Origin of the sequence: Photobacterium iliopiscarium (genome assembly GCF_003026395.1) — a bacterium.
In the GTDB taxonomy this organism is placed as follows: domain Bacteria; phylum Pseudomonadota; class Gammaproteobacteria; order Enterobacterales; family Vibrionaceae; genus Photobacterium; species Photobacterium iliopiscarium.
This window is the reverse complement of the sequence record NZ_PYOO01000021.1, coordinates 1-50,998: the sequence shown is the minus strand read 5'-3', so window position 1 is coordinate 50,998 and position 50,998 is coordinate 1. Positions and strand designations below refer to the sequence as shown.

Below are 50,998 nucleotides of genomic sequence, written 5' to 3'. Positions count from 1 at the left end.
GTTCAAATCCGGCCCCCGCAACCAATCCTCTTTTTTTAAAGAGATGTGATGCGACACTAGCTCAGCTGGTAGAGCGCAACCTTGCCAAGGTTGAGGTCACGAGTTCGAGCCTCGTGTGTCGCTCCAATTTGATAGTTTATTGCTGCTTAGGCGATAAATGGTAGGTGAAAGACCTAGCTCTGCGACACTAGCTCAGCTGGTAGAGCGCAACCTTGCCAAGGTTGAGGTCACGAGTTCGAACCTCGTGTGTCGCTCCAATTTGATAGTTTATTGCTGTTTAAGCGATAAATGGTAGGTGAAAGACCTAGCTCTGCGACACTAGCTCAGCTGGTAGAGCGCAACCTTGCCAAGGTTGAGGTCACGAGTTCGAGCCTCGTGTGTCGCTCCAAATTTAAATCTTAGCAATGTACACTAGTTCAGCTGGTTGTACGCAATATTGCCAAGGTTGAGGTCACGCCTAGTTCCTTGAAGATCGGGAGCCTCGTGTGTCGCTCAAAATTATTGTTTATGGCTTAGGCGGTAAACAAAATAGTTGTCACCAAACTTTAATGGTGAAGAAAATCGGACGCGGGGTGGAGCAGCTTGGTAGCTCGTCGGGCTCATAACCCGAAGGTCGTTGGTTCAAATCCGGCCCCCGCAACCAATCCTCTTTTTTTAAAGAGATGTGATGCGACACTAGCTCAGCTGGTAGAGCGCAACCTTGCCAAGGTTGAGGTCACGAGTTCGAGCCTCGTGTGTCGCTCCAATTTAGTTATCATCGAACTTATCGGTGAACTACTACTGTGAAGTATTAGTCTTAATGTGGTATTCCTGAGGTATTCGATTACCGATATCATCAGTGTACTGCTTCAAGTGTTTCTAGTTTGACTACGAAGCCCACTTAGAAGCAATCAGCTTCGATTACATCATCTGCTATTGATTATGCAACCTAACGGTTGTTTTTTTCATCTTAGCTATTTGTAAAGATGTTCGTAATATCAATATTGCCATATAGCAAACGCTCTTTTCCCAGCATTGATAAATAGTATTTACTGCATAATAACATTGTGGATTATTTGGTATTTTCTTATAAATAACAGATGATAAGTTACTATTGTAGTCAGTGTTTTAAATTTATTGCACCGTTAGATCACAGTTACATTAACAGAGTTATCCACATAAAAAAATCTGTGGGTAAGTTGGTTGATTAGATGTGATAGCGAGGTGTGAATAACTTTAGGATGAGTAACAGCGATGAAATTATTCGCCTTGTTAAACAAGATTAATTAACAGGATAACTGTTTGTTTTTTATGTTTAATTTTTCATTTATCTACAATTTGTACACAGTTCATTTAATCCTTTCTTTATCGGGATAACCATCTTGATTATGTTATCCACTCCCTGTGTTTAATCTTTAATTTCCCTACTTTTTTTTGCTTAATTTGAAAAGTTTTCCACATATACCCAGAGTGTTACGCATCTCGAGGTAGACCCTTCTCAATGATCCGTACTAAGCGTTTAGTCGCGTTAGGTAGGACATCAAGCACCATCTGTTGACGTTTTTGATGTTGCTGTTCTAAAGCCCATTCAATATGTATATCCACTAATGGATGTTCGCCTTGGCGAGTAGCTAATGCCGCCACGATGTCAGTTTGATATGGCGCATTACCTAGCGCGATGGTGATATTTCGTAACCATTGAACATGACCAATACGGCGAATGGCTGAACCTTCGGTATTTTTTAAAAATGTGGCTTCATTCCATTGATAAAGTGTCACCAGATCTTGCTGAAATAATGTATCACGACAATGGTAGTCTATTTCAGTTGTGATTTCGCCATGGCGGTTAAATGGACACACTAATTGGCAATCATCACAGCCATAAATTCGATTGCCGATAGCTGCGCGATATTGTTCTGGAATGATACCGTCAAATTCAATAGTGAGATAAGAGATACAACGCCGAGCATCAACGACTCCTGCTTCGATAATGGCACCCGTTGGGCAACTGGTCATGCAAGCGACACACTTACCACATTGATTATTCATTGGTTCATCAACAGGTAATGGTAGATCAATTAAGAGTTCTCCTAAAAAGAACCATGATCCTGATTGGTCGTTAAGAATTAAAGAATGTTTCCCCGTCCACCCTAACCCTGCTTTTTCAGCTAATGGACGTTCAAGTACTGGTGCTGAATCCACAAAAGGTCGGCAACCAAACTCGCCGATAACGGTTTCAATACGCTGTCCTAGTTGCTTTAAGCGGTTACGGATCAGTTTATGATAATCACGCCCAAGAGAATAACGGCTAATATAGGCTTTTGTTGGTTGTTTTAGTGTTTGAGCAAACCCTGCTTGTGGCGGTAAGTAATTCATACGAACACTGATGACACGTATGGTTCCTGGGAGTAATTCCTGTGGACGAGCTCGCATCATTCCGTGGCGCGCCATCCAGTCCATATCCCCATGGTAATCAGCATCAAGCCAGCGTTGTAGTTGTGCTTCATGTTGTGACAAATCGATATCACTAATCCCTACCGCTTGAAAGCCGAGTTCTTGTCCCCAGGTTTTAATTTGTAGAGCGAGTTGTTGATAATCGATAGTCATAGCAGTCGTCTTATTACGGGTAAAAATTAGGGAACGGATTCTAGCACATTCTTATTTTAGAATAGTAATTAGTGGTCATTATGACGTTTATAATGAAATTATAGTTATCGTTGGTTTAGCCAAGAAGGATGATTTCACAAGCTGACATGCTGTTGTCAATGGTTGTAACAATAGCTGAGATAATAATGATCCTGTATAAAGCTGCACCAGTGCTGAATATGTGAATGACACAAATTGAATGGTATTGCTTTATTACTGTAAAATTATCATAGTCATTTTCGAGTGAGATCATTATCACAGGCACTATATCTTTAGATATAACGAGATTTTGATGTATCGTAAAGAGCAGATTTATGTGCGCAAAGCGGCGAGCGTGGTATGCTGGCGGCTGATCTTTTTCCGTTTATTCGTCAATTAGTCAATCCAAGATAAAATATAATGCAAACATTTAAAACTTCTCTTGCTGATGAGCAGGCAACGGTAGATTTTGGCCTTAAATTGGCTAAAGCCTGCACGCAACAAACAACAATATATCTCCATGGTGATTTAGGCGCGGGTAAAACGACATTCAGTCGTGGCTTTATCCGTGCAATGGGTCATCAAGGCAATGTGAAAAGTCCGACTTATACTTTAGTTGAGCCGTATGATCTTGCTCCTTGGCAGGTTTATCATTTTGATTTATACCGTCTTGCAGATCCAGAAGAATTAGAATTTATGGGGATCCGTGATTATTTTACTAACGACGCTATTTGTTTAGTGGAGTGGCCAGAAAAAGGGATTGGTATGTTACCCGATGCTGATCTTGAGTTGGAATTACGCTATCACGGCGAACAAAGAACAGTATTAGTGACGTCGAATACGGATTATGGTTCAACGTTGATCAACCACTTACAATTAGGTTAATTAGAATGGCGTTACGGACGTATGCAAATCTTCTAATTTTGGGCGTGGGATTAGTTAGTTCTACCGCTTTTGCAAATGAACTAAAGGGAGTCCGAGTGTGGCCGGCTCCAGATGAAACACGTGTTGTATTAGATATGCAAAGTAAAGCGGATTACTCGCAGTTTATGCTATCTAATCCATCACGATTAGTGATTGATTTAAATAAAACGTCACTAAAAGTTAAGTTGCCAATGACGGTTGCTAAGAGTGAAATATTAGCTACAGTTCGCAGTAGTAATGCCCCAGAAAAAGGCATGACACGGTTGGTATTTGAACTTAAACGTGCTACTAAACCTAAAATTTTCTCATTGTCACCAACCCCTGATGGTAGCTACGGCTATCGCTTAGTAATGGATTTACCTAATGGTTCTGGTGCCGGTGCTGCTGATAAAGAAGAGCAGGCTGAAGAAAAAGCCACTGAAAATAACTTAGCCAAGTTGCCATCAGGAACGGCTGATATTGTCGTCGCCGTTGATGCAGGTCATGGTGGTGATGATCCTGGTTCTATTGGTCCAACGCATAAATACGAAAAAAACGTGACTTTAGCGGTTGCCCGAAAGTTAGCGGCAAAAATTAATGCCACAACGGGTATGCGTGCGGTAATGACTCGTCGCGGTGACTATTATGTAGGATTAAGTAAACGTTCAGAGATAGCACGTAAAAATAAAGCGCTATTATTGGTTTCTATTCACGCAGATGGCTTTAGTTCACCTAAACCTCGTGGTGCATCGGTATGGGTATTGAACACCCGTCGTGCTAATACTGAGATCGGTCGTTGGTTAGAGCAAAGTGAGAAACAATCAGAGCTGCTGGGTGGTGGCGATGTGTTATCCAGTAATCCTAAAGATAAATATTTAGGTCGTGCGGTACTTGATCTGCAATTTAGTTATTCGCAAAAAGAAGGCTACGATGTTGCTAAGCGTGTATTGTCGAATTTACGTCATATTGCACGTTTACATAAAACCGTACCGCAATATGCAAGTTTAGCCGTATTAAAATCACCGGATATTCCATCATTATTAGTTGAAACGGGTTTTATTACAAATCCAGTTGAAGAGCGTCAATTAACGTCAAATGCTCATCAAAACCAACTAGCAAATGCGGTTTATAAAGGTATTTTACAATACTTCACCGCTCATCCACCTGAAGGTACCTTATTTGCTTCGCGTTTAAATGCCGGAGGCATGAAGCATAAAGTGACATCAGGACAAACATTGAGTGGTATTGCGGCTAAATATGGTTCATCGATGGCAGCCATTAGATCGGCGAATCATCTGAAATCAAATTCAGTGAATATTGGTCAAATGTTGTTGATTCCAGGTAGTGGCATTAAGACAGCACCCGCAGGAAACACAACGGCACCAAAAGTCGTGATTAAAAAAACACAATCGACACGTACGGTATGGCATACAGTGACTCGTGGTGAGTATCTTGGTCAGATTGCAGCTAAATATGGGGTAACCATGAGCAGCATTCGTCAAACGAGCCATTTGAAATCTGATAACGTCATGGTAGGGCAGAAATTAAAAATAGTCGTTGCTGCGACGAAAACGGAACGTCATAAAGTACGCCGTGGTGAATTTTTAAGTAAGATTGCGGCAAAATATGGGGTATCAGTAGCAACTATTCGTGATGCGAATAAGCTACGTTCTGATAAACTAGCTGTAGGACAGACGCTAATCATTCCAAGAAGTTAATTATGCCGATTCAGATTTTACCCGCTCGGCTGGCTAACCAGATTGCAGCGGGTGAAGTTGTTGAACGCCCCGCATCGGTAGTCAAAGAGCTTGTTGAAAATAGTATAGATGCCGGAGCCACTCGAATTGATATTGATATCGAAAAAGGTGGCAGCCGGTTAATTCGTATTCGTGATAATGGTAAAGGGATTGCTAAGGATGAACTTGGCTTGGCCTTAAGCCGTCATGCAACCTCAAAAATAGCTTCACTTGATGATCTTGAAGCCATTGTAAGCTTAGGATTTCGTGGTGAAGCCCTCGCCAGTATCAGTTCCGTTTCTAGATTAACCCTAACATCGCGCACCGAAGATCAAACTGAAGCGTGGTCTGCTTATGCTGAAGGTCGTGATATGGAGGTGCAGTTAAAGCCGGCTGCTCATCCTGTTGGTACGACATTGGAAGTATTGGATTTATTTTTTAATACGCCAGCCCGCCGTAAGTTTTTACGGACTGAAAAAACAGAATTCACCCATATTGACGAATTGATTAAGCGGATTGCTTTAAGTCGCTTTGATGTTGCGATTACACTGCGTCATAACGGGAAGTTAGTTCGTCAATATCGTATTGCCGATAATACATTACAGCAAGAACGTCGATTAGCTGCGGCTTGTGGTCCTGCATTTTTACAACATGCATTAGTGGTTGAATTAGCACACGGTGATTTGAAATTATCTGGTTGGATTTGTAGCCCGCAAGGGGCGCGTAGCCAAAATGATATTCAATATTGCTACGTTAACGGTCGAATGATGAAAGATAAGTTAATCAATCATGCGATTCGACAGGCGTATGAATCGAGCTTACGATCCGAGCAGTATGCTGCTTATGTATTGTATATTGAGGTTGATCCGCATCAGGTGGACGTTAATGTTCACCCCGCTAAACATGAAGTTCGCTTTCATCAGGCGCGCTTAGTGCATGATTTTATTTATCAAACCTTACAAAGTGCATTACAACAAGCTGATGTTGATGATGCTCATCAATATCAAGCGCCAGTAAGGGCAAGCGCTCATGCCCATACTGAAGTCACCGCAGTCCCGATTGATCGCGCTTCCCAAACCATTGCAGGGATGCCTGATTATCCGAATAAAGCGGATCCTGACAGTTGGTTGACGGCTCAACCTTCAACGACTGAGCCATTAGGAACAATGTTCGATCTTGATGGTAATGTGGCACCTATTTCTACGCCTGAAAAAACTTTATTAGTAAATTCAGTTAGTAAAGATACTCAACAAAGCTATAGTCAAAAGAGCAGTTCAACTTTATCACCATCATCAGCGACAGCTAAGCGCCAACAAGGTTCGGCTGGCCGTCATTATGGTGATACGGGTCCAACAACCGCAGAGGTTAAAGTTTATCAGCAGCTGATAACACCTGATAATTCAGACTCTACATCGTTAATATCGACGCGTGAAGTGTCGAGCCAGATAGCTGAACCTCGGCGTGAGTGGACGGCATCGAGTCAACCAATGCCAATAAAGCCAAGTAAACGTCTTCATGTTAATGATGTCGGTTTGGGGAAGCCATTGGTTATTGTTGAGCAGCAGTTTTTATTGTTGAGTCAGCAACATGAGGTGGCGCTATTACATTTACCCTCGGCTGAAAATTTACGTTATGTTGGGCAGTTACAATTAGCAAAAACGGATGGCTTAAAGCCTCAGCCATTATTAATTCCACTGGCGGTGCCGATTGAGGCGGAATTACTTCAATGCGCCGAGCAACACGGACAATTATTAAAGCAATTAGGGATCCAACTAAAAGCAAAAGGCCGTAATAGCATTATCATTTTGGCGGTTTGTATGCCATTAAGACAACAAAATTTACAACAGTTAATCCCAAATTTGTTAACCTATCTTCATACCGTGAGTGATGACCCTGATGCTCAAGGATGGGATAACCTTTTATTCTGGCTCGCTAAACAATGCCATATGCCAATAACAAGCTATACCTTGGCACAAGCGATTCAGTTAATTACCGAATTAGAGCAGCTATGGGGGGAACAAGTGATGACGTTTAAAGCGCAACTTGTTCGTCCTGTTGATATGCAAGCAGCGATAGAAGCATTTAAGTAATTTATGACTAAGCCACAAGTTATGACAAAGCCACAACCACAAGCTATTTTTTTAATGGGCCCGACAGCATCAGGTAAAACCGATTTAGCCATTCGGTTACGGGAACAGTTGCCGGTTGAGTTGATAAGTGTCGATTCTGCCCTTATTTATAAAGGAATGGATATCGGTACAGCGAAACCAGATGCGCATGAATTGGCACTAGCACCGCACCGTTTAATTGATATTCGTGATCCAGCGCAAAGTTATTCTGCTGCAGACTTTCGTTCGGATGCACTAAAAGAAATGGCTGATATAGTAGCTGCGGGGCGGATTCCTTTGTTGGTCGGTGGTACTATGTTGTACTACAAGGCATTATTGGAAGGTTTGTCACCATTACCTGCGGCAGATAATGCTGTTCGCGCAGGTATAGAACGAGATGCTGAGGCACGAGGTTGGCAAGCACTGCATGATGAATTAGTGCAAATTGATCCTGTTGCAGGTGCAAGGATCCATCCAAATGATCCACAACGATTATCTCGTGCATTGGAAGTTTTTCGAATTTCAGGTAAAACATTAACTGAGTTGACTAAAACTCAAGGTGAATCGTTACCTTATAAGGTTCACCAGTTTGCAATTACGCCCACGGATAGGGCTGTACTGCATCATCGAATTGAGCTTAGGTTCAAAAAAATGATCGAAGCAGGGTTTGAACAAGAAGTACGGGCATTATACGACCGTGGTGATCTTCACCTTGAACTTCCTTCTATTCGCTGTGTCGGTTATCGACAGATGTGGGAATATTTGGACGGGAAACATGACATAGATGAAGCGGTCTTCCGTGGTATCTGTGCTACTCGTCAATTGGCAAAGCGTCAAATCACTTGGCTTCGTGGCTGGAAAGATTTGACTTGGTTGGATAGTAGTGATGTTGATAGCGCGTTACAAACCGTCACAAACTCAGTTAGATGTGATGTTTAATTAACGTGTATACTCTGAACTGCTTTGCGTATTTTTAGTTTTTGTTCGTTGCTAATACAACTACAAACAAATAAGGAAAAGAAATAATGGCTAAGGGGCAATCTCTGCAAGACCCGTTTTTGAATGCGCTGCGTCGTGAAAGAATCCCGGTCTCTATTTACCTGGTAAACGGTATCAAACTACAAGGCCAAATTGAGTCATTTGACCAATTTGTCATTCTACTTAAAAACACCGTCAACCAGATGGTTTATAAGCATGCTATTTCAACTGTTGTACCCGCTCGTCCGGTGAATCATCATCAGGCGGGTGATCGTCCAGCAGGAAGTGATCGTCCAGAAAAAACAGAAGAGTAAGATTATTTTCAAATAAGGAGCTAATTACTTGTTTGACCGTTATGAAGCTGGTGAGCAGGCCATTCTTGTTCATATAAACTTCACTCAAGATGAGGAATGGGAAGATCTTAGCGAATTTGAAATGCTAGTATCTTCCGCCGGAGTTAACGCGCTGCACGTGGTTACGGGTAGTCGTAAAACACCGCTTCCTAAATATTATGTGGGTGAAGGAAAAGCACAAGAAATTGCGGATGCTGTAAGCGCTGTTGATGCAGATATTATTATTTTCAATCACGCATTGTCACCTGCACAAGAACGAAACTTAGAGCAGCTTTGTCAGTGTCGTGTAATTGATCGTACCGGGTTAATTCTCGATATTTTTGCTCAACGAGCACGTACCCATGAGGGTAAGTTGCAAGTTGAATTAGCACAATTACGTCATCTATCAACCAGATTAATTCGTGGTTGGACTCACCTTGAGCGACAAAAAGGTGGTATTGGTCTCCGTGGGCCAGGTGAAACTCAGTTAGAAACCGATCGACGTTTATTACGTGAGCGTATTAAAACGATTTTGCGGCGTTTAGATAAAGTAGCTAAACAACGTGATCAAGGACGTCGAGCGCGAAACCGAGCAGAAATCCCAACGGTGTCATTAGTTGGGTATACCAATGCGGGTAAATCAACATTATTTAATTGTATTACTGATGCTGGGGTATATGCAGCGGATCAGCTGTTTGCTACCTTAGATCCAACATTGCGTAAGATTGAAGTTGCAGATGTTGGTATTGCGATACTTGCAGATACTGTTGGTTTTATTCGACATTTACCCCACGATTTAGTGGCTGCGTTTAAAGCAACATTAAAAGAAACACAAGAAGCAGATCTATTGCTTCATGTGGTTGATGCCAGTGATGATCGCTTTCGTGAGAACATTGAAGCGGTAGATACCGTACTTGATGAAATCGATGCCGGTGATGTCCCTGTTTTACTTGTTATGAATAAAATTGATAACTTGGATAATGCACAACCACGAATTGAGCGTGACGAAGAGGGTTTACCTCGACGAGTTTGGGTATCAGCCATGGAAGGGCAAGGCATTGACTTGTTATTCCAAGCCTTAACAGAACGTCTTGCAGGAACGATGATAAAGCACCGCTTGCGTTTACCGCCTGAAATGATTGGACGGTTACGCAGTAAGTTTTATCAGATGGGATGTATTTTGCGAGAAGAATATGAATCAGATGGCTGTTTAATGATTGATATTCGCTTACCGATGGCAGAATGGTCGCGGTTACAAAAAAGAGAAAGTACTTCGTTAGATGACTACATCGTTGCTTAATGGATTGCTGAGTAATAAAAACTGTCGTCATATCACATTGATGGAGTTCTATAATGGCGTGGAATGAGCCTGGTAACAACGGCGGCCGTGATGATAAAGACCCTTGGGGTAATAAAAATCATGGTGGACGTGAACAAGGACCACCCGATCTGGATGAGGTTTTCTCAAAACTAAGTCGTAAGGTTGGTGGTGTGTTTGGTAGTAAAAAAGGACCAACAGGCAGCGGTAGCGCTGTAGGTTTGGGTGCTGTTGCAGTTTTAGCTGTAGCGGTGTGGGGATTTTCAGGCTTTTATACTGTAAGTGAAGCAGAACAAGGTGTTGTGCTGCGCTTCGGTAAGTTTGATCAAATCGTCAAGCCGGGTTTGAACTGGAAGCCGACTTTTATTGATGAAGTCATCCCTGTTAACGTACAAGCAATTCGTTCGCTACGAGCTTCTGGCTTAATGCTAACCAAAGACGAAAACGTGCTGAAAGTTGAGATGGATGTTCAATACCGTGTTGATAACGCTGAAAAATATTTATTTAGTGTTACCAATGCTGATGATAGTTTGCGTCAAGCAACTGATTCTGCACTACGTGCGGTTATCGGTGATTCAACTATGGATCAAGCGTTAACAACCGGTCGTCAAACTATTCGTGCGAATACTCAAGCTGCAATTGATAAAATTATCGCAAAATACAACATGGGTATCCGTGTTGTGGACGTTAACTTCCAGAGTGCGCGTCCACCTGAAGCGGTAAAAGATGCCTTTGATGATGCTATTGCAGCACGTGAAGATGAAGAACGTTATGTTCGTGAAGCAGAAGCTTACAGTAATGACATTTTGCCAAAAGCAACCGGTCGAGCTGAGCGTCTGAAAAATGAAGCAGAAGGTTATTCTGAGCGTGTTATTAATGGTGCGTTAGGTGATGTAGCACAGTTTGATAAGCTGTTGCCACAATATGAAGCGGCTAAGAAAGTAACCCGTGACCGTTTGTATCTTGATACGATGGAACGTGTATACAGCAATACCAGCAAGGTGTTAATTGATACTAAGTCTGGTGGTAATAACGTAATGTATTTACCGCTTGAAAAGCTAATGGATCAATCAAATAACCAAGCGAAAAAGCCAGTGGATTCTGGCCGATTAAGTGGTATTGAATTGGAAAAAGTGGAAACACCAACGCCAGTTGCTCCAACACCACGTGCTGATACTGGCCGTCAAGGGAGATATTAATTATGCGTAAGTTAATCATCCCAGTAGTTGTGATTTTTATCGCACTATTATTGATGTCTATGTTTGTTGTGAAAGAGGGCGAGCGTGGTATCGTCGTGCGTTTCGGTCGTATTCTAAAAGATAACAATACCGAAGTTGCACGTATTTACGAGCCAGGTTTACACTTTAAAGTCCCTGTATTTGACCGTGTGCATGATCTTGATGCGCGTATTCAAACGATGGACGACCAAGCTGATCGTTTCCTAACGGCTGAGAAAAAAGACGTTATCATTGATACCTATGTTAAATGGCGTATTAAAGATTACGGCAAATATTACTTAGCGACTGGCGGTGGTAACACATCAACAGCGGAATCATTGTTAAAGCGTAAAGTTGTTGATAGCTTACGTGCTGAAATTGGCGCGAAAGAAATCAAACAAATTGTATCTGGAGAAGACAGCACTTCAGCGCCTGCTGCACCATCTGATATTGCACAAACTAAGGCTGCGAAAGCTGCTCTAGCGGTAATTGAAGATGTTGTACCTGTGAAGAAAGTTGAAGGCCAACGTGATCAAATCATGGCTGATGTACTTGAAGAAACGCGTGAAAGTGCGAAAGACTTAGGTATTGAAGTAGTTGATTTCCGTATTAAGAAAATCAACTTGCCTGATGAAATCAGCGAGTCTATCTACCGTCGTATGCGTGCTGAACGTGAGTCAGTGGCGCGTAGCTACCGTTCTCAAGGCCGTCAACGTGCTGAAGAGCTTCGTGCTCGTTCAGAACTTGAAGTGGCAACAGTTTTGGCTGACGCAAAGCGTAAAGCACAAGTTGTACGTGGTGATGCAGATGCGAAAGCGGCTGAGATTTATGCGAAAGCGTACAATCAAGATCCTGAGTTTTACAGTTTCTGGCGTTCTTTGAAGGCGTATGAAAATAGCTTTAGTTCGAAAAATGACATTCTTGTTGTTGATCCGAATAATGAGTTCTTTAAATACATGAACCATTCAGAGTTACCAGCAAAGTAAATTCGCTTTACTAATAGCGCTATCGTTATAATAAAGACAAGGCTTCGGCCTTGTCTTTTTTTTTGGATGAAATATATGATGAATACCATTTTGTTAGCCATTGGTTTAGTGTTAATTGTTGAAGGGTTAGGACCATTATTCGCGCCACAAGGGTGGCGAAATATGGTTAGCCAATTAAGTCAACAAGATGATAATACGCTACGTCGTATTGGTGGATGTTTGGTCGTGGCTGGCAGTGTTATTGCGTATATGATGTATTTGAGAATGTAGAAAAACAGCCATAAAAAACAGATGAAACGCATCAAATATGAAATGTATTAAGCCAAAAATGACTGCAAGCGGGCGGTTAAGGTGCTAGAATCCTTTTTTAACTACGATAGATGAAGAAAGATGGCAAATAATGTAGTCGTTCTTGGCACCCAATGGGGTGACGAAGGTAAAGGTAAGATTGTTGACCTGCTGACCGAAGATGCAAAATATGTAGTTCGCTACCAAGGCGGACACAACGCCGGTCACACCCTAGTTATTGACGGTGAGAAAACTGTTCTTCACCTGATCCCATCAGGTATCCTACGTGACAATGTTAAATGCATCATCGGTAATGGTGTTGTACTTTCTCCTGATGCACTAATGAATGAGATGGGTCCACTAGAAGCACGTGGTATTCCTGTTCGTGAGCGTCTGTTCCTATCAGAAGCTTGTCCACTAATTCTTCCTTACCATATTGCTCTTGACCAAGCACGCGAAGCGGCTCGTGGTAAAAAAGCAATTGGTACTACAGGTCGTGGTATCGGTCCTGCTTATGAAGATAAAGTTGCTCGTCGCGGTCTTCGCGTTGGTGATTTATTCGATAAAGCCGCATTTGCTGAAAAGCTTAAAGATGTTATGGCTTACCATAACTTCCAGATTGAGCATTACTACCATGCTGAACCTGTAAGCTATGAAGAAGTACTAGAAAAAGTACTTTCTCAAGCAGACCTATTAACATCAATGGTTATCGACGTAACGAAAGAACTTGATGATGCGCGTCTACGTGGCGACAAGATCATGTTTGAAGGTGCGCAAGGTACATTGCTTGATATTGACCACGGTACTTACCCATACGTAACGTCGTCAACTACTACTGCTGGTGGTGTTGCTGCTGGTTCTGGTTTTGGTCCTCGTTACTTAGGTTACATCCTAGGTATCGCGAAGGCATACTGTACGCGTGTGGGTGCAGGTCCTTTCCCGACTGAACTTTATGACGGTCTAGAAAAGCAAGATCCTATCGGTAAGCATTTAGGTACTGTTGGTAACGAGTTTGGCGCAACGACAGGTCGTTTACGCCGTACTGGTTGGTTCGATGCGGTTGCTATGCGTCGTGCGGTACAAATCAACTCTATCTCTGGTTTCTGTCTAACTAAATTAGACGTACTAGATGGTCTTAAAGAGCTGAAGATCTGTACTGGTTACAAAACTAAGTCTGGTGAGATTCTAGAAGTTTCTCCAATGGCGGCTGATGCGTACGAAGATCTAGAGCTAATCTACGAAACAATGCCTGGCTGGAGCGAAACAACATTTGGTGCTAAAACACTGGATGCGCTACCACAAGCAGCACTTGATTACATTGCCCGTATTGAAGAGCTAACAGGTGTGCCTATTGATATTATCTCTACTGGTCCTGACCGTAACGAGACAATCATCAAAGTTCACCCATACGGTGAGTAATCACTCGCGGTTGTTCTAAGTGAAAAAAACCAGCTTTCGAGCTGGTTTTTTTATAGCTCAATATTACGGTTAGACTGCCATCTGTCATGATTAAAGTTTCGTTGTACATTGCCGATAGATAACTATTCGATGTTTGAGGAATGTAAATGAAGCGCTTACTGATGACCGCTGCTATTTGGTTGGCAACCCCTGCATATGCTATTGCTGTAGTTGGTGATGCGGTGCCTATTTACACTGAGGATCAGCTTAGCGTGTGGTTTACGACCAACCAGCATTTACGCCAAGTAAAAGCAGATGACTGTCAATTAGTACAAGATATTCAAGCTCGCGCTCAACAAACAGAATCACCGACCTATCAATTTCTTTACGGCGATATGTTAGCGTGGGGCGTGTGTGTGCCAAAAGATGTTGAACAAGGCGTGTATTATATGCGTGCAGCTGCTCAACAAGGCGTACCTGTTGCGTTAGAACAATTAGGGCGTTATTACGCTCAAGGTGTTATTTTGCAGCAAGATAAACAGCGCGCTATTCCTTATTTACGTGAAGCTGCTGCACTTGGAAATATTCGTGCCCGGATTCAATTAGCCCAATTACTGATTGCTGATAATGGCAGTCCGTTAGATTTTGAAGATGCGTACCGATGGCTATATCAAACTGTGACCACCGATAAATATCAGCATCAACAATTACGCCGATTACGGCACCAACTAGAACAAAAGATGCCGGCTAATATTATTGCGCGCGCTAAACGACGTTCATCTTTTTGGTAGTCATGGGTATAGATTTCAATAAAAACAGCACCTTATTAGGTGCTGTTTTTAATTGAGGCGCTGTAATTATGCGGACGATAATTAAAAATATTACAGTACTTTATGCGGCCCAAAACATTCATAGTGAATGCGATCGCTAGTTACACCCAGTTCAATTAACTGTTTAGCGATAAATTGCATAAAGCCAACTGGACCACAGCAATAAAAATGCATTTCAGGATCTGAAATTTGAGTAGCAATTTTATCAAGCTCGATCAAGCCTTGGTAATCATAATCTTCTGCTTGACGATCGCCACTCGTTGGCGCGTTGTACCATGTTAATGCTGAAATGTGCGAATGTTGATTTGCCAGTGTTTTTACATGATCTTTATAAGCGTGTTGCTGACCATTTTCTGTTGCGTGTAACCAATTCACTGGCGCTTGATGTTGGGTCAGTGTTTCAAGCATGGCGAGCATTGGCGTTAAACCTACACCCGCTGAAATTAACGTTACGGGGGTTTGTGGATTAACATCCAAGAAAAAATCACCAGCAGGAGCTACCAGTTTGATCTTATCGCCAACATTAATTTTATCGTGAAGGTAGTTTGATACCGTACCTTGGGTTTCGCGTTTTACAGAAATACGATAATGATTGTTATTAGGCGCTGACGATAAACTGTATTGGCGGATTTCTTGGTTCGCGAGTTCATCGGCATTAATATAAATACCTAAGTACTGGCCAGGTTTGTAGGTCGCTACTTGACCGCCATCTGTTGGTGTAAAAGTAAAGCTGGTGATTAATTCACTGTTAGGCTGCTTACTTGTTACCATAAATTCACGTGTGCCACGCCAACCGCCAATTTTATCATCACTTTCTTGGTAGATTTCTTGTTCACGGTTAATAAAGATATTCGCCAATATGCCGTAAGCTTCTCCCCACGCGTCTAATACCTCTTGTCCTGGCGCTAATAATTCATCAATAGTCGCTAAAAGGTGATGGCCTACGATCTGATATTGATCTGCCGTAATTAAAAAACTGGTGTGTTTTTGAGCAATTTTTTCGACGGCAGGTAATAGTACTGCTAAGTTATCAATATTATTAGCGTAAGCACAGATAGCGTTAAATAATGCTTGCTGTTGGCTTGATGGAGTGTTTTTATCTGGGCCTTGTTGATGGCTCATATTAAAAACATCTTTAAGTTCAGGGTTATGTTGAAACATTCGTTGATAAAAATGTTGAGTGACGACAGGGCCTGCTGCGGCAATCACAGGTGCGGTCGCTTTTACGATATCAATGGTTTTTTGAGTGAGCATGACTTTCTCTATTTGTAAGTTGTATTTATAATGTATGTTATAAGTTGTATCTGATCTGTATCTTTTAGTCAAGAACAAGATTAAAATAGCAACAGGAGGAGTGAATGTGCAGTTAACCAGTTTTACCGATTATGGCCTACGAGCCTTGATATATCTTGCTAGCTTACCTGAAGGCGAGTTAACAAGTATCACAAAAGTAACCGACACTTATGGCGTGTCGCGCAACCACATGGTCAAAATTATTAATAAATTAGGCCAATTAGGTTATGTAGAAACCATACGCGGAAAAAATGGTGGTATTCGGTTAGGAATGCCTGCGGGAAATATTGTATTAGGGCATGTAGTAAGGGCGATTGAACCGTTACAAATCATTAATTGTGCGCCTGATTTTTGTAATATTACTCCTGCATGTCAGCTAAAGGGGATCCTTGCTGATGCGCGTAATGCTTTTTTAAATGAGCTAGATAAGTACACCTTATTGACTTTGGTAGATAATAATCCACCATTGCGTGTCTTATTAGGGTTGCCTGCAGAACACTAAGATCATTCAAAGATAATGATCTAGCATCACACTACTCCCTATTATTTAAGTGGAATAGGTATTTATTGCCTGTTCCCATCTGTTCACCTAAGAGCTGAGTATACTTAATATATGGTTGGCCAACAGGAACTGTTTATGTCTAAAGGTACTACCGATTTACCGGTTGATCCTTTTCGCGAACGCGAAGCATCTAATTACGAAAATCCTATTCCAAGCCGTGAACTACTATTAGAAGTAATTCGAGGTTTTAGTACACCCGTTAGTCGCGACCAGTTATTTGCTGCGTTAGAGCTAAAAGGTGATGATCAATATGAAGGTTTGCGTCGTCGCTTACGTGCGATGGAACGTGATGGTCAATTAATTTTTACTCGTCGCCAATGTTACGCATTGCCTGAGCGTTTAGATTTAATTAAAGGTTACGTTATTGGCCACCGTGATGGTTTTGGCTTCTTACGCCCTGAAGGTACTTACACTAAAGAAACTGATTTATTGTTACCTGCCCATCAAATGCGGAGTGTGATCCACGGTGATTACATTTTAGCGCAAGCTGATGGCGAAGATAAACGCGGCCGTCGTGAAGGCCGTGTTGTGCGTGTGTTAACTGAATCACCGAATCAAATTGTGGGCCGTTTCTTCCTTGAAGATGGAATGGGTTACGTGGTACCAGATGATTCTCGTATTGCACAAGATATCATTATTCCACAAGACGTCCGTCAAGGTGCCCGTATGGGTAATGTGGTTGTGGTTGAGATCAATCAACGTGCAACACGTCAGCATAATGCGGTGGGTCGTGTGGTTGAAGTACTGGGTGAGAATATGGCACCGGGTATGGAAATTGAAATCGCTTTGCGCACCCATGATATTCCTCATGTGTGGCCATCAGAAGTCGACAATCAAATAAAGCATCTTACTGAAGAAGTGCCAGAAGACGCTAAATTGGGTCGTGTTGATTTACGTCAATTGCCATTGGTAACCATTGATGGTGAAGATGCTCGTGACTTTGATGATGCTGTGCACTGTCAGCGTAATCCTGATGGTGGCTGGCGTTTATGGGTGGCAATTGCCGATGTAAGTTATTACGTGCGTTCTAAATCAGCATTGGATAACGAAGCCCTAAAACGTGGTAACTCGGTTTACTTCCCAGCTCAAGTTATTCCAATGCTGCCAGAAGTGCTTTCAAATGGTTTATGTTCACTTAACCCACAAGTCGATCGCTTGTGTATGGTGTGTGAGATGACCGTTTCTGAGAGCGGTAAGCTTACAGGTTATAAGCATTATGAAGCGGTGATGAACTCACATGCGCGGTTAACTTACACTAAAGTAAGTAACATGCTTGATGGTGATGAAGAACTTCGTCAACGTTATCAGCCATTAGTGCCGCATCTTGAAGAACTTTACAGCATGTTTAAAGCGCTGAAAGTTGCTCGTGAAGCGCGTGGTGCAATTGAATTTGAAACCATTGAAACTAAGTTTGTTTTCAATGCTGATCGTAAGATCGAGAACATCGTACCGTTAGTACGTAATGAAGCGCATAAAATCATCGAAGAATGTATGATTTTAGCCAATATCGCTTCAGCACAATTTGTTGAAAGTGCCAAAGAGCCAGCGCTATACCGTGTTCACGACACCCCTGGTGAAGAACGTTTACAAGGTTTCCGTGATTTCTTGGGCGAGCTAAGTCTAGAGTTGGGTGGCGGTTTAGAGCCAAGTCCAAAAGATTACGCAGCGTTAGCGAATTTAATTCAAGATCGTAACGATCGTGAATTAATTCAAACCATGCTATTACGCTCTATGAAACAAGCGATCTATCAAGCGGATAATATCGGTCACTTTGGTTTAGCACTGAGCCAGTATGCTCACTTTACCTCGCCAATCCGTCGTTACCCTGATTTAACCTTGCACCGCGCCATTAAATTTTTAATTGCTAAGCAAGCAGGTAACACGAAAAACGATACATTAACTGGCGGTCATCATTATTCATTTGAAGAAATTGATGCTATTGGCGAGCAGTGTTCAACCACTGAGCGTCGTGCTGATGATGCAACTCGTGATGTGTCTGATTGGCTTAAATGTGAGTACATGCAAGATCACCTTGGCGATGAGTTTGAAGGTGTAATTGCGAATGTTACTGGCTTTGGTTTCTTTGTGCGTCTCAATGAGCTTAACATTGACGGCTTAGTGCATATTTCAAACCTTGCCAATGATTACTACCAATTTGATCCTGTGGGTCAACGCTTGGTGGGTGAGAGTTCTGGTGTTATTTATCGTTTAGGCGATACCGTTCACGTTAAAGTCGCGGCTATTAACTTAAATGATCGTCAATTAGATTTTGATATCGTTGGCGCAGAGCGTAAACAACGCGGTGCAGGTAAAACGGCTAAAGGTCGTGAGAAAAAACAACGCATGCGTAAAGCTGATGGCTTAAAACGTCAAGGCATGCCTGTGTTTAAAGTTGAAGACGGTGAAGCGAAGGTTGAATCACGTAATAAAAGTAAACGTGAGCGTTCTTCTGTACGTAAGAAGTTAAAAGAAGACGCAGTTCCAGAAGCTGACGCTAAAAAGAAAAAGCCAAGAAATAAAAAACCACGTAAGTTAACGGATGAAAAGCCGCTGACTGATCCTAAAAAGAAACCCAAAGTTCGCAAGAAGAAAAAGCAACGTGCGGGTAAATCAGAACGCGCAGCAAAGAAGAGTTAATCCATGAGTAATGATATGATTTTTGGCATCCATGCCGTTAAAGCTGTACTCGCATCTGATCCGGTGCGCTTTATTGAAGTATTCGTACTGAAAGGGCGTGAAGATGATCGTTTGCTGCCGCTAATTACTGAGTTGAAAGACTTAGGCATCACGATTCAAGAAGCGGGCCGTAAAGCATTAGATGACAAAGTTGATGGTGCTTCTCATCAGGGTATTATTGCGCGTGTGCGTCCAGGCAAGCAATACAATGAAAACAACCTTGATGATTTGTTAGCAACCACAGAAAATCCATTATTGTTGATTTTAGATGGCGTGACTGATCCGCATAACCTTGGTGCGTGTTTACGTAATGCCGATGCCGCTGGTGCTGTGGCTGTGATTGTTCCAAAAGATCGCTCAGCACAGTTGAATGCGACCGCAAGTAAAGTGGCATGTGGTGCGGCTGAAATTATGCCGTTAGTACGTGTAACCAATCTGGCTCGTACCATGCGTGCGTTACAAGATAAAGGCGTATGGATTGTGGGTACTGCTGGTGAAGCAACTCATGATATTTACCACAGTAAACTAACGGGGCCATTGGCGATTGTTATGGGCGCTGAAGGTGAAGGTATGCGTCGCTTAACGCGTGAAACCTGTGATGATTTGATCAAAATCCCAATGGCGGGTTCTGTCTCAAGTTTGAACGTGTCTGTTGCGACAGGTATTTGTTTATTTGAAGCGGTACGTCAACGCGGATAATGCGTGATTAAGCATAAATAACTGCATAATTATTTAAACCCACTCAGTGATTACTGAGTGGGTTTTTTATTATGGTCTGGTATGAAAAATGAGCATTGAGACGGGTTGTCACTGAGCGGTAGACACTATCTGCTGAGGTTAATGTTCATTTCGTTGAAAAACAGCGGTTGGCGATAAAATAAGCTTGCCTAGATTGATCATTCTCTGTACTATCCGTCATCCAAATTCTCGGTTCTTTTTTTTAGTTCCTTGCTTCCCCAGGATAACCGAGCCGACAAGGGAAGCTGAATAATCCGTAAGGAGCAACCTATGCGTCATTACGAAATCGTATTCATGGTGCACCCTGATCAAAGCGAGCAAGTTGCTGGCATGATCGAGCGTTACACTGCTGCTATCAAAGATTCTGGTGGTCAAATTCACCGTCTAGAAGATTGGGGCCGCCGTCAAATGGCTTACCCAATTAACAAATTGCACAAAGCTCACTATGTTCTTATGAACGTAGAAGCTAAGCAAGATGTTGTTGACGAGCTTGAGTCAAACTTCCGCTTCAACGACGCAGTGATCCGTAACATGATCATGCGTACTAAACACGCTGTTACTGAGCCATCTCCTATGATGAAGGCTAAAGAAGAGCGTTTTACTAAGCGTGAAGATCGTGCTGAAGCACAATCTGAAGGCGAAGCAGCTGCTGAGTAATTTGTATTAATGACTAATCGTCTGGTGTTGACTGGCACTATTGCCAAGCATCCCAAACGAAGCCAATCCCCGGCAGGCATACCTCATTGTCACTTTGTGCTTGAGCATCGTTCTGTGCAGCGGGAAGCTGACTTACCACGTCAAATATATTGTTATATTAACGTGGTAATCAGTGGTAAAGGTCAACAAGTACTCACTCAAGATTTAGTTGTCGGAAGCACAATTAAGGTGGAGGGATTTATCTCTTACCAAACCGGCCGTAATGGTATCGGGAAATTAGTTTTGCATGCCGATCACATTGACTTAATTTAGATCAGGAGATAGCCCATGGCTCGTTTCTTCCGTCGTCGTAAATTCTGCCGTTTTACAGCAGAAGGCGTACTAGAGATTGACTACAAAGACGTAGCAACTCTGAAAAACTACATCACTGAAGCTGGTAAGATTGTACCTAGCCGTATCACTGGTACTCGCGCTAAATACCAGCGTCAGCTAGCTCGCGCTATCAAGCGTTCTCGTTACCTAGCACTTCTACCGTACACAGATAAGCATCTGTAAGCGATAGTCGTTTTTAGAACTTTATAGAGGACAAGATAATGCAAGTTATTCTACTTGATAAAATCGCTAACCTAGGTGGCCTTGGCGACCAGGTTAACGTTAAAGCGGGCTATGCTCGTAACTTCCTTATCCCACAGGCTAAGGCAGTTATGGCGACTAAAGCGAACGTTGAAATGTTCGACGCACGTCGTGCAGAGCTAGAAGCTAAAGTTGCTGAGCAACATGCTGCTGCTCAAGCACGTGCTGAAGCACTTAACGTACTTGAAGGTGTAGTTATTGCATCTAAATCTGGTGACGAAGGTAAATTATTCGGCTCAATCGGTACTCGTGACATCGCTGATGCAGTTTCTGCAGCTGGCGTTGCACTTGTTAAGAGTGAAGTACGTCTACCTGAAGGTGCACTACGTACGACTGGCGAATTTGAAGTTAGCGTTCAGCTAAGCTCAGACGTATTCGCAACTGTTAAACTAAACGTTGTTGCTGCTCAGTAATCGCTTTTAGCTTTAATAGTAAAAAACCAGCCTTAGGGCTGGTTTTTTTATGTCTGAAATTTAGGGAATCGTGATTTATAAAGTGTAAATCAGTGAGATTGTGGTGGTGCTGTCGGAATTTTGCATGCCTTCAGGTACCCAAGAATAAGCGGTTTGAGTGTAACCTACGTTTAAAGCAATATTGTCAGTGATCGCATTAGTCGCATTGAAGGTGCTTTCTAAGGTGGTGTTACTTTGCCCTGAAATGACGTTAAATTTAGCACTGAGGGTCAGGTTTTTTAAGGGCTTCCATTGAATATCGATTGTACTTTGTAGCACCATTTCATTAACGACTTCTTGTTTAACAATACTGTCGCTTTTTATCTCATCGAGATTAGGATCTTGGTGGCGAAAGCCAGGGCCAATATCCACTAATGTTTGAAATGTCTCATAGCTAAATAAACGGTAACCGATACCGGTTGAGACGATTGAATCTGCGTAATAAGGCCCATAGCGGTCATCAATATAGCTGCCATTACCATAAAAATAATAACCATCACGGATCATCCGTTTAGACTTTAAGCTGACTGACATTTTACGTTTGTCTTCTTCGCCATCTTTTTTTGCCATGATGAACTTAGCATCACCGTTAGTTTGATAGCGGCCTTTAGTATAGGTTAGTGCAACATTACCATTTAAGGTTTGGGAGTCAGAGTTACCCGATAGTGCTTGATAACCCAAGCCGATAGTACTGGTTAATGGCGAAGGTTCAGTCGGTGCTTCAGGTGTCGATTCTTCACTAGCATGAGCTGCGGTAGTGGCAAGCAAAAGTAATGTGAGTATATATCTTGCCAAAAGTCCTCCGCTGGCAGGGTCGTATAAATCTAGAAATATTGATGCCACATTCTAACGTAAATTTGTCAACGTTTGGTTAGAAATCGTGGGCATACTATTCGTGAAACTAAAAAGGAGGATAATTGTTACCATGGGAAGTGATCAATCGTAATCGTTTATAGCTACGCAGAAGCAGGGGATCGGTTATACTATCGAGCTTCGTTCTTGGTTTTGGTAAATGCACAATTGTTATGACAGATAATCGTAAATCGAAACAATTAAAAGATAATCAAATGGACGCCATTAAGATGCCACCACATTCACTTGAGGCTGAGCAATCAGTACTTGGTGGTTTAATGTTGGATAATGAGCGTTGGGATACTGTTGCTGAGAAAGTGGTTGCGAAAGACTTTTACAGCCGTCCTCATCGGATTATCTTTGAGGCAACCGCAGCCTTATTGGAAGGTGGACAGCCACTTGATTTGATCACTTTGTCTGAACATCTTGAGCGCTCGGATAAACTTGATGGTGTCGGTGGTTTTGCTTACCTTGCTGAATTGGCAAAAAACACCCCGTCTGCGGCGAATATTTTAGCGTATGCTGATATTGTTCGTGAGCGTGCATTGATCCGTGACATGATTGGCGTGGCAAATGAAATAGCCGATGCCGGTTATGATCCACAAGGGCGTACCAGTGAAGATTTGCTGGATATGGCCGAAAGTAAAGTTTTTGCGATTGCTGAACAACGTACCAACGATAAAGAAGGTCCGCAAAACGTCGATACTATTTTAGAGCGTACGCTTGAACGTATCGAGTTGCTTTATCAGTCACCACAAGATGGTGTAACGGGTGTATCAACAGGCTTTACTGATTTAAATAAGAAGACTGCTGGTTTGCAGGGCTCTGATTTGATTATTGTTGCTGCGCGTCCATCGATGGGTAAAACCACCTTTGCGATGAACTTATGTGAAAATGCAGCCATGGATCAAGAAAAACCGGTGCTGATTTTCTCATTAGAGATGCCCGCAGAACAGATCATGATGCGTATGTTGGCGTCATTATCGCGTGTTGACCAAACCAAAATTCGTACCGGACAATTGGACGATGAAGATTGGGCGCGAATATCATCAACCATGGGTATTCTGATGCAAAAGAAGAATATGTTCATTGATGATAGTTCAGGCTTAACACCGACAGAAGTACGTTCTCGTGCACGTCGTATTGCACGTGATAATGGTGGTCTTAGTATGATCATGATCGACTATCTTCAGTTGATGCGTGTGCCAGGACTACAAGAAAACCGTACTCTAGAGATTGCTGAAATCTCACGTTCGCTTAAAGCATTAGCGAAAGAATTAAATGTGCCTGTTGTTGCCCTCTCTCAGCTTAACCGTTCGTTAGAGCAACGGGCAGATAAGCGTCCTGTAAACTCCGATTTGCGTGAATCTGGCGCTATCGAGCAGGATGCTGACTTAATCATGTTTATATACCGTGATGAGGTTTATCACGAAGACAGTGCCCTTAAAGGGATCGCTGAAATCATCTTAGGTAAACAACGTAATGGTCCAATTGGTACTGTGCGTTTAACGTTCCAAGGCCAGTTCTCTCGCTTTGATAACTATGCTGGTCCAGCCTTTGATGAAGAGTAAGCCTTAAAAATTATTTAGGATATTGGATGAAAGCTGCAACTGCACATATTGATACCCAAGCTTTGGCACATAATCTGAGTCAAATCCGCCTGCAGGCACCAAAGAGTAAAATTTTAGCGGTTGTTAAAGCCAATGCATATGGACATGGGTTATTAGATGTGGCGAAAAGCCTTATCGATGTTGATGCTTATGGTGTGGCGCGTATAGAAGAAGCCTTAATATTACGCGCTGGTGGCGTAGTAAAACCGATTCTATTATTAGAAGGTTTTTATGCGCCAACCGATCTTCCTGTCTTGGTGATTAATAATATTCATACCGTGGTGCATTCGATAGAACAACTCGAAGCGTTAGAACAGGCTGAGCTGGATGCACCTGTACGTGTATGGGTAAAAATAGACACGGGTATGCACCGACTTGGATTACGTCCAGAACAAGTACCTGAGTTTATGCAACGCTTAAATGACTGTGATAATGTTGCTAAACCATTACGATTTATTAGTCATTTTGGTAATGCTGATAATCTAGAGAGTGATATTACCGTAAGCCAAATTGAATGTTTCTCAACTTTAATTAAGCCTTATCAAGGTGAGCGTTCGTTAGCGGCGTCGGCAGGTATTTTAGCGTGGCCAGCTAGTCACTTTGAATGGATCCGTCCTGGCATTATTATGTATGGCGTGTCACCATTTGATGAATTAGAACGTTCAGCATCAAACTATAATCTACAACCGGTTATGACGTTAACATCGAGCTTAATTGCTGTTCGTGACGTTAAAAAAGGTGAACAAGTTGGTTATGGTGGCATTTGGACCTGTGAGCAAGATACTAAAATGGGTGTTATTGCTATTGGTTATGGTGATGGTTATCCACGTTGTGCGCCTAATGGTACACCAGTGATGGTTAATGGTCGGATTGTGCCAACGGCTGGGCGTGTTTCAATGGATATGTTGACAGTAGATTTAGGACCGAATGCGACCGATAAAGTAGGTGATGAAGCTATTTTATGGGGTAAAGGTTTACCTGCTGAAGTGGTAGCACAATATACAGGTGTTATTGCTTATGAATTAATGACTAAGTTGACGCCTCGAGTGGCAATGACTTATTCATAAAAAGATTAGCCGTGGTTTAGTCTGCGGCTTTTTTTTAGTTAAAATTTATGCGTCCCCCAATATTCATAACGATTTGTTGTATATCTTCGTCATTTGAAAATGATTTAACCTACGCTAAAATAATGATTCAATTGGCTGATATCTGCTGAAAATAATAATATACGATACCATTTGTTAGTGATTGAATTATAATTGAATTTTACTTTATCTGGGGTGGTATGAGGTGAAAATCACATGCTCTCGGGGTAAAATGAATCATTTTGTGATACCACATCGCTATTTATCTATCGATGAGACCTTTTAGTTTAATTAGTGATTACCATTATCATCTTGCTGATAAATACAGGTATGATGCATCATATTTTCGTGACCTGACGCAATGACGATAATACGATGTTAACGTCATAATTGGTTGTAACAGATAGTATTATTAGAAACCTAGTCATCTAGGGTCAATAGCATAGATCGAGGATCTTTTGAAGGCGGTATGCTTCGAGGGATGAACATAACAAAATCAGGAACATTATTATGTTAAACAACATCAATCCAACGCAAACTAAAGCGTGGCAAGCACTGACTGCCCATTTTGAACAAGCTAAAGATTTTGAATTAAGCGATTTATTTGCTAATGATAGCGAGCGTTTTGCCAAATTTTCTGCTCAGTTTGGTTCTGATATTTTATTAGATTACTCTAAGAACCTGATCACTGAAGAAACGTTGACTAAGCTGTTTGCATTAGCAAAAGAAACTGAGCTTGATGCTGCCATTGCGGATATGTTCAACGGTGTGAAAATTAACCGTACTGAAGATCGTGCTGTACTCCATGTTGCGTTACGTAACCGTAGTAATACGCCAATCATTGTTGATGGCGAAGATGTTATGCCTGCCGTTAATGCCGTATTAGCGAAGATGGAAAGTTTTACTAACCGTATTGTAAGTGGTGAGTGGAAAGGCTACACCGGCAAAGAAATCACTGATGTCGTTAATATCGGTATTGGTGGTTCAGATCTTGGCCCTTACATGGTTTCAGAAGCATTAGCTGCGTACAAAACACGCCTAAACATGCACTTTGTTTCTAACGTTGATGCGACACACATTGTTGAAACGCTAAAAGATTTAAACCCTGAAACAACGTTGTTCCTTATTGCATCTAAAACCTTTACTACTCAAGAAACCATGACTAACGCATTGTCTGCGCGTGATTGGTTCTTAGCAATGGCGGAAGATAAAGCACACGTTGCAAAACACTTTGCTGCACTTTCTACTAATGCAGAATCTGTGGCTGAATTTGGTATCGATACTGATAACATGTTTGAGTTCTGGGATTGGGTGGGTGGTCGTTACTCACTATGGTCTGCAATTGGTCTTTCTATTAGCTTAGCGGTAGGTTTTGATAACTTTGTTAAGTTATTGGAAGGTGGTCATGCAATGGATAACCATTTTGCAACTGCGCCACTAGAGCAAAAATTACCTGTAATTCTAGCGTTAATTGGTATTTGGTATAACAACTTCCACGGCGCAGAAACTGAAGCAATTCTACCTTACGATCAATATATGCACCGTTTCCCTGCTTACTTCCAACAAGGTAACATGGAATCAAACGGTAAATATGTCGACCGTGGTGGCAAGCCAGTAGATTACCAAACAGGTCCTATCATTTGGGGTGAGCCAGGAACGAATGGTCAACATGCGTTCTATCAACTTATTCACCAAGGCACGAAGTTGATTCCATGTGACTTTATTGCACCTGCTATTAGCCACAATCCATTAGGTGATCATCACCCTAAACTAATGGCGAACTTCTTCGCGCAAACTGAAGCATTAGCATTTGGTAAGAGCCGCGAGACAGTAGAAGCTGAATTTGTGGCTGCCGGTAAATCACAAGCAGAAATCGATGAACTAGCTGAATTTAAAGTGTTTGAAGGTAATCGTCCAACAAACTCAATTCTGCTTAAAGAAATTACGCCATACACATTAGGTGCATTAATTGCATTGTATGAGCACAAAATCTTTACCCAAGGTGTTATTTGGAACATCTTCAGTTTTGACCAGTGGGGCGTAGAACTTGGTAAGCAATTGGCTAATCAAATTTTACCTGAGCTAAATAGTAATGAAGGTGTTGTAAGCCACGATAGTTCAACTAATGGTTTGATTAACGCATTCAAACAATGGCGTGCATAATGCCTATTATTGGTTAATGTAATTGACCGATAAAATAAAACGCCGCAATCGTGATGATTGCGGCGTTTTTTTGTTTTTGGCGTTAGCGCAGTTATAGCGTGATAACGTCGCTAGCTTGCGGGCCTTTCTGACCATCAGTTACGATAAATTCAACATTTTGGCCTTCACGTAAAGTTTTACGTCCTTGTGCTTGAATAGCACTGAAGTGAACAAATACATCTTTACCATCGGCAGCAGAAATAAAACCAAAGCCTTTATCATCGTTGAACCACTTTACGGTTCCAGTCAGTTTACTCATGTACGTCTTTCCCTTATAGACTAATAGTAGTAGTCATAGCTTATAGGTAACTAGGTGCTTATGACGAATTCAGTCTAGATCGAATTTATGACAATGAGTAGTGTTTTATTGTGCTTTTATGTCTTAGTTAACGATAATTTATTTTAAAGAGAAAGGCGCTGCAAGGAAGGGAGAGAAAAGATCAGAAGGTGCCATCACTGATAGTGACAGCACTATTGGATAATCATGCGTTTTTAGTTTGCTGACATTTATGACAAATGCCATGGCTTTCAACCACGTGGTGCTTGATCATGAAACCATATTGTTCTGATTTTTGGCGTAAAAGTTTTGCCAGTTCATCATCATGGATTTCTTCAACAAACCCACATTCATCACAAATTAATAATTGTGAGCAATGATCGGCATGGCCAAGAACACAACAAGCGATATAGCTATTGGTTGATTCTACTTTGTGAACAAAACCTTGTACTAGCAGAAAATCTAACGCGCGATAAACCGTCGGGGGTTTCGCTTGTGGTTCTGATGCTTTGAGTAAATCAAGTAACTCATAAGCACTAATAGAACTATGATGATTAATGATCAGTGCCAGTACTTTTAATCGCTGCGGGGTCATTCTAACCCCTCGTTGCTCACAGAGCTGTTGTGCTTTGGCTAGCAGTTGAGTTTGAACCGTCATAGAGCCTCAAAAAAACGTCATTAAGGTTTTATTTTATCACAGCTGTCTACAAACATACTCACACTTAGCAATCAACCGTCATGAAGGCCAAGATTCCGTGTAAATGATCACATTATAAGAGGGTAGACAAAAGCAGATGTCGCAAAAAAGAGGCTTTGAGTTTTAATGATTATAAATTTTCATTATAAAGTTTAGTAAACCACATTGAATTTCAATAGATTTGTTATAAGGACGTAGGGATGTATTATTCGCATAATTAATGCTGTTCTATAAATATTATTTAGATTAAACGTCAGGTTTTTATACGTTTAAGCGTCAGAATAGTTACTGTAAAACAGCGTGATTGTGCTAGAACGTACTGAACATTGGGTTGTTACGTATCTTAAAAACACGATTATTAAAGCATTACAAAAACTAATGCCAAGGTTGCATTTTTTTTCATTTCTCAAGTTGTTTAAAATACCTATAATGACGCCCATCGTAACGTGACCGACGCCTTAAGTACTTAGTGATTAGGCAATGGTTATATATAAATGCTTAATCTTTTAAGGTAAAAAAAATGTCTGTTATCATTACTAAAATCGTTGCTCTTTACACGCCTGTATTCTCTACAATGTACAAAAGCGGTAATATGACTAAGTAACATTTTGCAGTAGGGTCAATCATCGACCAGCAGCGAAAAGAATTTAGAGAAAGGCCTTGAACACTGTTCAAGGCCTTTTTTGTTATATGGATTTTATAATTAAATATTTTGTTATGAGTTTCAGATAGGATTTGAGTTATTGGGTAATCATGGAGGAGGTTGTTATTTTAGGGTAGAATCCGCGCCTAAAAAGATATTTTAGGGACGGTTATGTCCCCTAAATTGTTCTTTATCCGTCCCTTATCGCTAAAAAGCCAAAATCGGATGAAGTATATTGCAATACCCGTAAGTGGTATTTGCCATAACCACTTAATATGTAAGGAATATTGTAATATGTATCCATCAACTCGTTTCTCAGTCGCACCAATGCTGGATTGGACTGATCGCCATTGTCGTTATTTCCATCGTCTAATGAGTAAAGAAGCTCTGTTGTATACCGAAATGGTAACGACAGGCGCAATTATTCACGGTAAAGGTGATTTCTTAGCATATAACGAAGAAGAGCATCCATTAGCATTACAACTTGGTGGTTCAAATCCGGTTGATCTTGCTCGTTGCGCCAAATTAGCCGCGGATCGTGGTTATGATGAGATCAACTTAAACGTTGGTTGTCCATCAGATCGCGTTCAAAACGGTATGTTTGGTGCTTGTTTAATGGGTGAGGCTGAACTAGTAGCGCAATGTGTAGCAGCAATGCGTGAAGTGGCTGACATTCCTGTAACCGTTAAAACCCGTATCGGTATAGATGAGCAAGATTCTTATGAATTTCTAAGTCATTTTGTTGGAACTGTGTCAGAAAAAGGTGGTTGTGATAATTTTATTATTCATGCACGAAAAGCATGGCTTAAGGGCTTGAGTCCAAAAGAAAACCGCGAAGTTCCACCTTTAGATTACCCGCGCGTATATCAATTAAAGCAAGATTTTCCACAGTTGACCATGGCTATCAATGGTGGCATCAAAACCTTTGAAGAAATGGAACTGCACCTACAACATTTAGATGGTGTTATGGTGGGTCGTGAAGCTTACCAAAGTCCATATTTAATGGCGGAAGTGGATCAACGTTTATTTGGTAGTGAGCGTCCAATAATGAAACGCCGTGAAGTCATTGAAGCGATGTACCCTTACATTGAACGTCAGTTAGCCAATGGTTCATACTTAGGTCATATTACTCGTCATATGCTAGGTTTATTCCAAAGTATGCCTGGTGCTCGTCAATGGCGTCGTCATATTAGTGAAAATGCGCATAAGCCAGGGGCTGGGATTGAAGTGGTACAACAAGCGTTAGCGAAAATTCCTGCTGAGCTAGATGTGTAATTATTCATCCAGAGATAATTATTTCAGTGGTGAGTTTTACTTAGCATTAGGTAAAATTAACCAATAAATAGTAAACGCCAATTCTTTACCGAGTTGGCGTTTTTTATGCGCATGAAAAATAACGTAAAATAATTATTTTAGAGTTGGCGTGAATTGTGCAATATAGTTAAGTAATAATGAATATAACTCTGGGGTTTCATTTTGATACCGCAGAAATAAAAAGGATAGTCTATGTTTGAGTTCCTATTTTTGGTTGCTTTTACATTGGTACTGATATTTACCGGTGTTAGTTTGATTGGTGTTCTCATTGCGGTTGCAGCAGGTTTTGCGGTAATGGCGGTTGTGGGTATGTTGGGGCTTGTCTTTAAATTATTGCCGTGGATCATCGTGATAGCATTAGGTATTTGGTTCTTTCGAGAGCGTAATGCAGATAAGCAACATCAAGATCGGATGTCACGTTACCGTCGTCACTAATGCAATTAATTGCAACTAACTGCTATTGATTGCGATTGATTGCAGAGTTTTTATACCGCTTCTGATATAATTTTGTGCGATTAATTACATAAAATGATAAGAGCGGAGACTCAGCATGAAAAAAGTGGTGCTTTCACTTGCAGCAGCAATGACGCTAGCAGCAGCCCTTCCAGCCCAGGCTGATACCTTACTAGGTGTTAAAGTGGGTGCGGATGCATGGTTTACAAACGCAAAAGTAGATGGTCACAAGAGTGATGATACATCGACATCTTACTATGCATCTTTTGAGCACTTTATCCCTTTAGTGCCAAACGTAATGGTACGTTATAACGATATCAATGCGGGTAATGTGAAATTTGAGCAAAGTGATTTTACTGCTTACTATGAAATTCTAGATAACGATTTAGTTGCGTTAGACTTAGGTGTAACAATGTCTAAATTTGCTGGCGTTAAAATCCAGCAGAATAATAGTTTTAGTGATTGGCAACCAACTATTTATGGTAGTGCTGAACTGGGTATTCCAGCAACACCACTTACTGTATTTGCTCAAGCGAATGCAGGTAAATATGACGGTACACGTTTATTTGATGGTCAAGCGGGTGTGAAATTCACATTAGATTTAATTGCCGCAGATCTTAACCTTCGTGCGGGTTACCGTATGATGGATTATGACTTTAAAAAATCAAACACTGGTGATGTTGACCTCGATGGTTGGTTTGCTGGTGTAGAAGTTGATTTCTAATTAACGTCAGCTTTCATTGTGTGATCTAATTATAAAACCACGATTATTTCGTGGTTTTTTTATTGGCACTAATCCCGTTTATGTACCATTTTTAAAGGTAAGCAAACTGATTATATGTGTGATGCACAATATCAGTATTAGGGAGGAGTAAGTGATGACATTAACTGAATTGAAACACCTATACGCTGACCAAGATCTTGTTGAAGCACTCATCGAACCATCAATTAATAGTGGTTATATCGTTGAATTTCGCCATCGTCGCGGCGGTTTAGTACCATTAACGGATATTAGTGGTAGTGAACAATGCTATGGTGATATTGACAGTGCTACTCAACAAGCATTTGAAGTTGGTTTTCAACAAGTTAGAATTGCTGACGAATACTAAGTCCTGCCTTTATTTCCCCATTCTAAACCCAAATAGTGTTATCGCTATTTGGGTTTTTTGTACGATTAACCTTACAAATGGTTATAAAACATTCTTATCTATTCTTTCTTGTTATTAGTTTAAATGGCTACTCTAACATAACGCAATGAATAGGGATCGTCGTGCTATGTCAATCAACCAACTATCAGCTTTAGCTAGCCCACTTAATGATCAACAAATAGATCAGCTTAAGCTAGCCGCAGCAGAATCATCACCACAACAACTGGCTTGGATCAGTGGCTATTTTTGGGGGTTGAGCCAATCTCAATCATCAACAACGGCATCTGTTCCAGCATCAAATGTACTGACTGCTGCAAAACCTGCGGGTAAACTAACCATTATTTATGCCTCGCAAACAGGCAATGCTAAAGGTGTCGCCCAAGCGTTACAACAGCAAGCTCTCGCGCAAGATATTGCGGTGAATCTTGTCTCTGCGGGGGACTATAAGGGAAAAAATCTTAGTAAAGAAACCCATGTCATTATTATTGCTTCCACACATGGAGAAGGTGAAGCCCCTGATGATGCGATTGAACTGCACCAGTTTTTACAGTCAAAAAAAGCCCCTCAATTATCGAATTTACACTACGGCGTGATTGGGCTCGGTGATTCTAGTTATGAATTTTTCTGCCAAACCGCCAAAGATTTTGATCGCTACTTAGCAAAACTGGGTGCGAAGCCGATGCTTGATCGCCTTGATTGTGATGTTGACTATGAAGCGGCCGCCGCAGAGTGGCGTACACAAGCATTAGCTAAAACCAAACAAACCTTATCAACGGGTGAAGCGGAAGTCGTTCAGTTGCCAGTGGGGAAAAATGTCACATCAGTTGCCACTTACACTAGGCAAAATCCTTATACGGCCAGTTTATTAGTAAGCCAGAAAATCACTGGTCGCCATTCAGATAAAGATGTGCGTCATATTGAAATTGATTTAGAAGGTTCAGGCTTAAGCTATCAAGCGGGGGATGCACTGGGGGTGTGGTTTGACAATGATCCGCAATTGGTTGATGCCATATTAGCGAAACTTGCCTTAGATGCGGCCACTACCGTAGATGTTGATGGCAGTAACTTATCTATTCGTGATGCGTTGATTAGCCATTATGAAATTACCGCATCAAATCCACAGTTTGTGACCCAATATGCCAAACTCTCTGGCAGTAAAAAATTGCAAAAGCTGGTGGATGATCGTGAAAAATTGCGAGAGTATGCGGCTAATAACCAAATCATTGATGTTTTAACGGCTAAGAAGACGGTATTAACTGCCACCCAATTAATCAGTTTATTACGTCGTTTAACGCCCCGCTTATATTCCATTGCTTCCAGCCAACAAGAAGTGGGTGAAGAAGTGCATTTAACGGTTGGTGTGGTTAAATTTTTCCAAGGTGATGAGCAACGCCAAGGTGGCGCATCTAGTTTCTTAGCACAACGTCTACAAGAAGGCGCGGCTGTGAAAGTGTTTGTTGAAACCAATCATAATTTCAAGTTACCTGTTGATGATAATACGCCAGTGATCATGATTGGTCCTGGTACGGGAATTGCGCCTTTCCGTGCCTTTGTGCAAGAGCGTGATAATCGAGAAGCAACAGGTAAAAACTGGCTATTTTTTGGCGATAGAACCTTTACTGAAGATTTTCTTTACCAAGTTGAATGGCAGAAATATCTAAAAGACGGGGTGGTGGATCAAATAGATGTCGCATTTAGTCGAGATCAAGCCGAGAAAATCTATGTTCAACAGCGCATTTTAGAACAAGCACCACAAGTGTGGCAGTGGTTACAAGCAGGATCGCATGTTTATGTGTGTGGTGATGCAACCCACATGGCCAAAGATGTTCATCAAGCCTTGTTAACCGTTATTGAACAGCAAGGAAAGAAAACGCGCGAGCAAGCAGAGCAGTATCTCAATGAACTGCGTAAAGATAAACGCTATCAAAGGGATGTGTACTAATGACAGAGCAAAAATTATCAGACAATGAACGTCTAAAACGTCAAAGCAATTTTCTTCGCGGCACTATAGAGCAAGATCTTGATGATCGCATCACTGGGGGATTTAACGCTGATAACTTTCAATTAATTCGCTTTCATGGCATGTATCAGCAAGATGATCGTGATATTCGCGGCGAGCGCGCTAAACAAAAATTAGAACCGCTCCAAAATGTGATGTTACGGGCGAGAATGCCGGGGGGCGTGATCACGCCTAAACAATGGCTAGCAATTGATAAATTTGCTGATGAGCATACTTCTTATGGCAGTATTCGCTTAACTACCCGTCAAACATTTCAGTTCCATGGGGTGTTAAAACCTGACATTAAACTGATGCATCAAACATTAAATAGTATCGGTATTGATTCCATCGCAACGGCGGGGGATGTAAACCGTAACGTGTTGTGTACCACCAACCCTGTTGAATCTGAGTTGCATCAACAAGCGTATGAATGGGCAAAAAAGATCAGTGAGCATCTACTGCCTAAAACCCGTGCTTATGCTGAAATTTGGTTAGACGGTGAAAAGCTTGAGACAACGGATGAAGAGCCTATTTTAGGCAGTAATTATTTACCGCGTAAGTTTAAAACGACGGTGGTTATTCCGCCGCAGAATGATGTTGATGTCCATGCTAATGACCTGAATTTTATCGCAATTGCAGATAATGGGAAATTGGTAGGTTTTAATGTGTTAGTTGGCGGTGGCTTAGCAATGACTCATGGTGACCACGCTACTTATCCTCGTCGAGCGGATGATTTCGGGTTTGTACCTTTAGATAAAACCCTTGATGTCGCCACTGCTGTAGTTACTACTCAACGTGATTGGGGAAACCGTTCTAACCGTAAAAATGCCAAAACTAAATACACTATTGATCGGGTTGGCGTGGCGGTATTTAAAGCAGAAGTTGAGTCACGAGCCGGGATTACCTTTGAAGCCAGTCGACCGTATGAGTTTACCGATCGTGGTGATCGTATTGGTTGGGTTGCGGGCATTGATGGTAAGCACCATTTGGCGTTATTCATTGAAAATGGTCGCTTATTGGATACACCAAGCAAACCTCTTAAAACGGGTATGGCAGCAATAGCTAAGGTCCATGGCGGTGATTTTAGAATGACGGCCAACCAAAATCTGATTGTTGCGGGCGTGTTAGCAAAAGACAAAGCTAAGATCGAAAAGATCGCGCGTGATCATGGCTTGATGGATGACAGTGTCAGTGAGCAGCGAAAAAATTCGATGGCATGTGTTTCACTACCGACTTGTCCATTAGCGATGGCTGAAGCAGAACGTTTTCTACCTGAGTTTGTGACTGATGTTGAAGGTGTTTTAGAAAAGCATGGCTTAGACGAAGACGAAAATATCATTCTGCGTGTTACTGGCTGCCCCAATGGTTGTGGTCGCGCGATGTTGGCTGAAATAGGCTTAGTCGGTAAAGCGCCTGGGCGGTATAACCTTCATTTAGGGGGTAATCGAAATGGTACTCGAGTACCTAAAATGTACCGTGAGAATATTACCGTCGCTCAGATCATGGATGAAATAGATGATTTAGTCGGTCGTTGGTCGACGGAGCGTCAAGAGAATGAAGGCTTTGGTGATTTCACTATTCGTGCTGGCATTATTGATGAAGTGAAAATATCGATGAGGGATTTTTATGCATAAATGTCAACTGGCTGAGTTACTTGAACTGCCAAAAGTGAGTCAAATTATTCAGCTGGCTGAAATTAATGCCATGCTGGAAACCATGACTGCACAACAGCGAGTGCTATGGGCGCTTGATAATCTTGACGGCGAGTTTGCATTAGCATCTAGTTTTGGGATTCAATCGGCAGTGATGTTGCATTTAGTCACTGACGCTAAAACGGATATTGCGGTGGTGCTTACCGATACGGGCTATTTATTTGCAGAGACTTATCAGTTTATTGATAGTTTAACTAAACAACTTAATTTGAATTTATATATTTATCGCGCTCAACACAGTGCCGCATGGCAAGAAGCACGTTATGGTCAATTATGGCTCCAAGGTGTTGATGGTATTAAACAATATAATCAATTAAATAAAGTAGAGCCGATGCGGCGGGCATTGAATGAGCTTAATGTGGGAACGTGGTTTTCAGGATTACGTCGTGAGCAAGCCGATTCGCGCGCGACGTTACCTGTATTGGCGATTCAAAATGGCCGTTTCAAGTTTTTACCCGTGATAGATTGGACTAATGATGATATTGACGCCTATTTGCAACAACATCAGTTACCTTATCATCCGTTAAAACAACACGATTATTTATCTGTCGGTGATATTCATACTACGGTCAAATGGCAGCCGGGAATGACAGAGCAAGAGACGCGCTTTTTTGGTCTAAAACGTGAATGTGGCTTACATGAAGATAATGACACTGAATCACAAGGTTCAGGCATTTAGTTTCGTTTTATGGTGAGCTTATAAATAAAAACAAGGCAGCGTATCGACGCTGCCTTGTGGGTTATTCAGACAGAGAATAAGATTATTTTGCTGCCGCAGCAGGTGCCCATACTTTATCTAATGCGCCTAAAAGAGCATTACTTGCACCTTGTTGGCCTAAGAATTGGGTAATAACGGGAATAAACTTATTGATCATCGCTGGATCCATACCCAGAACAGAGAACACTTTATCAATGTTAGCTTGGTTGCTAAGTAGCTGACCAAGTCCCATTGGTAATGAGTCCGTTAGTTTTTCAGCACCAGGGATCAATTTAGCCAGTTCACTACCTTGAGGACCTGAAAGTTGACTTGCTGCCATGCCCAGTAATGCGCCAGCACCACCGGCTGCTTGCTCTGGTTTAATACCGAGTTCAGAAATAAGTGTTTTTGTGAGCGGGTTTTGTGCAACTTGGCTAACCACTTGATCCGCACTTTCGCCACCGAAAATATCAGACAGACTAAAAGCGTAACTCATGGTGCTTGATGATAACAATGCAACTGCTGCAAGGGTTGTTACGATACGACGTTTTTTCATTGGGAGACTCCTTAGTAAAGATTAATACCGAAGTCTTTTAAATCAGAAATTGACTCGGGTATGTCAATCCTAGTGAAGATTTGTTTTGTTGCAATGATTTTTTGTTGGTTGCATCGCATATGGGTATAAAAAACGGCGCATATAGCGCCGTTTATTTATTTGTTCAAGCTAGATATCTTATAGAATATCTAATAGCTCTACTTCAAATACTAGTGCTGCATACGGAGGGATTGCAGCACCTGCGCCGCGCTCGCCGTAAGCAAGGTTTTGTGGAATAGACAGTTTCCACTTAGAACCTACAGGCATCATTTGAAGTGCTTCAACCCAACCAGCGATAACGCCAGTTACAGGGAATTCTGCAGGTTGACCACGAGATACAGAGCTGTCAAAAACAGTGCCATCTGTTAGCATACCGTGGTAATGCACACGTACTTGCTTGTCTGAAGTTGGAATTTCGCCATTACCTTCAACAAGAACTTCGTACTGAAGACCAGAATCAGTTACTGTAACTTCTGCACGTTGTGCATTTTCAGCTAGGAATGCTTCGCCATCAGCTGCTGCTAGTTTAGCTTGTTCTTGACGAGCTGCATCTGCTGTTGTGTGAAGTTCACGTAGTGCATTGTTGATGTCATCAACTTCGATTTCAGGCATTTCGCCAGCTAGAGAAGTTGCGATACCTTTAGCAATTGCTGCTACGTTTAGGCCTTCAAGACCGCTTTGTGCTAGTTGTTGGCCCATTTGTAGACCAATACCGTAGCTTGCTTTAGTCTCAATTGTATCTAGTTTAACGTCAGACATTATTGTCATCTCTTAATGTAGAATGAATTAAAGCAGGCAGGATAACAGTTTAGCCCCCATCGGGTAAATGTTTGTAACTAATATTCGCTAATTGCGTGACATATGAAGCTTTGGAGTGCTGTATATGGGAAAGGTAAATCGCCGTTCAAATAAAAAAAACGCTAACCAGCAACCGTCAGTGAAATTAAATCTTGGCGAGATAAAGACAAAGTGCAGTGAGCGTGTATCTGGTGTATGTCAGGTATGGCAGCGTTTCCCTCGCTTTCATCGTTGGGCGTTACTTGTTGTTGTGCCAATATTTATTGGTGCGCTAATGCTGCCGTCAGCAAAAGAATTAGAAGGTCAATCTGATGGTGTACCGATGCGACGTGATATTGCCTTAAATTTAGGTAATAGTGATGTTGCAAGTCAGGTGACGTCGGGCCCTAATGTTCAAGCTGAAAATAATCCAGATGGTAAGCAACGTGCGGTTAAACGTACTGATGTGGTATTAGATAGCGCTGATGTTAAAGAAGATGCGGGAATGAAAGCGGCGGGTGGCATGGAAGATCGTGGTCCAGCCCCTGAGCGTAAACCGATGGCCTCAAAAATCTATCCGATCAATGGTGGTAAGGTTTATACCATAGACACAACTACCCATAAACCTGTCGTAGCATCAAAAGCGGCGACGAAGACAGTACCAGTATCAACGCCAAAGGCGACTCAGCAGCCAGCAGGTGCCGCGAACCAATGGTACAGTTATAAAGTGCCTGCTGGGGATACGTTAGCCAATATTTTTCGTAATAAAGGATTACCACTCGGTGATCTTTATGCTATTGCGAAAGTTGAAGGCGCGGGTAAACCGATTAGCCGTATTCAAGCAGGGCAGACATTACGTTATCGTCAAAACAGCCGTGGTAAAATTAATGGCTTACAAATTTTAGGTAATGGTGTTTCTGCTTCATATACTGTTAATGCGAATGGCCGTTTCTATCGTCAATAAATTTGCAATGGTTATACGTTAAATTAATAAGCCGCCAGTTAAGGCGGCTATTATTTTTAAGTGATAAATGTTTAATCCGCGTTATGGCTTATGTTCTGTGGTGAGCGACGGATTTTAGGCCATGGTGCCATTGGAATAATGATCAATAGAATACCTAACCCCGTGAGCAGATCGGGGATCTCGTCAAACCAAAGATAACCAAATATCGCGACAAAAATAAGCCCTGAATACTCCGCAAGTCCAATCTTATAAGTCTCGCTTTGACGGTAAGCCGCAACACAGCAGCCCTGATAACCTAAAGTGAATAACGCACTTGCCGTAATTAATAACCATTGTTTTGGCTGTAGTGGCTGCCAATATTGGTAGGCTAATAGGCTTGATATGGGTAACGATAAAATACCTGTCCAAAATAGAGTACTGATAATCGGTTGTTGTGGCGGTAGTTTACGTACTAAAACATTGTATAACGCCAATGTTGAGGCGGTGCCTAGTGCGGCAAATGCGGCCCAATGAAATTGATCGGGGCGTAACACAATGACGATGCCAATAAACCCGACAGCAGTTGCTAATACTTTTTCTTTATTTGGCCGCTCACCTAATACCAGCATTGATAATGGCAGCATGAGTAACGGTGCTGCGTAAAATAAGGCATTGGCGGTGGCTAATGGAAGGTAAGTTAAGGCAATCAGCAACATGCCACTACCCGCTAATACAAGATGGGCACGGATTGCATTCACCTTCCAATGCCCAATATCACGCTGAGCGGGGGTTAATCGTAGCCATAATGGCGCAATTAGGATCACGCTCAATAGTTGGCGAATAAACATGTACTGAAATGCCGATACGCTACCGTCTAATAATTTTACCGCCACATCAGACAGTGATGACGATAAATTACCGCAAATTAAAATAGCAATACCGATTGAAACCGCAGACCAGCGCATTAGGTGGGATCTTGTAATAACTGCATATCAACATGGGGAATGCCATCTTCAAGGTACATATCTGACGTTTGGGTAAATCCATGAGACTGATAGAACGCCACTAAATATTGTTGAGCACCTATTTCAATTAGCTGTTGTGGCCAAATTTTCTCGGCATGGGTTAATCCCTGACGTAATAATTGATGCCCTAAACCATGTTTACGCTGACTTGGTGTTACCACTACTCGCCCAATACTGACATTATCATAAGTGACGCCAGGGGCTAATAAACGTAAATATGCGACGAGTTCATTGTTTACGTAACCTAACAGATGGAACACATTTGGAGCGCGGTCGTGATCATCAAGATCGGGATACACACAGTTTTGTTCTACACAAAATATCTCTGAACGTAGTTTTAATAGGTCATAAAGCTGGTGGGTTGTTAATTCGTCAAAGGGTAAACACTGCCATGTTGTCATAGTTAACGTCCTGAATTCGGTATGATGCCGTTAGTGTACCGATTTACGTCAAAAATGAAGTTAACAATGGTTAATTTTTGGGATTAATTTCACCACTTGCGAGCCGTTTTTTGATTCGACTTAAACTAATGGAAGTAATACCTAAATAAGAAGCCAATTGGTAATCGGTTATGCGCCCAACTAACTCGGGGAAATGATCACTAAACAGTTGTAATCGTTGCTTCGGAGTGTGCATGAGCATAAAGCGTTCTTTGTGCTCTTTATGCAGTAATTGACGTTCTAATAAGGTTTGATACAACGGGTGCTGCTGCTGACGCCATTGCTGAAACAGGGTAATGGGTAACATGATTAATTGGCTGGCGGATAATGTTTCTAATAAATAGGCTGAGGGCGCGTCATTAATTAAGCTTTCAAAGCCAATAATAACATCTTGATCCCAATAGAACTCTTTACTGAATTGTTTACCTTGTTCGGTTAAATAACACGCATGGCACAAACCGTTTAATAAAAAGTAGCAATGGGTTGGGGTTTGCCCTTGGTGTAATAAAATATGACGAGTCGGAAGATCCAGTGGTTCAGCAACGGCAATGACATCGTTGATGGTGGCGGTATCTGCACCTAGCTGAGCTAAAAAAGCCGCTAATTCAGAATGGTTATTGAAAGACATAAGCGAGTTAATGAATAAAAAGAATGATAGTGGCAGTGTATCAAAAAAATACCGCAACCAAGGCTGCGGTATATAGATATTTTATTGAGGGGAATTATTTACGCGTTTGAAGATCTAATTGATAAATAGCAAACCCACCCGGCGTGGTGTTGACTTGTTGCATTGGGTATTGGCCTTTATCTTTAATAAATTTCGCTGCTTTATCACTGTTCGCGGTTTCAAATTGAATGTCTAGTTTGTTATCACTTTTCAGTGGTGTGAAGTGCCAGTTATTATCTGCACTTGGAACAACTTGACCTTTCTGTTTGCTCACGCGACTGATGTAATCTGATAATACAGTGCGGTTTTCATCCGGAGAGGCAAAGGCAACGAACGCTTCACCTGTACCTGCAAACTTACCACTGTATGCGCGGTAATTATTGGTCGCGATTAAGAACGTTTGCTCTAAATCAATCGGCTTTCCATTAAAGCTTAAATCTTTAATACGATTCGCGGTTGGATTAATCAGTTTACATTCACCGTCGTATTTTGCTGGTTGTGAAATATCAATGTTGTATTTCACGCCATCAATGACATCAAAATTGTAAGTACGGAAACCATCCCAGTTAATAAGTCCTTGTGGCTTCTCACTGTTAACATCAATTTGATTAAACTGTGCCGCGGAACATTCTAGCCATTCTTGAACATCTTTACCTTTTACCTTCATCGCAACAAGGGTATTGGGGTACAAGTATAAGTCAGCCGCGTTACGGAATGTTAGTTGGCCTGCTTCTACTTCGGTGTAGTTACCTGCGTCATTACCACGACCGCCTGCTTTAAATGGGGCAGCTGCTGACAATACAGGCAAACCATCAAGATCGGGGTCGCCTTGAATAAAGCGTTCAACGTAATCTTTTTGTGCCAAGTTAACAATTTGTACTGTTGGGTCGTCTTGAACCAAGGCTAAATAGCTATACATCACATCACTGGCTTTACCAATCGGCTGGTTAACAAAGTCACGGGTAGCGTTATGATCAATTTTTACTGCCGCGACTAATTTTGGATCTGCCTTGATTAATGATTTTTGGTTGGCTTTATCAAAGATAGGACGCGCTTCAGTTAGGGCTGAGGTCACTTTCCAGCTATTACCTTCTTTGTCTAATACCAAATCCATAATACCCACGTGATCACCCCAACGACCGGGCATTACCGCCGGAATACCATTGATGGTGCCTTTGTTGATATCAACACCGGGTAGACTTGCAAAATCTTTACTTGGGAATACCGCATGTGAGTGACCAAATGCAATCGCATCAATCCCTTCAACTTGAGTTAAGAAGTAAACTGAGTTTTCTGCGCCCATTTTATAAGGGTCAGCTGAAACGCCAGAGTGCGGAATGGCAATAATTATATCAGCGCCTTCTGCCTTCATTTGAGGAATGAATTTCTCAGCGGTTTGCTTAATGTCTTTTGCTTCTACTTTACCTTCAAGGTTGTTTTTATCCCACACCATAATTTGTGGTGGTACAAAGCCAATGTAACCAATTTTCAGTTTTTGGTTATTGCCGTCGTTGTCTTTAAAGGTGTAGTCCTGAATAAGGTAAGGGGTAAATAAGTTTTTGCCCGTTTTTAAATCATAAACATTGGCATTGATGTAAGGGAAGTTTGCCCCTTCAATACTGGTGTTTAGGAAATCAATACCATAGTTAAATTCGTGGTTACCAATATTACCTACCGCATAACCGAGTTGGTTCATCACTTTATAGACAGGGTGCACTTCGCCTTTTTTAATGCCTTTTGCTGCCATGTAGTCACCCATAGGGCTACCTTGCAACAAATCACCGTTATCGACTAATACACTATTAATAACTTCAGCGCGTGCTTTTTCAACCAAGGTCGCAGTACGGACTAACCCCGTTTTATCTGTCGGCTTATCTTTGTAGTAATCGTAATCCATTACATTTGTATGAATATCTGTTGTTTCAAGAATACGTAATTTAATCGTTTCTGCATTTGCGGGGCTAGCCAGTAATAGCAAACCACTTAAAACAGCGATTGATAAAGGCTTAACAGATAGTGTCATGTGTTTCTCCAAAGGGTAGGTAAGGAAAGCGTGCCTAAAATAACAAATCTTATGCGGTTACTATCTGAACCCGTCACATAATTGTGCTTTAACTCTCATTTTTTATATGCATAACCATTATTAAGCGGTGAAAGAATCGCAATATTTGATTCAAAACGAAATGTTGCTGATTCAATTAAGAAAGAAAAGGCATAACTTAGGTTCGAAGTGATATTTGAATATTCTTCATTTTGCTTACTGCTAGCTATTTATATCTGCTTTATATTTATTTGCGGTTGATCATTCTATTCGGTCATTAAATTAGGATTGTTTAATTAGTAACCAAACTTTTTGATATAAAAAATGAAACTTTAGAATTTCAAGTTATATCACGGGCTCTCTATAGTGGTTACAGAGCACCAAGGAGAGTTAACAATGGATTATTTACCAATATTTGCGGATTTAAAGCGTCGACCTTGTTTGGTTGTCGGTGGTGGTAATAGCGCATGGCGCAAAACACGGATGTTATTAAAAGCGGGTGCTGATGTTGGTGTGATTGCAACTAAGCTGAATGCTGATTTTACCACGGCGATTGCTGCTAACCAGATCCGCTTTGTTGGTGACACATTTTCTCCCGCGAATCTTGATGGGATTTTTCTAGCCATTGCAGCAACGCCACATAAAGCGCTGAATGCTCTGGTTTACCAATCAGCCAATCAACGTCAAGTGTTAGTGAATGTTGTTGATGATACTCAACGTTGTAGTTTTATTGTGCCTTCTATTGTTGACCGCTCACCGATCATTGTTGCTATTTCATCATCGGGTAAAGCGCCCGTTTTAGCGCGTTTATTGCGTCAAAAACTAGAAGCAACATTGCCACAGCATTTAGGCAAAATGGCGACTATTGCTGGCGGTTTTCGTGATTATCTTGCCACCCAGCTTTCTACTTTTTCTAGTCGTCGCGCCTTTTGGGAGCAAGCATTTAATGGTCGCTTTGCAGATTTGGTTGCCGTCGGTCGTCATAGTGAAGCCCAACAAGCATTAGAACAACAGTTACAACAGCACACGCCACTTGTCGGGCAAGTTGCGTTAATTGGCGCAGGTCCTGGTGATGCGGGGTTACTAACTTTACGCGGTTTGCAATTAATGCAGCAAGCTGATGTGGTGTTGTATGACTACCTTGTTTCCGATGAAGTCATGGCGTTGGTACGTCGTGATGCAGAACTTGTTTGTGTCGGTAAAAAAGCGGGCTTTCATAGTGTGCCACAAGAACAAACCAACCGATTGATTGTTGAATATGCCCAACAAGGTAAACGCGTTGTAAGGCTTAAAGGGGGGGATCCGTTTGTGTTTGGTCGTGGTGCTGAAGAATTAGAAGTGCTAGCAGAAGCTGGGATTGATTTTCAAGTTGTTCCCGGTATTACGGCCGCAGCCGGTGCCACCGCTTATGCAGGCATTCCATTAACCCACCGTGATTATGCTCAAACAGCGATGTTTATTACTGGGCACTTAAAGCCGGATGGTAAACAACTTGATTGGTCAACGTTGGCGCGTGGTAATCAAACATTAGTTATCTATATGGGGCTAATGAAATCCAGTCATATTCAACAGCAATTATTAGATCATGGCCGCGCCCCTGACACTCCAATCGCCATTATCGAACGTGGCACACAAGCCACTCAGAAAGTATTAACCGGACAATTACATGAACTCGCTGATTTAGCACAACATGCTGCATCACCATCATTAATTGTTGTCGGTGAAGTCGTAAAGTTATCACATAAATTAGCTTGGTTCACAACAAAGGAACAGTTACAGCCGCAACCTGAAGCGGCAGTGAAACTGGCATAACATGGAGAGAGTGATGGACCCGAAACGTTTAACCCACCTCAAACAGCTTGAAGCTGAAAGTATTCATATTTTGCGTGAAGTCGCGGCTGAATTTGATAATCCAGTAATGATGTATTCCATCGGTAAAGATTCGTCGGTGATGTTGCATTTAGCCCGTAAGGCTTTTTATCCTGGCAAAATCCCATTTCCATTATTGCACGTTGATACCACTTGGAAATTTCGAGAAATGATTGAATTTCGAGACCGTGCCGCTAAAAAATACGGTTTTGATTTGTTGGTACATCAAAATCCAGAAGGGGTAGCGATGGGGGTTGGACCTTTTACGCATGGTTCATCAAAGCATACCGATATCATGAAAACCCAAGGCCTAAAACAAGCACTCGATAAATACGGTTTTGATGCTGCGTTTGGTGGTGCTCGGCGTGATGAAGAAAAGTCACGTGCGAAAGAGCGAGTGTATTCATTCCGCGATAAAAACCACAGTTGGGATCCAAAAAACCAACGCCCTGAATTATGGAAAACCTATAACGGTCAAATTAATAAAGGCGAAAGCATTCGTGTGTTCCCGTTATCCAATTGGACTGAGCTCGATATTTGGCAATATATATTCTTAGAGCAAATTGAAATTGTGCCATTGTATTTATCCCAAGTACGCCCCGTTGTTGAGCGAGATGGAATGTTAATCATGGTTGATGATGAGCGACTAGAGTTACAACCGGGCGAAACGATTCAACAAAAAAGTGTCCGTTTTAGAACCTTAGGTTGTTATCCATTAACGGGAGCGGTGGAATCAACGGCTGATACGTTACCGGGGATCATTGAAGAAATGCTGGTGGCGACATCCAGTGAACGTCAAGGACGAGCTATCGATCACGATCAATCTGGCTCAATGGAATTGAAAAAACGCCAAGGTTATTTCTAAGGAGAGAATAATGAACAGTGTCATAGAACAACAGGTGGCAGAGCTTGGAATCGAAGCTTATCTCGATCAACATCATAATAAATCTCTGTTGCGATTTTTAACTTGTGGCTCCGTAGACGACGGTAAAAGTACCTTAATTGGTCGTCTGCTGCATGATTCTCACCAAATTTATGAAGATCAACTAGCCGCAATTCATACTGACAGTCAAAAAGTCGGTACCACGGGTGATAAGCCTGATTTGGCATTATTAGTTGATGGATTGCAAGCTGAGCGTGAACAAGGGATCACCATTGATGTTGCTTACCGTTATTTCTCGACCAAAGCGCGTAAATTTATTATTGCTGATACCCCAGGGCATGAGCAGTACACCCGTAATATGGCAACCGGTGCTTCAACCTGTGATGTGGCGGTTATTTTAATCGATGCTCGTAAAGGGGTATTAGATCAAACCCGTCGTCATTCTTATATCGCCAGTTTACTCGGTATTCGCCAATTTATTGTGGCAATTAATAAGATGGATTTGGTCGATTTTGATCAAGCTCGTTTTGACGATATTAGTCAGCAATACCTCCAGTTTTCAAAAAAACTCAATCCTAATATCAATATTCAATTGTTACCTCTGTCAGCTTTAGAGGGTGATAACGTTGTCAGTCAAAGTACCAAGATGTCGTGGTATCAAGGCGAGCCGTTATTAACGCTATTAGAATACGTTGATTTGTCGACGGATGATGATTCGGCAGACTTACGTTTTCCGGTTCAATATGTAAACCGTCCTAATCTCGATTTTCGCGGCTTTGCTGGCACATTAGCGTCGGGTGAATTACGTGTTGGGCAACGAGTTGCCGCATTACCTTCAGGTAAAACATCGACTGTAGAGCGGATTGTCACTTTTGATGGTGACTTAGCATCAGCAACTAAAGGCCAAGCCATTACTGTTACCTTAGCGGATGAAATTGATATTAGTCGTGGTGATACGTTGATCGCAGCAGAAGATGAAGTGCCGCTAAGTAATAATGTATTGGCAGATATCGTGTGGATGGGGGAAACCGCATTAACGGCTGGACGTCAGTATGATATTAAAGTGGCAGGTAAAAAAACGCTAGGCAGTGTGAGTGCGATACGTCATCAAGTTGATATTAATAGTCTTGATACCTTTGCAACCGAGACGTTACCCCTTAATGGCATTGGTTTATGTGAGTTCAACCTACACGATGCGATTGCCGTTGATAGCTATCAAACCTGTAAAGATACTGGCGGCTTTATCATTATTGATCGATTAACCAATGTCACTGTTGGTGCAGGCTTAATTCGTGAATCATTAGCAATAGATAAAAGCAGTCGTTATTCAGCGTTTGAAGTTGAATTTAATGCACTGGTCCGTAAGCATTTCCCGCATTGGGATGCAAAAGATATCGGTCAATTACTGGAGTAATGTGAATGAGCTGGGAACAAGCTACTGTGCTGGCAATGCTAGTAGTGATTATTCTCTGCTTGCTCACTACGAAGATTAAACCCGCGTATTTATTTGCTGGCAGTGCGTTTATTGGTTTTCAAGCAAACTTAATTGAATTACCTGCCATTGCCGCAAATTTTACTAACTCATCATTATTAACTTTAGTGTTATTAATTTTAGTCTCCATTGCTCTTGAAAAAACCCGCTTAATTAGTTGGGTTGGGCGGCAAATTTCACAAGGTGACCATAGTACCGTTGTGGCTAAGCTGGGAGTATCGACGGCGTTATTATCATCTTTTACCAATAATACCGCGGTGGTTGTGTCGTTAATTGGGGCGATAAAACGTAATCAACGCCATGCCCCCTCTAAATTATTACTGCCTTTGTCGTATACCGCTATTTTAGGGGGCACACTGACCTTAATCGGTACATCGACTAACCTTATTATTAATAGTTTTGTAGAAGATATTGGTTTACCGAGTCTGGGTTTTTTTGCCCCGACTATGATTGGCTTAGCGGTATTAGTCATAGGGTTAATGATTTTAATTCCGCTGAGTTATTTTTTACCGGACAACGATGACGACAGTGAAGAACAGTTACCTTATTTTTTAGAGGCGCGAGTAAAAAGTCATTCACCGTTAATAGGAAAGAGTGTCACTGAAAATAGACTGCGTGCATTACGACGTTTATTTTTAGCTGAGCTTATCCGTGAGGGTAAGACTATAGCCCCTGTTTGCCCTGAAACTAAATTACAAGCCGGAGATCGATTATTGTTTTGTGGTGATATTGAAAGTGTTACCACCTTACAAGAAATAGAAGGACTGCATTTATTTGGTCAGCATCATCTTAATGGCCAATCGATGATGGAGGTTGTGGTCAGTCATTCTGCTGCTATTTGTGGTAGTACCTTAAAGAGCACTCAATTTCGTGAAAACTTTGATGCGGTCGTGGTTGCCATTCGTCGTGGTCATGAACGGTTAGCTGGTGGCTTGGGTAATATTGAATTACGCGCGGGTGATACATTGGTTATTGTGCCGGGGAAACTGTTTAACCAAAAGCAAACCAAGCTTGAGCGTGAATTTGTATTGGTTAATGGTCTTGATTCAAGCGCACGTTTAGACCGTTACCGCAGCACAACAGTATTGGTCGGTTTTTTAAGTGTGATTGTATTGGCTTTAGCTGATTGGCTGCCATTGATTAAAGGGTTAGCCGTTTATTTGGTACTGCTGGTGGGATTGGGGATTATTTCCTTTGGTGAGCTTCGACGTCGATTTCCGATTGATATTGTAGTTATTGTTGGATCAGCATTAACGCTGGCACAATTAATGATAACCAGTGGTTTATCACAACAAATGGGCCAAGCACTTATTACCGCATTTAATGGCTGGGGAGTGCATGGTGGTTTAATTGCCATTTATCTACTCACATTAATTCTTACTGAACTGATCACCAATAATGCCGCCGCCGCACTGGTATTTCCCATTAGTTATAGCTTGGCGTTGGGTTATGGTGTCGATCCTATGCCTTTTATTATGGCGGTGTTATTTGGCGCGAGTGCGAGTTTCATTTCACCGTATGGTTATCAAACCAATCTACTCGTTTACAGCGTCGGTAATTATAAAATTAGAGATTATATTAAACTTGGATTACCGCTCTCGATTGTGTATTCCACCGTAGTGTTGATCTTGATCCCAGTCGTCTTTCCCTTTAACTAAATTAACAATGGAATATGTTATGAATACGACAACGAAGTCCCATGCAGACAATAATATTGTCTGGCATAGTTATAGTGTGACTAAAGAGCAACGAGGTCAGCAAAAACAACAGCAGCCTTGCGTGTTATGGTTTACTGGATTGAGTGGCGCTGGTAAGTCGACAGTTGCTGGTGCTCTTGAACATAAACTCTTGGCCTTGGGTTATCATACTTATTTATTAGATGGTGATAATGTTCGCCATGGGTTGTGTAAAGATCTTGGATTTTCAGATCAAGATCGACGTGAAAATATTCGCCGTATTGGTGAGGTAGCCACGTTAATGGCCGATTCAGGATTAATCGTACTGAGTGCATTTATTTCACCTCATCGTGAAGAAAGACAATTAGTTCGAGATTTACTGCCACAAGGTGAGTTTATTGAAGTGTTTGTTGATACCCCTTTGGCTGAATGTGAAAAGCGAGATCCTAAAGGACTGTATAAAAAGGCACGAGCTGGTGAAATAAAGCAATTTACAGGTATTGATGCTGAGTACCAACCCCCCTTACAGCCTGAAATTCGTCTCGCAGCAGATAGTCATAATATTAATGAGTTAGTTGAGCAATGTATTAACGCTTTACGAAGTCGACGTATTATTGCTTGATAACCGGTAACAGGAGTACCGTAAGTGACAACATTACTTGATGCTATATACACCATCGCATTGGATGCGGGTAAATCAATAATGACGCATTATCACAGTAATATTACTGTTGAAAATAAAGCCGATAATAGTCCCGTTACCATTGCTGATCTTGCAGCAAATGAAATTATCATTAATCAGCTACAACAATTGACCCCCAATATTCCTATCTTATCTGAAGAGTCGCCACAGACTGATTGGCAACAGCGTCAATATTGGCAATCCTTTTGGCTGGTGGACCCATTGGATGGCACCAAAGAATTTATCAATAAGAATGGCGAGTTCACCGTTAATATTGCGCTGATTGAAAATGGAAAACCTATTTTAGCGGTTGTCTATGCTCCCGCATTAAATAAAGCATGGCTGGGTGATGGAAAAACAGCTTGGCTTGTGACTAAAGTAGGTAAAGAAGTGATTCGTCTTCTACCTTCTACTATACCGACGGTGGTAGGTAGCCGCTCACATCCATCGGTTGGGTTAGAGGCTTATCTTCAACAATTAGGTGAACATAAATGGATAGCGGTGGGATCATCATTAAAGTTTTGCTTAGTGGCGGAAGGACGTGCTCAATATTACCCGCGTTTCGGACCAACCATGATGTGGGATACCGCTGCTGGTCAATGTATCGCTGAAAGTGCGGGCGCTACAGTGAATGATCTGGACGGCTTCCCTCTTCGTTATGATCGTGAACCCTTATTGAATCCTTGTTTTGTTGTTTCATAATCATTTGAAATTAACCAAAAGTCATTGATTGATCAAATAGTCAGCAGTATTTTTAAATTACGACTATCAATGAAAGATGTTGTTGTATGAATATTGAGTCTTTTATGGCTTTTGGTTGGTATTACTAGCATTCACATCAAAAAAGCAAATAAACAATTGTTATCCTTTCTGTTCCCTCTATAATACAGCCCAACGACACGGAATACCTACGGTTAGTAAGTTACTTACAACCTGTGTGTAACTTGTCGATAAGCGGTTTATAAAAAATCATTGCGGTAATTGACGATTATTATCTTAGATTAAGCTATGAAAATCGCAGTCTTGATTCGAATGTTATTCGAATGGTTAGAAATGTAATTTGTTTTTAACGCAAGGCAAGTCAATAAAGGGTTTGTTAAATCTAATTTAAAAAACTTGTTGACTTTAAATTGGCGCGGAGTAGTATACGCAGCCTCAGCCAATACGATGTATTGTGCTAACGTTCTTTAACAATTTGACCATGCAATCTGTGTGGGCACTCACTAAATAGTTAAGTCGAAAGATTTATCAATAAACTGAGTGACCAATACAAAATAGCCCAATCTATTTATAGAGAAGATTATTTTGGCACAGTTATTTAATTATCATTTTTAAATGATAAAAAGCTTTAAAATTACACTCTTTATTTATAAAGAGTTGGTATTAAAGTCAGTATTTATTGAGCCGGTCGAAAGACCAACAAAACTTTAATTGAAGAGTTTGATCATGGCTCAGATTGAACGCTGGCGGCAGGCCTAACACATGCAAGTCGAGCGGTAACAGATTGATA

At 41.6% G+C, this 50,998-nt stretch carries 46 protein-coding genes, 5 tRNA genes and 1 rRNA gene; 41 read left to right on the top strand and 11 right to left on the bottom strand.

Translation table 11 applies throughout. The annotated features are described in order from the left end of the window. The first annotated feature begins 50 nt into the window (after positions 1-50). The 5 genes from C9J51_RS18560 to C9J51_RS18540 all read left to right on the top strand — a co-directional run bounded on the left by C9J51_RS18560 (position 51) and on the right by C9J51_RS18540 (position 745). Positions 51-126: transfer RNA gene (locus C9J51_RS18560), tRNA-Gly, on the top strand. Between the two features lie 55 nt (positions 127-181). Beyond that, positions 182-257 (top strand) — tRNA-Gly (locus tag C9J51_RS18555). 55 nt (positions 258-312) lie between these two features. Beyond that, positions 313-388, top strand: a tRNA-Gly gene (locus C9J51_RS18550). A 178-nt stretch (positions 389-566) separates the two neighbouring features. Then, positions 567-643: transfer RNA gene (locus C9J51_RS18545), tRNA-Met, on the top strand. 26 nt (positions 644-669) lie between these two features. Beyond that, positions 670-745: transfer RNA gene (locus C9J51_RS18540), tRNA-Gly, on the top strand. A 707-nt stretch (positions 746-1,452) separates the two neighbouring features. On the opposite strand, the gene queG is transcribed toward C9J51_RS18540, so the two are convergent. Continuing rightward, positions 1,453-2,586, bottom strand: a complete 1,134-nt coding sequence (gene queG, locus C9J51_RS18535; protein WP_045040784.1) for a tRNA epoxyqueuosine(34) reductase QueG — start codon at positions 2,584-2,586, stop codon at positions 1,453-1,455. A gap of 438 nt (positions 2,587-3,024) precedes the next feature. On the opposite strand from queG, the gene tsaE reads away from it, so the two are divergent. The 11 genes from tsaE (at position 3,025) to motX (ending at position 14,659) form a co-directional block, all read left to right on the top strand. Continuing rightward, positions 3,025-3,489 carry a tRNA (adenosine(37)-N6)-threonylcarbamoyltransferase complex ATPase subunit type 1 TsaE gene (gene tsaE / locus C9J51_RS18530; protein WP_045038383.1) on the top strand — a complete coding sequence of 155 codons (465 nt, stop codon included), beginning with the start codon at positions 3,025-3,027 and terminating at the stop codon, positions 3,487-3,489. A 5-nt stretch (positions 3,490-3,494) separates the two neighbouring features. Further along, positions 3,495-5,225 carry an N-acetylmuramoyl-L-alanine amidase gene (locus C9J51_RS18525; protein ID WP_107275275.1) on the top strand — a complete coding sequence of 577 codons (1,731 nt, stop codon included), beginning with the start codon at positions 3,495-3,497 and terminating at the stop codon, positions 5,223-5,225. Positions 5,226-5,227: 2 nt separating this feature from the next. After that, positions 5,228-7,333 carry a DNA mismatch repair endonuclease MutL gene (gene mutL / locus C9J51_RS18520; protein ID WP_107275274.1) on the top strand — a complete coding sequence of 702 codons (2,106 nt, stop codon included), beginning with the start codon at positions 5,228-5,230 and terminating at the stop codon, positions 7,331-7,333. Positions 7,334-7,354: 21 nt separating this feature from the next. Then, positions 7,355-8,290 (top strand): tRNA (adenosine(37)-N6)-dimethylallyltransferase MiaA, encoded by a 936-nt coding sequence (miaA, locus tag C9J51_RS18515; protein WP_045038417.1) that lies wholly within the window; start codon positions 7,355-7,357, stop codon positions 8,288-8,290. An 86-nt stretch (positions 8,291-8,376) separates the two neighbouring features. After that, on the top strand, positions 8,377-8,643 hold the full coding sequence (gene hfq, locus C9J51_RS18510) for an RNA chaperone Hfq (RefSeq protein WP_045040783.1): 267 nt from the start codon (positions 8,377-8,379) through the stop codon (positions 8,641-8,643). Positions 8,644-8,671: 28 nt separating this feature from the next. Then, a complete protein-coding gene (gene hflX, locus C9J51_RS18505) occupies positions 8,672-9,961 on the top strand; it encodes a ribosome rescue GTPase HflX (protein WP_045040782.1) in 1,290 nt (429 codons plus the stop codon). Positions 9,962-10,014: 53 nt separating this feature from the next. Continuing rightward, a complete protein-coding gene (hflK, locus tag C9J51_RS18500; RefSeq protein WP_045038388.1) occupies positions 10,015-11,178 on the top strand; it encodes an FtsH protease activity modulator HflK in 1,164 nt (387 codons plus the stop codon). A gap of 2 nt (positions 11,179-11,180) precedes the next feature. Further along, complete coding sequence (hflC, locus tag C9J51_RS18495) at positions 11,181-12,182, top strand: protease modulator HflC (RefSeq protein ID WP_045038389.1); 1,002 nt, start codon at positions 11,181-11,183, stop codon at positions 12,180-12,182. A gap of 75 nt (positions 12,183-12,257) precedes the next feature. Then, positions 12,258-12,452: a DUF2065 domain-containing protein gene (locus C9J51_RS18490; protein WP_045030959.1), complete on the top strand. Its 195-nt coding sequence runs from the start codon at positions 12,258-12,260 to the stop codon at positions 12,450-12,452. A 120-nt stretch (positions 12,453-12,572) separates the two neighbouring features. Beyond that, the gene (locus C9J51_RS18485) at positions 12,573-13,889 is read left to right on the top strand and encodes an adenylosuccinate synthase (protein ID WP_045038390.1); all 1,317 of its coding nucleotides are present in this window, start codon (positions 12,573-12,575) and stop codon (positions 13,887-13,889) included. A 146-nt stretch (positions 13,890-14,035) separates the two neighbouring features. Further along, positions 14,036-14,659, top strand: coding sequence for a flagellar protein MotX (motX, locus tag C9J51_RS18480; protein ID WP_045040781.1), 624 nt, complete (start codon positions 14,036-14,038; stop codon positions 14,657-14,659). A 90-nt stretch (positions 14,660-14,749) separates the two neighbouring features. Here the strand turns inward: motX and hmpA are convergent, their stop codons facing one another. Beyond that, on the bottom strand, positions 14,750-15,952 hold the full coding sequence (gene hmpA / locus C9J51_RS18475) for an NO-inducible flavohemoprotein (RefSeq protein WP_107275273.1): 1,203 nt from the start codon (positions 15,950-15,952) through the stop codon (positions 14,750-14,752). Between the two features lie 106 nt (positions 15,953-16,058). Here hmpA and nsrR point away from each other — a divergent pair, with 106 nt between their 5' ends. The 7 genes from nsrR (at position 16,059) to rplI (ending at position 21,670) form a co-directional block, all read left to right on the top strand. Beyond that, the gene (gene nsrR, locus C9J51_RS18470) at positions 16,059-16,493 is read left to right on the top strand and encodes a nitric oxide-sensing transcriptional repressor NsrR (protein WP_107275272.1); all 435 of its coding nucleotides are present in this window, start codon (positions 16,059-16,061) and stop codon (positions 16,491-16,493) included. A gap of 135 nt (positions 16,494-16,628) precedes the next feature. Further along, complete coding sequence (rnr, locus tag C9J51_RS18465) at positions 16,629-19,190, top strand: ribonuclease R (protein ID WP_045038394.1); 2,562 nt, start codon at positions 16,629-16,631, stop codon at positions 19,188-19,190. 3 nt (positions 19,191-19,193) lie between these two features. Continuing rightward, complete coding sequence (gene rlmB, locus C9J51_RS18460; protein ID WP_045038395.1) at positions 19,194-19,928, top strand: 23S rRNA (guanosine(2251)-2'-O)-methyltransferase RlmB; 735 nt, start codon at positions 19,194-19,196, stop codon at positions 19,926-19,928. 309 nt (positions 19,929-20,237) lie between these two features. After that, positions 20,238-20,624 (top strand): 30S ribosomal protein S6, encoded by a 387-nt coding sequence (rpsF, locus tag C9J51_RS18455; RefSeq protein ID WP_045038396.1) that lies wholly within the window; start codon positions 20,238-20,240, stop codon positions 20,622-20,624. Between the two features lie 9 nt (positions 20,625-20,633). Next, positions 20,634-20,936 carry a primosomal replication protein N gene (gene priB / locus C9J51_RS18450; RefSeq protein ID WP_045038397.1) on the top strand — a complete coding sequence of 101 codons (303 nt, stop codon included), beginning with the start codon at positions 20,634-20,636 and terminating at the stop codon, positions 20,934-20,936. 15 nt (positions 20,937-20,951) lie between these two features. Beyond that, positions 20,952-21,179, top strand: coding sequence for a 30S ribosomal protein S18 (gene rpsR / locus C9J51_RS18445; protein WP_045030943.1), 228 nt, complete (start codon positions 20,952-20,954; stop codon positions 21,177-21,179). A gap of 38 nt (positions 21,180-21,217) precedes the next feature. Continuing rightward, the gene (rplI, locus tag C9J51_RS18440) at positions 21,218-21,670 is read left to right on the top strand and encodes a 50S ribosomal protein L9 (protein ID WP_045038398.1); all 453 of its coding nucleotides are present in this window, start codon (positions 21,218-21,220) and stop codon (positions 21,668-21,670) included. A gap of 75 nt (positions 21,671-21,745) precedes the next feature. Here the strand turns inward: rplI and C9J51_RS18435 are convergent, their stop codons facing one another. Beyond that, the gene (locus C9J51_RS18435; RefSeq protein ID WP_045038399.1) at positions 21,746-22,504 is read right to left on the bottom strand and encodes a DUF481 domain-containing protein; all 759 of its coding nucleotides are present in this window, start codon (positions 22,502-22,504) and stop codon (positions 21,746-21,748) included. A gap of 230 nt (positions 22,505-22,734) precedes the next feature. Here C9J51_RS18435 and C9J51_RS18430 point away from each other — a divergent pair, with 230 nt between their 5' ends. The 3 genes from C9J51_RS18430 to pgi all read left to right on the top strand — a co-directional run bounded on the left by C9J51_RS18430 (position 22,735) and on the right by pgi (position 27,419). Then, positions 22,735-24,132 carry a replicative DNA helicase gene (locus C9J51_RS18430; RefSeq protein WP_045038400.1) on the top strand — a complete coding sequence of 466 codons (1,398 nt, stop codon included), beginning with the start codon at positions 22,735-22,737 and terminating at the stop codon, positions 24,130-24,132. Positions 24,133-24,158: 26 nt separating this feature from the next. After that, the gene (gene alr / locus C9J51_RS18425; RefSeq protein WP_045038401.1) at positions 24,159-25,238 is read left to right on the top strand and encodes an alanine racemase; all 1,080 of its coding nucleotides are present in this window, start codon (positions 24,159-24,161) and stop codon (positions 25,236-25,238) included. A gap of 528 nt (positions 25,239-25,766) precedes the next feature. Continuing rightward, entirely contained in the window at positions 25,767-27,419 is a 1,653-nt protein-coding gene (gene pgi, locus C9J51_RS18420) for a glucose-6-phosphate isomerase (protein ID WP_045040779.1), read from the top strand. Between the two features lie 91 nt (positions 27,420-27,510). On the opposite strand, the gene C9J51_RS18415 is transcribed toward pgi, so the two are convergent. Both C9J51_RS18415 and zur read right to left on the bottom strand, forming a co-directional pair. Beyond that, a complete protein-coding gene (locus C9J51_RS18415; protein WP_045038403.1) occupies positions 27,511-27,717 on the bottom strand; it encodes a cold-shock protein in 207 nt (68 codons plus the stop codon). Between the two features lie 223 nt (positions 27,718-27,940). Beyond that, positions 27,941-28,393, bottom strand: a complete 453-nt coding sequence (gene zur, locus C9J51_RS18410) for a zinc uptake transcriptional repressor Zur (protein WP_045040778.1) — start codon at positions 28,391-28,393, stop codon at positions 27,941-27,943. Between the two features lie 976 nt (positions 28,394-29,369). Between zur and dusA the strand changes: the two genes are divergently transcribed. From dusA to C9J51_RS18375, 7 genes are all read left to right on the top strand, one after another. Then, the gene (gene dusA / locus C9J51_RS18405) at positions 29,370-30,350 is read left to right on the top strand and encodes a tRNA dihydrouridine(20/20a) synthase DusA (protein WP_045040777.1); all 981 of its coding nucleotides are present in this window, start codon (positions 29,370-29,372) and stop codon (positions 30,348-30,350) included. Between the two features lie 231 nt (positions 30,351-30,581). Beyond that, positions 30,582-30,824 (top strand): envelope stress response protein PspG, encoded by a 243-nt coding sequence (gene pspG, locus C9J51_RS18400; RefSeq protein ID WP_045038406.1) that lies wholly within the window; start codon positions 30,582-30,584, stop codon positions 30,822-30,824. Positions 30,825-30,939: 115 nt separating this feature from the next. After that, positions 30,940-31,566 (top strand): TIGR04219 family outer membrane beta-barrel protein, encoded by a 627-nt coding sequence (locus tag C9J51_RS18395; protein WP_045038407.1) that lies wholly within the window; start codon positions 30,940-30,942, stop codon positions 31,564-31,566. A gap of 154 nt (positions 31,567-31,720) precedes the next feature. Beyond that, the gene (locus C9J51_RS18390) at positions 31,721-31,951 is read left to right on the top strand and encodes an RNA-binding protein (RefSeq protein ID WP_045038408.1); all 231 of its coding nucleotides are present in this window, start codon (positions 31,721-31,723) and stop codon (positions 31,949-31,951) included. A gap of 166 nt (positions 31,952-32,117) precedes the next feature. Next, complete coding sequence (locus tag C9J51_RS18385) at positions 32,118-33,932, top strand: assimilatory sulfite reductase (NADPH) flavoprotein subunit (protein WP_045040776.1); 1,815 nt, start codon at positions 32,118-32,120, stop codon at positions 33,930-33,932. Further along, positions 33,932-35,623, top strand: a complete 1,692-nt coding sequence (cysI, locus tag C9J51_RS18380) for an assimilatory sulfite reductase (NADPH) hemoprotein subunit (protein WP_045040775.1) — start codon at positions 33,932-33,934, stop codon at positions 35,621-35,623. The genes C9J51_RS18385 and cysI overlap by 1 nt, the downstream gene beginning before the upstream one ends. After that, positions 35,616-36,380 carry a phosphoadenylyl-sulfate reductase gene (locus C9J51_RS18375; protein WP_045040774.1) on the top strand — a complete coding sequence of 255 codons (765 nt, stop codon included), beginning with the start codon at positions 35,616-35,618 and terminating at the stop codon, positions 36,378-36,380. Before cysI ends, C9J51_RS18375 begins: the two co-directional genes overlap by 8 nt. A gap of 82 nt (positions 36,381-36,462) precedes the next feature. Here C9J51_RS18375 and C9J51_RS18370 read toward each other — a convergent pair whose 3' ends face one another. Together C9J51_RS18370 and C9J51_RS18365 are read right to left on the bottom strand one after the other, a co-directional pair. After that, positions 36,463-36,954: a DUF2780 domain-containing protein gene (locus C9J51_RS18370; protein ID WP_045038412.1), complete on the bottom strand. Its 492-nt coding sequence runs from the start codon at positions 36,952-36,954 to the stop codon at positions 36,463-36,465. 177 nt (positions 36,955-37,131) lie between these two features. After that, complete coding sequence (locus C9J51_RS18365) at positions 37,132-37,752, bottom strand: FKBP-type peptidyl-prolyl cis-trans isomerase (protein ID WP_045038413.1); 621 nt, start codon at positions 37,750-37,752, stop codon at positions 37,132-37,134. A 124-nt stretch (positions 37,753-37,876) separates the two neighbouring features. On the opposite strand from C9J51_RS18365, the gene C9J51_RS18360 reads away from it, so the two are divergent. Next, positions 37,877-38,734 carry a LysM-like peptidoglycan-binding domain-containing protein gene (locus tag C9J51_RS18360; protein ID WP_107275271.1) on the top strand — a complete coding sequence of 286 codons (858 nt, stop codon included), beginning with the start codon at positions 37,877-37,879 and terminating at the stop codon, positions 38,732-38,734. Positions 38,735-38,805: 71 nt separating this feature from the next. On the opposite strand, the gene C9J51_RS18355 is transcribed toward C9J51_RS18360, so the two are convergent. The 4 genes from C9J51_RS18355 to C9J51_RS18340 form a co-directional block, all read right to left on the bottom strand. Beyond that, positions 38,806-39,678 (bottom strand): DMT family transporter, encoded by an 873-nt coding sequence (locus tag C9J51_RS18355; RefSeq protein WP_045040772.1) that lies wholly within the window; start codon positions 39,676-39,678, stop codon positions 38,806-38,808. Beyond that, positions 39,678-40,139 carry a GNAT family N-acetyltransferase gene (locus tag C9J51_RS18350; protein WP_045040771.1) on the bottom strand — a complete coding sequence of 154 codons (462 nt, stop codon included), beginning with the start codon at positions 40,137-40,139 and terminating at the stop codon, positions 39,678-39,680. The genes C9J51_RS18355 and C9J51_RS18350 overlap by 1 nt, the downstream gene beginning before the upstream one ends. A 70-nt stretch (positions 40,140-40,209) precedes the next feature. After that, complete coding sequence (locus C9J51_RS18345; protein ID WP_107275270.1) at positions 40,210-40,806, bottom strand: Crp/Fnr family transcriptional regulator; 597 nt, start codon at positions 40,804-40,806, stop codon at positions 40,210-40,212. Between the two features lie 94 nt (positions 40,807-40,900). Next, positions 40,901-42,868, bottom strand: a complete 1,968-nt coding sequence (locus tag C9J51_RS18340) for a bifunctional 2',3'-cyclic-nucleotide 2'-phosphodiesterase/3'-nucleotidase (RefSeq protein ID WP_045040769.1) — start codon at positions 42,866-42,868, stop codon at positions 40,901-40,903. Between the two features lie 414 nt (positions 42,869-43,282). Between C9J51_RS18340 and cysG the strand changes: the two genes are divergently transcribed. The 7 genes from cysG to C9J51_RS18305 all read left to right on the top strand — a co-directional run. Further along, positions 43,283-44,698, top strand: a complete 1,416-nt coding sequence (gene cysG, locus C9J51_RS18335; protein WP_107275269.1) for a siroheme synthase CysG — start codon at positions 43,283-43,285, stop codon at positions 44,696-44,698. Between the two features lie 13 nt (positions 44,699-44,711). Beyond that, on the top strand, positions 44,712-45,620 hold the full coding sequence (gene cysD / locus C9J51_RS18330) for a sulfate adenylyltransferase subunit CysD (RefSeq protein ID WP_045040768.1): 909 nt from the start codon (positions 44,712-44,714) through the stop codon (positions 45,618-45,620). Positions 45,621-45,630: 10 nt separating this feature from the next. Continuing rightward, positions 45,631-47,052 carry a sulfate adenylyltransferase subunit CysN gene (gene cysN / locus C9J51_RS18325; protein ID WP_045040767.1) on the top strand — a complete coding sequence of 474 codons (1,422 nt, stop codon included), beginning with the start codon at positions 45,631-45,633 and terminating at the stop codon, positions 47,050-47,052. Between the two features lie 5 nt (positions 47,053-47,057). Further along, complete coding sequence (locus C9J51_RS18320; protein ID WP_107275268.1) at positions 47,058-48,788, top strand: SLC13 family permease; 1,731 nt, start codon at positions 47,058-47,060, stop codon at positions 48,786-48,788. 19 nt (positions 48,789-48,807) lie between these two features. Then, positions 48,808-49,428: an adenylyl-sulfate kinase gene (gene cysC, locus C9J51_RS18315; RefSeq protein WP_045038932.1), complete on the top strand. Its 621-nt coding sequence runs from the start codon at positions 48,808-48,810 to the stop codon at positions 49,426-49,428. Between the two features lie 24 nt (positions 49,429-49,452). Next, positions 49,453-50,190, top strand: coding sequence for a 3'(2'),5'-bisphosphate nucleotidase CysQ (gene cysQ, locus C9J51_RS18310; protein ID WP_045040766.1), 738 nt, complete (start codon positions 49,453-49,455; stop codon positions 50,188-50,190). A gap of 726 nt (positions 50,191-50,916) precedes the next feature. Next, positions 50,917-50,998 (top strand): 16S ribosomal RNA (locus C9J51_RS18305); the annotation flags it as partial.

Excerpts from the sequence above, each read along its gene's own strand:
- C9J51_RS18390 (WP_045038408.1), top strand. The coding sequence starts at position 31,721 with ATGACATTAACTGAATTGAAACACCTATACGCTGACCAAGATCTTGTT.
- pgi (WP_045040779.1), top strand. The coding sequence starts at position 25,767 with ATGTTAAACAACATCAATCCAACGCAAACTAAAGCGTGGCAAGCACTG.
- hfq (WP_045040783.1), top strand. The coding sequence starts at position 8,377 with ATGGCTAAGGGGCAATCTCTGCAAGACCCGTTTTTGAATGCGCTGCGT.
- C9J51_RS18415 (WP_045038403.1), bottom strand. The coding sequence starts at position 27,717 with ATGAGTAAACTGACTGGAACCGTAAAGTGGTTCAACGATGATAAAGGC.
- hflC (WP_045038389.1), top strand. The coding sequence starts at position 11,181 with ATGCGTAAGTTAATCATCCCAGTAGTTGTGATTTTTATCGCACTATTA.
- C9J51_RS18340 (WP_045040769.1), bottom strand. The coding sequence starts at position 42,868 with ATGACACTATCTGTTAAGCCTTTATCAATCGCTGTTTTAAGTGGTTTG.
- rnr (WP_045038394.1), top strand. The coding sequence starts at position 16,629 with ATGTCTAAAGGTACTACCGATTTACCGGTTGATCCTTTTCGCGAACGC.
- cysG (WP_107275269.1), top strand. The coding sequence starts at position 43,283 with ATGGATTATTTACCAATATTTGCGGATTTAAAGCGTCGACCTTGTTTG.
- C9J51_RS18320 (WP_107275268.1), top strand. The coding sequence starts at position 47,058 with ATGAGCTGGGAACAAGCTACTGTGCTGGCAATGCTAGTAGTGATTATT.
- C9J51_RS18430 (WP_045038400.1), top strand. The coding sequence starts at position 22,735 with ATGACAGATAATCGTAAATCGAAACAATTAAAAGATAATCAAATGGAC.
- rplI (WP_045038398.1), top strand. The coding sequence starts at position 21,218 with ATGCAAGTTATTCTACTTGATAAAATCGCTAACCTAGGTGGCCTTGGC.
- queG (WP_045040784.1), bottom strand. The coding sequence starts at position 2,586 with ATGACTATCGATTATCAACAACTCGCTCTACAAATTAAAACCTGGGGA.
- C9J51_RS18355 (WP_045040772.1), bottom strand. The coding sequence starts at position 39,678 with ATGCGCTGGTCTGCGGTTTCAATCGGTATTGCTATTTTAATTTGCGGT.
- C9J51_RS18485 (WP_045038390.1), top strand. The coding sequence starts at position 12,573 with ATGGCAAATAATGTAGTCGTTCTTGGCACCCAATGGGGTGACGAAGGT.
- hmpA (WP_107275273.1), bottom strand. The coding sequence starts at position 15,952 with ATGCTCACTCAAAAAACCATTGATATCGTAAAAGCGACCGCACCTGTG.
- tsaE (WP_045038383.1), top strand. The coding sequence starts at position 3,025 with ATGCAAACATTTAAAACTTCTCTTGCTGATGAGCAGGCAACGGTAGAT.
- miaA (WP_045038417.1), top strand. The coding sequence starts at position 7,355 with ATGACAAAGCCACAACCACAAGCTATTTTTTTAATGGGCCCGACAGCA.
- C9J51_RS18360 (WP_107275271.1), top strand. The coding sequence starts at position 37,877 with ATGGGAAAGGTAAATCGCCGTTCAAATAAAAAAAACGCTAACCAGCAA.
- cysI (WP_045040775.1), top strand. The coding sequence starts at position 33,932 with ATGACAGAGCAAAAATTATCAGACAATGAACGTCTAAAACGTCAAAGC.
- C9J51_RS18345 (WP_107275270.1), bottom strand. The coding sequence starts at position 40,806 with ATGTCTTTCAATAACCATTCTGAATTAGCGGCTTTTTTAGCTCAGCTA.
- cysC (WP_045038932.1), top strand. The coding sequence starts at position 48,808 with ATGAATACGACAACGAAGTCCCATGCAGACAATAATATTGTCTGGCAT.
- rlmB (WP_045038395.1), top strand. The coding sequence starts at position 19,194 with ATGAGTAATGATATGATTTTTGGCATCCATGCCGTTAAAGCTGTACTC.
- C9J51_RS18385 (WP_045040776.1), top strand. The coding sequence starts at position 32,118 with ATGTCAATCAACCAACTATCAGCTTTAGCTAGCCCACTTAATGATCAA.
- priB (WP_045038397.1), top strand. The coding sequence starts at position 20,634 with ATGACTAATCGTCTGGTGTTGACTGGCACTATTGCCAAGCATCCCAAA.
- rpsF (WP_045038396.1), top strand. The coding sequence starts at position 20,238 with ATGCGTCATTACGAAATCGTATTCATGGTGCACCCTGATCAAAGCGAG.
- C9J51_RS18375 (WP_045040774.1), top strand. The coding sequence starts at position 35,616 with ATGCATAAATGTCAACTGGCTGAGTTACTTGAACTGCCAAAAGTGAGT.
- motX (WP_045040781.1), top strand. The coding sequence starts at position 14,036 with ATGAAGCGCTTACTGATGACCGCTGCTATTTGGTTGGCAACCCCTGCA.
- dusA (WP_045040777.1), top strand. The coding sequence starts at position 29,370 with ATGTATCCATCAACTCGTTTCTCAGTCGCACCAATGCTGGATTGGACT.
- C9J51_RS18490 (WP_045030959.1), top strand. The coding sequence starts at position 12,258 with ATGATGAATACCATTTTGTTAGCCATTGGTTTAGTGTTAATTGTTGAA.
- rpsR (WP_045030943.1), top strand. The coding sequence starts at position 20,952 with ATGGCTCGTTTCTTCCGTCGTCGTAAATTCTGCCGTTTTACAGCAGAA.
- C9J51_RS18350 (WP_045040771.1), bottom strand. The coding sequence starts at position 40,139 with ATGACAACATGGCAGTGTTTACCCTTTGACGAATTAACAACCCACCAG.
- hflK (WP_045038388.1), top strand. The coding sequence starts at position 10,015 with ATGGCGTGGAATGAGCCTGGTAACAACGGCGGCCGTGATGATAAAGAC.
- C9J51_RS18370 (WP_045038412.1), bottom strand. The coding sequence starts at position 36,954 with ATGAAAAAACGTCGTATCGTAACAACCCTTGCAGCAGTTGCATTGTTA.
- pspG (WP_045038406.1), top strand. The coding sequence starts at position 30,582 with ATGTTTGAGTTCCTATTTTTGGTTGCTTTTACATTGGTACTGATATTT.
- C9J51_RS18395 (WP_045038407.1), top strand. The coding sequence starts at position 30,940 with ATGAAAAAAGTGGTGCTTTCACTTGCAGCAGCAATGACGCTAGCAGCA.
- alr (WP_045038401.1), top strand. The coding sequence starts at position 24,159 with ATGAAAGCTGCAACTGCACATATTGATACCCAAGCTTTGGCACATAAT.
- mutL (WP_107275274.1), top strand. The coding sequence starts at position 5,228 with ATGCCGATTCAGATTTTACCCGCTCGGCTGGCTAACCAGATTGCAGCG.
- zur (WP_045040778.1), bottom strand. The coding sequence starts at position 28,393 with ATGACGGTTCAAACTCAACTGCTAGCCAAAGCACAACAGCTCTGTGAG.
- cysD (WP_045040768.1), top strand. The coding sequence starts at position 44,712 with ATGGACCCGAAACGTTTAACCCACCTCAAACAGCTTGAAGCTGAAAGT.
- C9J51_RS18365 (WP_045038413.1), bottom strand. The coding sequence starts at position 37,752 with ATGTCTGACGTTAAACTAGATACAATTGAGACTAAAGCAAGCTACGGT.
- C9J51_RS18525 (WP_107275275.1), top strand. The coding sequence starts at position 3,495 with ATGGCGTTACGGACGTATGCAAATCTTCTAATTTTGGGCGTGGGATTA.
- cysN (WP_045040767.1), top strand. The coding sequence starts at position 45,631 with ATGAACAGTGTCATAGAACAACAGGTGGCAGAGCTTGGAATCGAAGCT.